Source organism: Massilia sp. 2TAF26 (assembly GCF_052115005.1).
Lineage (GTDB): Bacteria > Pseudomonadota > Gammaproteobacteria > Burkholderiales > Burkholderiaceae_D > Telluria.
In genome coordinates this window covers 1-53,665 of record NZ_JBFRFV010000014.1, presented here as the reverse complement: position 1 = coordinate 53,665, position 53,665 = coordinate 1, and the positions used below count along the sequence as shown (strand labels likewise).

Sequence of the window (53,665 nt, the reverse complement as noted above, 5' to 3'; positions counted from 1 at the left end):
AGGCCATTTCCTCCAGCACGTCCTCGGCACGTTCGCGCATGGCGTCGGAATGCAGCACGACGATGTGCAGGGTCTCGTCCGGACCGAGGCGGATGCTGCTCATGCCGTCCTCGTCGCGCAGGTAGCTGAGGCAGTCGACCCAGGAATCCATGGTGTGCGGATAGGAGTCCGGGAAGCCGAAGGCGCGCTGGCTCTCGGCGTGGAAGCTTTCGGTGTCGACGATTGCGGCGCCGTTCAGTTCGACGGTGGCCATAGGGATTCTCCGATTCATCGTCGTTCCCGTGGAGGCGGGAATGACGGTATTTATACGTTCGCGGGATAAAAAACGCCCGCCGTCCCGGCCAGTATGCCAGCAGATCGCTGACAAAGCCGTCCAGTTCGGCGGGCGTGCAGATAACGCGGGCTCAGGTGGTTTTCAGGCCCAGCACATCCTGCATGTCGTACAGACCGGTCGGCTTGTCGGCCAGGAAGCGTGCGGCGCGCAGGGCGCCCTGGGCGTAGCTGACGCGGCTGCTCGATTTGTGGCTGATCTCGATGCGCTCGCCGATGCCGGCGAACAGCACGGTGTGGTCGCCGACGATGTCGCCGCCGCGCACGGTGGCGAAGCCGATGGTCGAGGGGTCGCGTTCGCCGGTCACGCCTTCGCGGCCGTAGACGGCGCACTGTTGCAGGTCGCGGCCGAGGGCGTCGGCGATGACCTCGCCCATCTTCAGCGCGGTGCCGGACGGGGCGTCGACCTTGTGGCGGTGGTGGGCTTCGATGATCTCGATGTCATAGCCCTGCGAGAAGTTCTTCGCCGCCATTTCCAGCAGCTTCAGGGTGACGTTCACGCCGATGCTCATGTTCGGCGCGAACACGATCGCGGTCTTTTCGGCGGCGGCGCGGATCGCGGCCTTGCCGGCTTCATCGAAGCCGGTGGTGCCGATGATCAGCTTGATGCCGTGGGCGGCGCAGTATTCCAGGTGCTCCAGCGTGCCTTCCGGGCGGGTGAAGTCGATCAGGTACTGGGCGCCGGCCAGGCCTTGCTCCAGGCTTGATCGGATCGTCACGCCGGTCAGCTGGCCCGAAAAGGCGCCCGCATCCGAACCGATGAAGGGACTGCCTGCGCGATCGAGTGCACCGGCCAGGGTGGCGTCGTCGGCTGCCGCGATGGTCTCGATCAGCATGCGGCCCATGCGGCCGCTGGCGCCGGCGACGGCAATATTCAATTGCGTCATGACTCTTACTCCCCGCCGCGCTTGGCCGCGTCTTCGCGCTTGCGCTTCAGTTCGTCCAGCGATTCCTGTTCGGTCTTGGTCTCGTACTTCGAGATGCCGATCAGGCGCGAGATGTATTCACGCTCGCTCGGCAGGTTGCCGCCGTCGATCTTGGCCAGCAGGTTGTCCTTGAAGTAGACAGTGACGCGGCTGGTGGTCAGCTCGCCGTTGCCGCGCGCGAGGTAGAAGGGATAGTCCCAGCGGTCGGCGTGGAAGGCGTCCGTCAGCAACGGGGTGCCGAGGATGAACTTGACCTGGTCGCGGGTCTGCCCGACCTTCAGCTGGGTCAGCATTTCCTGGGACACGAAGTTACCCTGCTGGATGTCCGGACGATACGGCGAGAACACCCACAGGAATTTCTGCAGCTTGGTGACGGTGGTCGTCTGCGCGCCCGAATTCGCGATTGCCGCGGACTTGTCGGCATCGGCGGCGACCGCGGCCGGGGCGGTGCTCACCGGCGCTGCCGGCTTGGTCTGGTTACGCCAGGATGCGCAGCCGGAGACCGTCAGCGCCGTGACGGCAAGGCCGGCCACGAGCGCGGCCCGGGCGTGGGAACGATGGAAAACGGCATTCATGACGCGCATATCTAACCTTAAAAACGATTGAGCGAGATTCTAGAAACGCTATATCATAAAGCACTACGCCTATCTCGGCCCATCTAAGAGTAACAAAACATGAGCAACAACCCAACCGACCTGAAGGCCAGCGGCCTCAAAGCGACACTGCCGCGGCTCAAAATCCTGGAGATCTTCCAGAACAGCACGGTACGGCACCTGACGGCGGAAGACGTATACAAGACCCTGCTGAACGAGAACATGGACGTCGGCCTGGCGACGGTGTACCGCGTGCTGACCCAGTTCGAACAGGCCGGTCTCCTGAACCGCAATCACTTTGAAACCGGCAAAGCCATCTATGAGCTGAACGCCGGTTCGCACCACGACCACCTGGTCTGCCTCGACTGCGGCCACGTCGAGGAGTTCTACGACGAAGAGATCGAAAGCCGCCAGCAGAAGATCGCCCTCGAGCGCGGTTTCAAGATCGCCGAACACGCCCTCGCCATCTACGGCAACTGCCAGAAGACGGATTGCCCGCACCGGCACCGTTAAGAACCTATCCCAGTAGGCCGGAGTCGCTCCTGCCTACTGGATAGGTTCTAAGCTGCGCGTCTCCTACAGCTTGTCCTGCGCCGCGCGCCGGCTGGCCGCGGCGATGACCTTGTTCACCGCCGCGATCACCAGTTCCGGCTCTTCCTTCTGAATGTTGTGCCCGCTTTTCAGGGTCAGCACCTGGGAGCCTTCGCTGAACTGGCGCAGGAAATCGGCGTGCAGGTCGCGCTTCAGGGCGACCGCCTCCACGCTCTGCAGGAAGAATTCCGGCTTGTCGAACTGCTGCACCGAGGTCAGGACGACCACCGGCACGTCCGGCAGCTTGCCGTCCAGCGGCGGCGGCAGCGCCCCCTGGTCGAGGACCGGCTTCAGCGCGTCGTACTCCGCCCTGAACCTGGCCGGCACGAGGGCGTCGAACTGCCGGTCGTCGTCCGCCGCGCGCCTTGCATCGAGCCTGCGCAGGCCCGGATTGAAGCGTTCGTCGGCCGGGTCGACCAGCACCAGGCCGGCCACCTGGCCGGGATGACGCAGCGCGAAGGCGCGCGCCAGCAAGCCGCCGTAGGAATGGCCGACCAGGATGAAGGGCGGCTTCAGCCCCGCCGCGGCCACCAGCTGGTCGAGCTCCCGGCTGCTTTGGAGGATGCTGCGCGGTTCGGGGCGCGGGTCGGAGCTGCCATGGCCGGCGCGCGAATAGCTCATGACGTGCGCCGACTTCGACAGCTCCGGCGCCACCTTGCGCCAGGTATCCAGGCCGGTGCCGAAGCCGGATTCGAAGATGACGGTATAGCGTCCGCTGCCCTGCTCCGCCGCCTGCACCTGCCAGGCGCCCACGGCGATGCGCTCCTCCGGCGCGGAGGCGCCGGTGCGTGCGACGGCGCCGCACACCAGCACGATGGCGGCGAGAATAAGGGGACGTCTGAATCGGTTCACGGCAATTCCTTGGCGGATGGCGCGCGCGGCGCAATGAACCGACTATATCCGCCGGGGGTTCCTGCCGAAACTGTAAGAAACCTCAGGAGTGGCTGAGCGCGTTCGAGAGGAGCTTGGCCGTGATATCGACGATCGGGATCACCCGCTCATAGGCCATGCGGGTCGGGCCGATCACGCCGAGGGTGCCGACGATCTTGCCATTCACCTCGTAGGGCGCGGTGACCACGCTCATCTCGTCCATCGGCACCAGCTTGGATTCGCCGCCGATGAAGATCTGCACGCCACCGGCCTTGCTGGAGACGTCCAGCAGCTGCATCAGGCCGGTCTTCTGCTCGAACATCTCGAACATCTGGCGCAGCGAGCTCATATTCGACGAGAGGTCGGCCACCGACAGCAGGTTGCGCTCGCCCGAAATGATCATGTCGTCGGTTTCCTGCAGGGCTTCGCTGCCCGCATCCACCGCGGACTGCATCAGGCGCGCCATGTCGTCGCTCAGCTTGCGCAATTCTCCGGTCAGGCGCGCACGCACCTGGTCGAAGGACAGGCCGGCGAAATTCTGGTTCAGGTAGTTGGCCGATTGCGTCAGCTCGGAGGGGCTGTAGTCGACGTCGGTCAGCAGCAGGCGGTTCTGGACGTCGCCGCGCGGGTCGACGATCACCAGCAGGATGCGTTTTTCCGACAGGCGCAGGAATTCGATCTGCTGGAACGCCGATTCGCGCCGCGGGCTCTGCACCACGCCGGCGAACTGCGACAGCGAGGACAGCATCTGGGCCGCGTTGGCGATCACCTTCTGCGGCTGGTGCGCGGGCAGGCGCATGCCGGCTTCGACCGCGTTCTCGTCGATCTGCCGCACGGTGAGCAGGGTGTCGACGAAGATGCGGTAGCCGCGCGGCGTCGGGATCCGGCCGGCCGAGGTGTGGGGGCTGGCGACATAGCCCATCTCCTCGAGGTCGGCCATGATGTTGCGGATCGTGGCCGGCGACAGGTCGAGGCCGGAAATCTTCGACAGCGCGCGCGAGCCGACCGGCTGGCCGTCGGCGATATAGCGCTCGACCAGGGCTTTCAGCAGGGTTTGTGCACGGTTATCGAGTTGCATGGTTCACATTATGCCTGTTCGCCCGCCGCGTGTGCAGTCATGCGTGCCGTCAACCACGCTTCAGGCATGGTTGCGCTCGAGCCAGTCCAGCAGTTCGTCGACATCGCGCACGATCGCGTCCGGCTCGACGCCGTGTTCGATATGCTTGCGGCTGCCGTTGCGGTTCATCCAGACCCCGCGCAGGCCGGCGCGCTGGGCGCCCTGGACGTCGAGCAGCACGTCGTCGCCCACATAGACGGCGTCAAGCGGGGCCACGCCCAGTTCGCGGCAGCCGGCCAGGAAGATCGCCGGATCCGGCTTGGCCACGCCGAACGCGGGCGCCGATACCGACGCCCGGAAATGGTGGGCCAGGCCGATGGTCCGCAGGTCGGCATTGCCGTTCGTGATCGCGCCGAGCAGCACCTTGTTTTTCAGGCGCAGCAATCCCGGCACCACGTCGTCGTAAGGCACCACGGCGTTGCGCGCGGCAAAGAACTCGGCCATCGCCAGCTCCACCTTGGCGGCATCCTCGCCGGCCTGTTCGAAGGCGGCGAGCAGGCCGGCGCGGCGCAGCTTGCCCAGGTCGAGCTGGAACTCCGGCTTCTGCGCCAGCAGTTCCAGGCGCGCCTGGCGCAGGCTGTCGATGGTGAAGCGCTGGGCCACGCGCGGCGCGTGCTCGCGCAGCCAGGCGAACAGGATCTCTTCGGCTTGCAGGATCACCGGGGCGATCGGCCACAGCGTGTCGTCCAGGTCGAAAAGGAGGGCCTTGGGCCAGGCGCGTGGGGTCGTCGTCATGCTCGGGGGTCGGAGGGAGGGCGGGTCAAGGATAGCGAGGCCGGCCTTGAAAATCAACGGCATGCAGATGTCGTTACACCGTGATACAAAGGCAAATGAGGCTGCGGCTTGGCAAATGCTCTAAAATGTCGGGCAATATTCTACTCAGCGGTGCCGCCGGTCCTGCCGTGCGCCATCCCGTCCAACGGAGATTCTATGAAGAGTTCGATCCTGTATGCCGGCGCTGCGCTGGCATGCGCGCTTGGCCTGTCCGCCTGCGGCGGCGGCAGCGGTGACCTGCCCCTGACCGTAACCATCGCCGGCGGCGTGACCAAGGAAGGCCTGGTACTGGTCAACCAGAGCAACGGCGACGAGATCGCGGTTCCGGCCGGCGCTAGCACCGTCCAGTTCAAGAAATACCTGTCGACCGACGACGAGTTCAACATCTCGTACAAGTCCCTGCCGTCGAACGTCAGCGCCTGCACCTTCAGCAACAACAAGGCGCGCGCCAACTACTATACGGTCTACACCACGGTGCCGACGGTGTTCTGCACGATCAAGACCCATACCCTGTCGGTCACGGTGATCGGCCTGACCGGCACCGGCCTGGAACTCGTCAACGGTTCCAACCGCAAAGTGGTGACGGCGGCCGATGCAAGCCAACCGGTGCCCATCGGCGACATTCCGGAAGACGGCGCGTACGGCGTGACCATCCTGAACCAGCCGGATACGCAGACCTGCACGATCAGCGGCGGCACCGGCACCATGACCGCCACCGGCCCGGGCACCACGCCTGTGGTCACCTGCGGTCCCAAGACCCAATAATCTGGAAACTGGAGAGTAAAGTATGAAGTTCCACCTCGTGCGCCCGGCCCTGATCCTGGCTTCATCCGTGGTCCTGGCGTCCTGCGGCGGCGGCGGCAAGGAGACCTACCCGGTCAAGGTGACGGTCTCCAACGTCCAGTATCCGGGTCTGATCCTGACCACCAACGGCCAGGAACTGGCCGTTCCGGTGCCCGCCAAGGCCGGCGACACCCAGGTCCTGTATTTCGCGAACGGTCTCGACTACGGTACCTACTACAACGTGGTGCCGAAAGGCGGCACCGCCGCGCTCGGCGGCGGCTCGCAGCCGGCGCACCAGAACTGCGTCAGCGGCGGCATCCCGCGCGAGTATGGGACGGCGGGCCAGAGCGCCTCGCTCGAATCGGCACGCACGCCGGCGATCGAGGTGTTCTACAACTGCTCCATCCTGTCGTACTCGCTGAGCGGCACCATCACCGGCCTGCCCTCCGCCGACGTGAGCGTGACCCTGACCAACGGCAGCAACAGCACCGTCACCATCGCCGGCAGCAGCACCGACGCGTCGGTTCCGTTCGCGATGAGCGCAGTGCCTTATGGCACGAGCTTCGGTATCACGGTACTGACCCAGCCGACCGGCTACACCTGCACCGTTTCCAGCAACGGCACCGGCGTGATGCTGGATGCCCAGGAAAAGAACGGCGGCGTCAAGGACGTGGCTGTCACCTGCGTCAAGAACAGCTGATCGACGCCAGGGAGGTGGTTGCGGAGGAGATATTTTCGTTGCGAATATCAAATATTCCAAACGAAAATTGGACGAATATGCTGTAACGCAGCATACTGCTTCCTGTCTCCTCCAACTCTCCTCAGAAAAGAATTGGATTTAAGCCCGCCCTCAAAAGCGGGCTTTTTTTTCGCCTTTTTCCGGGCTGTCTCTTTCAGGAAGCAGTCTCTTGCAGGAAGCAATTAAATGGCTGCTTTCTCTGCTGCGCTCAAGCGCTTCGCCGTCACCGTCACCACCGCCATCTGCTTGCCTTCGATCGACACCTGGGCGTTGTAGCGTTCGTGCGCATTGGCGCTGGCGGCGCTGGCTGCGCTGGTGACACCGGCCAGGACGACGGCTGCCAGGAAGATCGCTTCCATGTTTTTCATGACGTTCATTTCGGTTCTCCTTCGGGTGAAGTGCGTTGCGTTTTGTCTTTCGATGGTGTCACTGTAGGCGTCCGCGCCCCCTCCTTCCAGCGGACTGCGACGAACTGCAAAAAACGCGGGATGGACGCCCAAAAACCGGGGCTATGCGTTGCGCCGGCTGCCTTTTACGCCTGAGAACGCTCAACAGCCTGCGCGCCTGTGCTCGCCATACTCGACGGCGGCACAAATGCGGAGGCGACATGAGGCGGGAGAACTTCTTGAAACTCGATCCGGGCGCGGCGGCCGGCATGGCCGGCACCGTGGCCGGCTGGAACCGGCTGGCCCTGCAGGCGATCCGCGCGGCGCAGCCCGGCCCGCCGGCAGCGGCGCGCTCGCTGGCGATCCTGCACACCTGCATGTACAACGCCTGGGCCGCCTACGACGGCGCCGCCCGCCAGACCGCGCACGGGGTAAGGGTGCGGCTGCCCTGCGCCGAACGCAGCGCCGCCAGCAAGGCCTGCGCCATGAGCCATGCGGCCTGGTTCGCGCTCGGCAAGCGCTTCCCGGGCCAGCAAGCCATGTTCGACGCCTGGATGGCCGGCCTGGAACTGGATCGGGCGGCGCCCGGCGGACAGCTGAGCCCGGCCGGCATCGGCCGCATCCAGGCCGTCAGCATGCTCGACTTCTGTCACCGCGCCGGCACCCCGGCCGCCACGGCGACGCCTGCCGAACCGGCGCCCGGCCGCTGGTGCCTGGCGGCGCACCGGCTGTCCGAACGCGAGGGCCATGACGACGACCAGGACGTGCGCCTGTTCTTCGCGCTCGCCAATGCCCTGGCCGACGCCAGCATCGCCGGCTGGGGCGACGCGCAAGAGCGGGAGACGGCCGGGCCGGCCGCCATCCACGGCAGCGCCGGCGCGGCGGCGAACGAAGTGATCAGGCGCTTCGAGAACGAGATGCGGAGCGGGATGCGGGGCCGGACGCGGGCCGACACGCATGTCGGCGCCGGCTTGGCCGGGCAGGAACTGGGCAGGCAGGTGGGCGCGCGCGCATTCGACGATGCGCGCCGCCATTGGGAAGGAAGATTATGAGGCCGGTGACACCGGCTTGAGCAGGTTGGCCAGCGCCACGTACTGCTCCAGCCCCACCGCTTCCGGACGCGCGCCCGGATCGATGCCGGCCTCGACCAACTGCTGCTCGGTGAACATGCCGGCCACACAATTACGGATGACCTTGCGGCGCTGCGAGAAGGCCTTGGCCACCACCGCTTCCAGGGTGGCGGCATCGGCCGGCAACTGGCGGCGGGTCGGCACCATGCGCACGATCGCCGAATCCACCCGCGGCGGCGGATCGAAGGCGGTGGGCGGCACCACGAACAGCATCGACATGTCGTAGCGCCACTGCAGCATCACCGACAGGCGGCTGTAGGCCTTGGTGCCGGGCTCGGCCACCATGCGCTCGACGACTTCCTTCTGCAGCATGAAGTGCTGGTCCTCGACCAGGTGGGCGAAGTCGGCCAGGTGGAACAGCAGCGGGCTCGAGATGTTGTACGGCAGGTTGCCGACCACGCGCAGCTTCTTCCCTTCCGGCACCGGAATCGAGCCGAAATCGAACTTCAGGGCGTCGCCCGAATGGACGGTCAGGCGCTCGCGCGGATAGGCCTTCTCCAGGCGCGTCACCAGGTCGCGGTCCAGTTCGACCACGTGCATGTGGTCGAGTTCCTTGAGCAGCAGCGAAGTCATCGCCGCCAGGCCGGGGCCGATCTCGACCATGGTGTCGCCTTTGCGCGGACCGATCGAATCGATGATGTTGTGAAGGACATGGTCGTCGGTCAGGAAATTCTGGCCGAAGCGCTTGCGGGCTACGTGTTTCATGGGATTCTTAAGTTGTTGCTCGGGCGCGGACCATGGACAGGGCGATGCGGATCGCCTCCTCCATGCTGCCGCAATCGGCCAGGCCGAGGCCTTGCGCGGCCAGGTCGAGGGCCGTGCCGTGGTCGACCGAGGTGCGGATCAGGGGCAGGCCCAGCGTGATGTTCACGCCGCGCCCGAAAGTGGCGTGCTTGAGCACGGGCAGGCCCTGGTCGTGGTACATCGCCAGCACGGCGTCGGCGTCCTGAAGGTACTTCGGCTGGAACAGGGTATCGGCCGGATACGGGCCGCGCGCGTCGATCCCGCGCCCGCGCGCCGCGGCCAGGGCCGGTTCGATGACGTCGATTTCTTCGCGGCCCAGGTAGCCATTCTCGCCGGCGTGCGGATTCAGGCCGGTGACCAGGATGCGCGGCGCTTTGAGCCCGAACTTGCCGCGCAGGTCGGCGTGCAGGATGTCCAGCACCTGGTCCAGCGTCTCGCGCGTGATCGCGGCCGGCACGTCTTTCAGGGGAAGGTGGGTGGTGGCCAGCGCCACCCGCAGGTAGGGCTGGTCCTGTCCGGGCGAGCCGGCCAGCATCATGACGACCCGTGGCGTGCCGGTCTTCTCGGCCAGGTATTCGGTATGGCCGGAGAAGGCGATGCCGGCATCGTTGATGGTGCTCTTCTGCAGCGGTGCGGTGACGATGGCGTCGAACCAGCCCGCCTTGCAGCCTTCGATCGCCAGGTCGAGCGTGGCCAGCACCGCGCGGCCGTTGGCGGCGTCGAGCTGGCCCGGCACCACGTGGGCCTCGAGCGGCACGTCGATGACGGGAATCGTGCCCGGGCCGAAATGCGGCAGCCCGCTATGGCGCAGCGCCATCGTCGACAGCGCCGACAGGCGGATGTCCGGGTCGATCAGGCTGGCCGTCAGCGAGAGGAAGGCGGCATCGCCGACCAGCACGCACCTGGCCTGCTCGCGCAGGGCCCAGGCGGCGCGGATCGCGATTTCCGGACCGATCCCGGCCGGCTCGCCGACGGTGACGGCCAGCGTGGGACGTACGCCCGGGATCGCCATGGCTTACTGCTCCTCGCGGAACTCGACGTAGGCGCGGTCGCGCACCTGGCGCGCCCAGTCTTCCATCGCTTCCTGGCGCTTGCGCTCGGTGAGCACCTGGCGCGCCGTGGCGCGTTCCTTGTCCTTCGAGGTGTCTTCGGTCTTGCGCTCGACGACCTGCACGATGTGCATGCCGAACGGGGTCTTGACCGGATCCGAGATCTGGCCCGGCTGCAGCGCGTGCATCGCGGTCGCCAGTTCATCCGGGATGTCGCCGGCTTCGACCCAGCCCAGGTCGCCGCCCTTCGAGGCCAGGCTGTCCTGCGAATTCTGGCGCGCCAGGTCTTCGAACGTCGCCTGCTTGCCCTCGATCTTCGCCTTCAGTTCGAGCAGCTTCTTGCGGTCCTCTTCCTCGCTCTGGGTCGGGGTGATCTTCAGCAGGATGTGGCGGGCGTGAACCTGCTGCACGTTGGCGGCGGCCTGCTCCTGCTGCTGGGCTTCCGGCTTGCGCACATTGTTGACCTTCAGGATGTGGAAGCCGACGTTGGTGCGCATCACCGGCGTCACCTGGCCGGCCTTCATCTTCACCAGCTCGGCCGCGAACACCGGCGGCAGGCGGTTCGGATCGCGCCAGCCGACCGCGCCGCCCTGCAGGGCGTCCGGCGAATCGGAATAGGTGGCCGCCATCTTGGCGAAGTCGGCGCCGGTGCGCAGCTGGCGCGCCACCTCGTCGGCACGCGCCTTGCGCGCCGCGATCTGCTCGGGCGAGGCGTTTTCCGGGATCCGCACCAGGATCTGCGAGATGTCGACTTCGATGCGGTCGGCGGCGGCGGCCTTCTCGGCGGCCAGGTAGGTGTCGATCTCCGCTTCCGACACCTGGATCTTGGCATCGACTTCGTGGTCGATCAGGCGCTGCATGACGATCTCGTTGCGGATCTGCTCGCGGAACTGGGCGAAGGTCATGCCCTCCTTCTCCATCTGGTTGCGCATCTCCTGCACGCTCATCTTCTGGGACTCGGCGATGCGGCCGATGGCGCGGTCCAGCTCGATGTCGGACACGCGGATGCCGTATTCCTTGCCCAGCTGGAGCTGGGCGCGCTCGGTGATCATGGCCTCGACCACCTGGCGGCGCAGGTCTTCCGGATTGGGCAGCTGCGCGTTCTGGGCGCGCAGGCGCGCGGTGATTTCGTTGACGCGGTTGTCGACTTCACGCTTGGTGATGACCTCGTCGTTGACGATGACGTACACGGAATCGATGACCTTGGCGCTGCTCGACGCCGGCGGCAGGAAACCGGTGGACTGCGCCGGCTTTGCGGCAGGGGCGGCCGGCGTACCGGCGGCTTGGGCCAGGACGTCGCCGGCAGCGAGGGCACACAGCAGCACTGCGGCCAGCTTGACTTGATGCAAACGGGTAGTACGCATATTCAGGGAAGCACTCATTTCAGGGTTTCTAGTTGTCCATGGCCCGACCGCTCAGGGGCGGCCGACGTTGGTATTCAGCCGGGTGTAACCCGGGATGCTCTTGTTAAAGGTTTCCAGCGGATTGCCGAAGCCCAGGCGCGACAGGCCGTTCAGCTCCAGTTGGAAGAAGATCGGCGTCGAGGTGGTCTGCAGGGCGGTCACGAAACGCTGCGCGCCAAGGCGGAACACCCAGCAATCGGCCTTGTACTCGAGCCCCAGGAGGCCCTCGAGCAGCTTGCGGTCGCGCAGCGAGTAGCTGGCCCGCGCCACGCCATACCAGCGCCGCGACAAGGGCCACTGGCCCGACACGTCGGCATTCCGGAAACCGCTGGCGGCGCCGATGGTGTCACGTTGATAGCGGTATTCGAAATTCAGCACCTTCATCGGCGCCGGATTCCACTGCACCCCGTAGTTCTTGCTGTACAGGCTGCGGCTCTGCGCGTCGTATTGTACGCCGCTGTCGAAGGTCCAGTTCTCGGAAATGCGGCCGGAGGCGGCCAGCAGGGCGTCCGAGCGGGTGACTTCGGCCTTGTCGGCGCTGTTCAGGCGCACGCGCGGGTTCACCTGCGGATCGCTGAAATAGTAGCGGCTGCCGGCCACCAGGCGCAGGCGCTCGGCGCCATTGGCCTCGATGAAGCGCGACACCACCGCCGCCGTCAGCTGGTTGGCGTCCGACACCCGGTCGGCGCCGACGAAGCGGTTTTCCGTGAACAGCTGGGCGTAGTTGAAGCCGGCCACCGCGGTGTCGAAGTTCGGGATCTCGCTCTGGTCCTTGTACGGGGTGCGCACGTAGAACAGGCGCGGCTCCAGGGTCTGGGTCGAATTCTCGCCGAACAGCGAGCTCTGGCGCTCGAAGATCAGGCCGCTGTCCAGCGACACGGTCGGCAGCACGCGCGAGATCCGGTTGCGCGCCACCTTGGTCACCGGGTCGACGTTGTTGTCGAGGTCGTACTGGGTCGCGTGCAGCATGACCTTGGGCGTGAAGAACCAGCCCGGCCGCACGATCGGGTAGCTGACCTGGCTCACCAGGTTGGCGCGGTTGCCCTGTACGAAGGTCTTTTCCGGGTGCGAGAAGCGCACCAGCTCGGCGTCCACCGCCCAGTCGAAGCCGCCCAGCACGTCGTAGCGGCCGGCGTGGAAATTAATCTGCGGCAGGCGGTCGTAGGGACGCGCCACCTGCAGCGCGGCGGCGTTCGGATTGTTCGGATCGAGGGCGGCCGGATCCTGCAGCACCTGGTAGCTCTGGATGCGCGTGTTCACGCTCCAGTAATGGCCCGAGTAGTCGGTACGCAGCTCGCGCAGCAGCTGGCGCTCGGCGCTGGCCGCCACCGTGCGCGAGAAGTCGGATGGATATTCGTTGTCGGAGGCGGCGTGCGCGTTCCAGCCGAAGGTCCAGCCCGGCGCCAGGGCCTGGCTGTGCAGGGTATCGATCCACCAGCGGTCGCGTTTCGCCACGCGGTCGTTCGGCAGTACCTCGAGGTGGGTCTCGCCGCTGTAGGGGCCGCGCGCGGTCTCGCCGATGTAGCGGCCGGTCAGGCCCATCTGCAGGCCGCGGTTGAAGATATAGCGCGGATACAGCGTCAGGTCGCGGTTCGGCGCAATATTGACGTAGTACGGCACCATGATCTCGGCGGCGCCCTTGGAGCCGGTGCCGATCGACGGCGGCAGCCAGCCCGAGCGGCGCGCGCCGGACAGCGAGAACGACAGCGCCGGCGTGCCGAGGATGGGCACGTCCTTGAAGTAGATGACGGTCTTGCCGGCGGTGCCGACGTCGCGCCCGCTGTCCAGGTTCAGGGTGCTGGATTTCAGGTACCAGTCCGGATCCGGGCCTTCGCAGGTGCTGTAGGTGCCGTCCACCACCACGGCCTGGTTCTCGCCCAGGAAATCGATGCGCGCAGCCTTGCCCTGGCCGTTATTCATCTGCAAATGGTAGGCCGGGTTCAGCACCCAGCCCTTGCCGGTCTCGAGGTTCAGCTGCAGCGCGTCGCCCTTGTAGCGGTCGCCGAAGCGCCACATCGTGATATGGCCCTGGGCCGTCACTTCGTCCTCGACCTGGCGGAAGCAGGCGGTGTCGGCGGTGATGCCGGTGGCGCCGCGCGTCACTTCGACGTTGCGGTACAGGTTCAGCTCGCGGTCGGGACGGCCGGCGAACTCCTCGGCGCGCATGGTCGTCGGCTGGTCGTCGTCGCTACGCGAGCCCGCCGGCGCGGTCTGCGCGTACAAGGGCCCCGTGGCCACGGCGACGAGGGCGGACAAGGCAGCGGCACGCCGCGGCGGGAAAGGAAGGGCCGTAATCCAGCTCATGAAAGATCGCGTTGCACCATAGAGGGCGATTTTTTGGATTGAATCCCTTATTATATGGGAATATTCATCACCAACCGGATTCACCGGGACGCTTCATGTCTTCTCTGTCTCAACACTCCCCCGCGGCCTTCGACAAGGATGCCCGGCTGGCCCAACTGACCGCATGGCTGGGCACCCTGGACCTGGTCGACGTCGGGAGCCTGCGCCCCGCCTCGGCCGATGCCAGCTTCCGCCGCTACTTCCGTCTCGATGTTGTGCCCGCGCTACGCGCCAAGCTGGGGGACACCCTGGTCGCGATGGACGCCCCGCCCGAGCGCGAGAACGTGCCGGCCTTCATCCACGTCGACGGCCTGCTGTTCGACGCCGGCGTGACCGTGCCGGCCATCGTCGCCCGCAAGGTCGAGGACGGCTTCCTGCTGCTGTCCGACCTCGGCACCACCACCTATCTGCAGCGCCTCGACGTCGACAACGCGCCCTACATGTACTCGGACGCCGTCGACGCCCTGATCAAGTTCCAGCTGACCAGCCAGCCCGGCGTGCTGCCGGAGTTCGACCGCGCCTTCGTGCTGCGCGAGATGAACCTGTTCCCGGAATGGTTCATCGGCCGCCACCTGGGCATCGAGATGAACGACATCCAGAAGGCCCAGCTGGAAAAGGTGTTCGAAGCCATCACCGCCAACGTGCTGGCCCAGCAGCAGGTGTTCATGCACCGCGATTTCCACTCCCGCAACCTGATGTTCCTCGACCAGGGCAACCCGGGCGTGCTGGACTTCCAGGACGCCGTGTACGGCCCCATCAGCTACGACCTGGCCTCGCTGCTGCGCGACGCCTACGTCCAGTGGGACGAGGAATTCGTGCTCGACTGGGTGGTGCGCTACTGGCAAAGCGCGAAGCAGGTTGGCCTGCCGGTCAATCCGGACATCGACGCCTTCTACCGCGACTTCGAATACATGGCCCTGCAGCGTCACCTGAAGATCCTCGGCATCTTCTGCCGCCTGAACTACCGCGACGGCAAGCCGCACTACATGGGCGACCTGCCGACCGTGATGGACTACGTGCGCAAGACCGCCAACCGCTACACCGAACTGAAACCGCTGCTGCGCCTGCTCGATGCCTTCGAGGACAAGGCGCCGGCGGTCGGCTACACCTTCTGATTCCAGGTAAATCTCGCCGATGAAAGCCATGATCTTCGCCGCCGGCCGCGGCGAGCGGATGCGTCCGCTGACGGACTCCTGCCCGAAACCCCTCCTCAAGGTGCGCGGGCGCCCGCTCATCACCTACCATGTGATCAACCTGGTGCGCGCTGGCATCAAGGACATCGTCATCAACCATTCCCACCTCGGCCACATGATCGAGGAGGAACTGGGCGACGGCAGCCGCTACGGTGCACGCATCGTCTACTCCCACGAGCCGACGCCGCTGGAAACCGCCGGCGGCATCGCCAACGCCCTGCACCTGCTGGGCGACGAACCCTTCCTGGCCGTGTCGGGCGACATTTACGCGCCCTACTTCGACTTCGAACAGGTGCTGGACGCGCTGCCGGATAACGACGCGGTCGGCCGGCCGATCCCCGTGGACAAGCGCGACATCGCCTGGCTGTACCTGACGCCGAACCCCTGGCACAACCCGGACGGCGACTTCGGCCTGACCATGTACACGCTGTCGAACGAAGGCTCGCCGAAGTGGAATTTCGCCGGCATCGGCGTCTACCGTCCCGAAATGTTCGACGGCATCAAGGCCGGCGAGTTCCTGAAATTCGGCCCGCTCATGCGCAAGTTCATCGATGAGAAGCGGGTCGGCGGCGAGATCTACGACGGCGAATGGGTCAACGTCGGCACCATGCGCCAGCTCGAGGAGCTCAACGCCCCCTATACCGCAACTGCCTCGGCCAGAGCGAAGCCATGACCGATTACGCAGCACGCCGTGCGCGCCTGGCCGCGCAGATGCTGCCGGGCGCGGTGGCCGTGCTGCCCACCGCCCCGGAAGTCCCGCGCAACGGCGACAGCGACTACCCCTACCGGCACGACAGCTATTTCTATTACCTGAGCGGCTTCACCGAGCCGGAAAGCGTGCTGGTACTCGTCGCCGCCCGCGGCGAGCGGCCGGCCCGCGCCATCCTGTTCTGCCGCGAGAAGAACCTGGAACGCGAGATCTGGGACGGCTACCGCTACGGCCCCGAAGCCGCGCGCTCAGCCTTCGGCGTAGACGAAGCCTGGCCCATCGCCGAACTCGACACCCGCCTGCCCGACCTGCTGGCCGACGCCCCGGCGCTGTACTACGCCACCGCCTCGAACGCGGCACTGGATGCGCAGGTAGCGGGATGGATCAGGACCGTACGCGCGCGTTCGCGCAGCGGCGTGACGGCCCCCGCCGCCTTCCATGACCTGCTGCCGCTGCTGGACGAGATGCGCCTCATCAAGGACGCGGACGAACAGGCGATCATGCTGCGCGCCGGCGAGATTTCCGGCAATGCCCACGCGCGCGCGATGCGCGCCGCCCGCCCCGGCCTGCACGAATACGCGCTGGAAGCCGAGCTGCTGTACGAATTCCGCCGCAACGGCGCCCAGTTCCCGGCCTACACCCCGATCGTCGCCTCCGGCCCCAACGCCTGCGTCCTGCACTACAGCGCCAACGACCGCCCGATGCAGGACGGCGAGCTGGTGCTGATCGACGCCGGCTGCGAACTCGATGGCTATGCCTCGGACATCACCCGCACCTTCCCCGTCAGCGGCCGCTTCACGCCTGTCCAGCGCAGGCTGTACGAACTGGTGCTGGCGGCCCAGGAGGCGGCCTTCGCGGCGATCGCCCCCGGCCGCCCCTACAGCGCCTTCCACGAAGCGGCCCTGCGGGTGCTCACCCAGGGCATGCTGGACCTCGGCCTGATCGCGCCGGGCAAGTTCGGCAGCGTGGAGGACGCCATTGCCGCGAAGGCCCATGTGCCCTTCTACATGCACGGCACCGGCCACTGGCTGGGCATGGACGTGCACGACGTCGGCGCCTACCGCGACCTGACGCAGGCCGACAAGCCTTCGCGCCAGCTGAAACCCGGCATGGCGCTGACCGTGGAACCGGGCATCTACGTGCGCCCGGCGGAGGGCGTGCCGGAGGAATACTGGCACATCGGCATCCGCATCGAGGACGACGTGGTCGTCACCGAGGACGGCTACCGCATCCTGACGGCGAGCGCACCGAAGACGGTGGAAGAGATCGAGGCTCTGGTTGGAAAGGGACTATGACGGAACAAGCAAGGACTGAGGAAACACTGCGGGCCGACGTCGCCATCTGCGGCGCCGGCCCGGTCGGCATGGCGCTGGCCGCCATGCTGGCGCGGCGCGGCATCGACGGCAAACGCATCGCCCTCATCGACGGCAAGGCGCTGGGCCAGGCGATCTCGGACCCGCGTTCGATCGCGCTGGCCTGGGGCAGCCGCCTGCTGCTGGAAGACGTCGGCGCCTGGCCCGGGGTTGCGGCATCGAGCACGCCGATCCACCAGATCCATGTCTCGCGCCGCGGCCACCTCGGCCGCAGCATGATGGACCGTGAAGAGCACGGCCTCGAAGCCCTGGGCTATGTGGCGCGCTATGGCGACGTGGTCGACGCCCTCGCCCGCGCCTGCGAGCGCGCCGGCGTGCAGGTGCTGCGTCCGCTGCGCGTGAACGCCATCGACGAGCGCGCCGACGGCGTCCTGCTGCAGCTGGACGACGGCCGCACCCTCCATGCGCAAGTCGCGGTGCAGGCCGAGGGCGGCGTGTTCGGCGAGCAGGCCGATAAATCCAGCACCCGCGACTACGGCCAGACCGCCGTGATCGCGCGCGTCTCCACGAGCAGCCCGGCGGCTCACCGCGCCTTCGAGCGCTTCACCGACGAAGGCCCGCTGGCCCTGCTGCCGCAAGGCGGCGCCGACGGCCACCAGTACGCCCTGGTCTGGTGCGTCCAGCCGGAACGCGCCCGGCGCCTGCTGGACCTGGGCGAAGAAGCGTTTCTTTCGGCGCTGGGCGAGGCCTTCGGCGAACGCCTCGGCCGCTTCACCGGCGTCTCGCCGCGCATCGCCTTCCCGCTCGGGCTGAACGCGGACCCGCGCGCGAGCGCCCGCACGGTCGCCATCGGCAACGCGGCCCAGACCCTGCATCCGGTGGCCGGACAGGGACTCAACCTGGGCCTGCGCGATGCGGCGGTACTGGCGCGCCTGCTGGCGCGCGAGATGAGCCCAAGCGCGCTCGACCGCTTCAAGAACGAACGCGAAGGCGACCGCAAGATGGTGATCCGCGCCACCGACACCATGGCGCGCGTGTTCGCGGACAAAGGCCCGCTGCAGCCGCTGTTCGGGCTGGCGCTGGCCGCGCTCGATACCGTCAAGCCGGCGCGCATGCTGCTCGCCGAGCTGATGATGTTCGGGCGGCGTTAAGGGTTCTGACGGCCCGCTTCCGTGCGGATCAGCTCCACCAGTTCGCGCGCATAGGCGGGCAGGCCCTCCAGGTCCTGCACCAGCACGCTGCGTTCGCGCACCGCCCACAGGTCGGTCAATTCCACCAGCGCCAGCCGCATATTGCGGCTGTGGCGCAGCGCCGACGACTGCGGCAGGATGCCGATGCCGACGTCCGCCTCCACCATGCGGCACATCGCCTCGAAGCCGCGCACCTGGATCCGCAAGTGCAGGCGGTCGCCGCTGTCGACCACGACCTTGTTCAGGAAATGCTGCAGGGTGCTGCCTTCGTGCAGGCCGATGTGCGGATAGGCCAGCGTCTCGGCAAAGCTGATGCTGCCCGCCTCGGCCAGCGGATGGCCGAGTGCCGTGGCCAGCACCAGGCGGTCGGTCGAAAAATTGATGATTTCCAGGCCCTGCCCCTGCACCGGACCGGCCGCGATGCCGATGTCCGCCGTGCCCTCCTGCACGCCGCGCACGATGTCGTGGTTGAGCCGCTCTTCCAGCGCCACGTTCACCTGCGGATGCGACGCCAGGAACAGGCCCAGCACCTCCGGCATGAATTCGGTCACCGCCGTGGTGTTCGCGAAGATGCGGATATGGCCCTTGATGCCATTGTTGTACTGCTGCATATCGCTCTTGAGCCGCTCGAGCTGCTGCATGAACTGCTGGGCATGCGCCAGCAGGGTTTCGCCGGCCGGCGACAGCAGCACGCCCTTGTTCTCGCGGTACAGCAGGCGCATGCCGAAGCGCGATTCCAGTTCCTTCATCCGGTTGCTGGCGGCCGCCAGCGACAAATGCATGCGCTCGGCGGCGCGGGTCAGGCTTTTCAGTTCCGCGACCAGGATGAACAGGCGCAGGTCGGTCAGGTCGAACAGCATGGGTGGGTTCCTTGTCTCATGCGGGAATTCTAGCCGAAGGGCCTTGGCAGGACCTACCAAGGACCGCCTTCATTGCCTTGCAGGTCGAGGCGGGCCTTTTTGAGCGGCAGATACCGACGCGAAGGCTCAAGAAGCTAAAACCGAGCGTGATTTTCTAAACGCATCTGAGTGTCCGCTTTTGGTTATACGAAGAAGTGATGTTCGGCTGCCTGGAAAGCCAGAAATGCATTGCTCGGTAGTGAGCTGAGCCTTAAACTGGGCAGCTTTTATTTGCGCACGCTGGCAAGGTCATGCCGACATTACTTCATATCACGTATTTCGAACGCACACGCGATGCCGCTGGCTTGCCCGTCGATATGGTCATCGGCGAAGAAGCCTATGACAACATCCACGAAGCGTTGATGCCAGCGGACCATGCGCATTCGGTGTATGTCACCAAGCGTTTTAGTCATGACAGCAACACTCGATGGCATGTGGAGGAGTCTTGTTGTACTGGGACAGACGGCAGCGTGCCGATGACCTACCGGGTGGTGTTGAGCAAGGTGAACAACCCACCCGAGATCTATCTGGACCAGTCGCTGGTAGCGAGCAGTCACAAGATCCACCAAGTGCTTACTGTAGGAGCGCTGGTCGAAGTTGATTACGGATTTGTGCAAACGGTCGCACATGTACAAGCACCTGCTCAGGGGGATGTGCCTTCAAACCGCGAGTATAAAGACACGATTCAGCATGGCGAGATGCATAAGCGACGTCTGGCTATCGTCGTCAAATTCCGCGCAACACAGGTACAGGTAGTTCCATTGAGTTCTGTACCTCCTGGTGCCCATGACAAGACGGCGTTTCCTATACATCCCGCCACGTTAGCGAACCTGCATTTTTATGGAACAAGCGGTAAGCAAACGTGGGGAATCTGTGGCATGACGCAAACCGTCTCGCCCAGTCGACTGTTACCCCCGCTGAGTTGGTACACGAATAAAAGCGGCACACGCAAACTTGCAAGGAACACAAAGTATCAGGATCACATCAGTGCATCGGAGTTGGACGCAATGCGTACCGCCTTGATACATGCGATTGGCGTAACCGATTACGAGAAGCTGAGGACAAAGGCGCAAGAGGCTAAGGACGCGGCCACCGACATAGCTACCAAACAAAGTCAGATTGTCCTGCAACAACAACAGATCGCCCAGCTACAACGGCAGGTTGCTGCTCAGAACGCTGTCGCAGCCCGGCATGAAGCGGTAGAGGAGTTGGCGACACACTGGGCAAAGGAGATGGGCATCGATTTCGAACAACAAGTGCAGGAGCTGATAGAGATGAATGCTCAGCCCACACAATAGGATTTGACTCAGTATCGACTTTACGATAATATCGAGCTCGGTAGAGATGCGGAGGCAGTATCCAAACTCTACGACGGTCCTAGACCATTACTGCACAAAAAATTGCTTATTGAAAACCGCCCTTGAGGCGGTTTTCTCTTTTTGGCGTTCTACACGCAATGGCAATTCTCCTCTAGCCCGTCTCGCGCCCACGTTGTCCACACGGTTGCCCCTTCACCAAAACCGTAGCCCCCCTTCCAAAAGCATCGATTGTGCCAAACTGGCATGAGGTCCAGACTGGGCGCTCGTCAATAGAGAGCCCCGCACCACCATGACCTCCGATGCCTTCGATGACTCCCTGCTCCAGCAGTGGGTCGGCAAGACCGAAACCGTCGGCGCGCGCGTCAACGCCGTCACCGCCAACGCGCTGGCGGCCACGCTCGACCGTCCGGACCGCTTCGACACGGGCGCCGGCCTGCCGCCGCTCTGGCACTGGGCCTATTTCTGGCACGCCGCGCCGCAGTCCGAGCTCGGTCCCGACGGCCACCCGCAGCGCGGCGGCTTCCTGCCGCCGGTGCCGCTGCCGCGCCGCATGTGGGCCGGCGGCCGCCTGACGTTCAGCCGGCCGCTGCGGGTCGAAGGCGAAGCCACCCGCAGCTCGCAGGTGAAGAGTGTGAGCAGCAAGCATGGCGCCACCGGCCCGCTGGTGTTCGTCACCGTGCGCCACGAGCTGGCGCAGGAGGGCGCCGTGTGCATCACCGAAGAACACGACATCGTCTACCGGGAAATGCCGCAGCCGGGTGCCGCTGCGCCGGCGCCGAAGATGGCGCCGGTGGAAGCCGACTGGGAACGCAGCATCGCCCCCGATCCGGTGCTGCTGTTCCGCTACTCGGCGCTGACCTTCAACGGCCACCGCATCCACTACGACCGCAGCTACGTGACCGAGGTCGAAGGCTATCCCGGCCTGATCGTGCACGGCCCGCTGATCGCGACCCTCCTGCTCGACCTCGTGCAGCGCAATCTGCCGCAAGCGCGCATCGCCTCCTTCTCCTTCCGCGCCGTCGGCCCGCTGTTCGACATCGAGCCCTTCACGGTGTGCGGCAGCCTTGACCCCGACGGCCGCACCGTGCGCCTGTGGGCGAAGAACATCCGCGGCGAGCTGGCCATGCAGGCCGACGCCGTAATCGCCTGATTGCCTGATTCATACTGGACCACCACCATGTCGATTCAACAGAACCACGATTACCAGGACATCCGCGAAGCGGTGCGCGCCCTGTGCGCCGAATTCCCCGCCGAGTACTTCCGCAAGGTCGACGAGGCGCGCGCCTATCCGGAAGAATTCGTCACCGCGCTGACCCAGGCCGGCTGGCTGGCGGCCCTGATTCCCGAGGAATACGGCGGCTCCGGGCTGGGCCTGACCGAGGCCTCGGTCATCATGGAAGAGATCAACCGCGCCGGCGGCAACTCGGGCGCCTGCCACGGCCAGATGTACAACATGGGCACCCTTCTGCGCCATGGTTCGAAGGCGCAGAAGGAACGCTACCTGCCGAAGATCGCCAGCGGCGAGCTGCGCCTGCAGTCGATGGCGGTGACGGAACCGACCACCGGCACCGACACCACCAGGATCAAGACCACGGCCGTGCGCAAGGGCGACAAATACGTCATCAACGGCCAGAAGGTGTGGATCTCGCGCATCCAGCACTCCGACCTGATGATCCTGCTGGCGCGCACCACGCCGCTGTCGGAAGTGACGAAGAAATCCGAGGGCATGTCGATCTTCGTGGTCGACCTGCGCGAGGCGATCGGCCGCGGCCTGTCCGTGCAGCCGATCCTCAACATGGTGAACCACGAGACCAACGAGCTGTTCTTCGAGAACCTGGAAATCCCGGCCGAGAACCTGATCGGCGAAGAAGGCAAGGGTTTCAAATACATCCTCGACGGCCTGAATGCCGAGCGCACCTTGATTGCCGCCGAATGCATCGGCGACGGCTACTGGTTCATCGACAAGGTAACCAAATACGTGAGCGAGCGCGAAGTGTTCGGCCGCCCGATCGGCCAGAACCAGGGCGTCCAGTTCCCGATCGCGAACGCCTATGTGAACGTCGAAGCGGCCAACCTGATGCGCTACAAGGCCTGCGCCCTGTTCGATGCCCACCAGCCCTGCGGTGCCGAGGCGAACATGGCCAAGATGCTTGCCGCGGATGCGTCCTGGGAAGCGGCCAACGCCTGCCTGCAGTTCCACGGCGGCTTCGGCTTCGCCGCCGAATACGACGTCGAGCGCAAGTTCCGCGAGACCCGCCTGTACCAGGTGGCGCCGATCTCGACCAACCTGATCCTCGCCTATATCGGCGAGCACGTGCTCGGCATGCCGCGTTCGTTCTGAGGAGGCGACCATGAATGATTCCACCCTGCGCCCGCTGGACGGCATCACCGTCGTCACGCTCGAACACGCGATCGCCGCGCCCTTCTGCACGCGCCAGCTGGCCGACCTCGGCGCGCGCGTCATCAAGATCGAACGCCCCGGCGTGGGCGACTTCGCGCGCGCCTACGACAGCCGCGCGCGCGGCCTGGCCTCGCACTTCGTGTGGACCAACCGCTCCAAGGAAAGCCTGACGCTCGACGTCAAGCACGAGGAAGCCGGCGCCATCCTCGACAAGCTGCTGGAAGAAGCCGACGTGCTGGTGCAGAACCTGGCGCCCGGCGCCGCCGCCCGCCTCGGCCTGTCCTACGAGGCCCTGTCCGAACGCTTTCCGCGCCTGATCGTCTGCGACATCTCCGGTTACGGCGCCGACGGCCCCTACCGCGACAAGAAAGCCTACGACCTGCTGATCCAGAGCGAATCCGGCTTCCTGTCGGTGACCGGCACGCCGGACGAGCCGGCCAAGGCGGGCTGCTCGATCGCCGACATCTCGGCCGGCATGTACGCCTACTCGAACATCCTGGCGGCGCTGATCCGGCGCGGCCGCACCGGCAAGGGCAGCCACATCGACGTCTCGATGCTGGAAACCATGATGGAGTGGATGAGCTTTCCGCTCTACTACGCGATGGACGGCGCCTCGCCGCCGCCGCGCGCCGGCGCCGCCCACGCCACCATCTACCCCTACGGCCCCTTCCCCGCCGGCGACGGCCGGGTGGTCATGCTGGGCCTGCAGAACGAGCGCGAATGGGCGCTGTTCTGCACCAAGGTGCTCGGCATGCCCGAGCTGGCGGGCGACCCGCGCTTCAACTCGAACGCGGCGCGCACCGCCGCCCGCGGCGAACTGCGCGCCATCATCGTCGACGTGTTCTCCCGGTTCACGGCCGAGCAGGTGATCGACAAGCTGGAGTCGGCGCCGATCGCGAACGCCCACGTCAACACCATGCACGACATGTGGGAACACCCGCAGCTGAAGGCGCGCGGACGCTGGCTTGATGTGGCGACGCCCGCCGGTCCCCTGCCCGCCCTGAAGCCGCCCGGGGTGCCCGAGGACTGGAATGCGCGCATGGATCCGATTCCGGCGCTTGGGGCGCATACGGAGGCGATCCTGGGTGAGCTGGGGTATGGGGCGGAGCGGATCGCGGCGCTGCGCGAGCAGAAGGCAATCTAAGAACGACGGCACTAACCGGAGACGCATCAATGAACGAGCACCACCCCAGCCAGAAACTGGCCACCTTCGCCGCCAGGCTGCGCTTCGAAGACATCCCGGCACCGGTAATCAGGCGCGCCGAAGACCTCTTCCTCGACTGGTTCGGCTCGGCCCTGGCCGGCAGGACCGGCCGTCCGGTCCAGGTCATCGAAGCCTTCGCGCGGCAAATGGGGCCGCAGGAGGGCGCCTGCGAAGTGCTGATCGCGCGCCGCCGCACCACGCCGCTGTTCGCCGCGATGGTCAACGCCGCCTCCTCCCACTTCGCCGAGCAGGACGACGTGCACAATGGCTCGGTATTCCATCCGGCCGCGGTGGTGTTCCCGGCGGCGCTGGCGGTCGCGCAGGCGATTCAAGCGAGCGGACGCGATCTGCTGACGGCATCGGTGGCCGGTTATGAAGTCGGGATCCGGGTCGGCGAATTCCTCGGCCGCTCGCACTACAAGATTTTTCATACGACCGGCACCGCCGGCACCCTGGCCGCCGCCGCTGCCGCCGGTCACCTGCTGGGCCTGAGCCCCGAACAGATGCTGCACGCCTTCGGCTCGGCCGGCACCCAGGCCGCCGGGCTGTGGGAATTCCTGCGCGACGCCGCCGATTCGAAGCAGCTGCACACGGCCCACGCGGCGGCCGGCGGCCTGACGGCGGCCTACCTGGCGCAGGGCGGCTTCACGGGCGCAAGCCGGATCCTGGAAGGCGCCCAGGGCATGGCGGCCGGCATGTCGCGCGACGCCGACCCGGCAAGGCTGACCGATCAGCTTGGACAGCGCTGGACCCTGGCCGAAACCTCGTTCAAGTTCCACGCCTCCTGCCGCCACACCCATCCGGCCGCCGATGCCCTGCTGCAGGTGGTGAGCGCGCACGCGCTGCAGCCGCAGGACATCGTGGGCGTGACGGCGCGCGTGCACCAGGGCGCCATCGACGTGCTGGGCCCGGTGGTCGATCCGCGCACCGTGCACCAGGCGAAGTTCTCGATGGGGACGGTGCTCGGCCTGATCGCCGAATTCGGCAATGCGGGCCTGCAGGAATTCGAGAGCTTCTACAACGATCCGCGCATCGCCGCTTTCCGCAACAAGGTCGAGATGGTGCTGGACGAGGAAGTCGACCGCGCCTATCCGGCACGCTGGATCGGCAAGGTGACGGTGCACACCGCCGACGGACGCACGCTGGCAGGCCGCGTCGACGAACCGAAGGGCGACCCGGGCAACACCTTGTCGCGCGAGGAGCTCGAAGACAAGGCCCTGCGCCTGGCCGGGTTTGCCGATGCCGCCAGCCCGGACGAGATGCGCGCCGCTTTTGCCCGCATCTGGACGCTGGCCGATGCCGAGCGGGTCGGCTTCCTGCTGTCCGGCCAGGACTGAAGCATGCTGGAACGCTCCTATCTGTTCGTACCGGGCAACCGCCCGGAACGCTTCGACAAGGCCTGTGCCGCCGGCGCCGATGCGGTGATCGTCGACCTCGAGGACGCGGTGCCGCCCGCCGACAAGCAGGCTGCGCGCGATGCGCTGGCCGCCTGGCTGTCGCCGCAGCAGCCGGTGCTGGTGCGCATCAACGGCTTCGAGAGCGCCTGGTTCGAGGACGATCTCGTGCTCTGCGCCGTGCCCGGCGTGGCCGGCATCGTGCTGCCCAAGGCCGAGCACGAGGCTGCGCTGGCCAGGCTCGACGCCGCCGGCGCCACCGCCATCCTGCCCCTGATCGAAAGCGGCCTGGGATTGTGGAATGCCGCCGCGCTGGCGCGCATGCCGCGCGTGCAGCGCCTGGTCTTCGGCTCGATCGATTTCAGCCTCGACCTGAACATCCAGGAAAGCCACGAGACCCTGCTGCATGCGCGCTCCCAGTTGGTGCTGGCCTCGCGCGTGGCGGGCATCGCGGCGCCGGTCGACGGCGTGACCACCAGCTTCGACGATCCCGTCCGCGTGCACGGCGACACCCTGCGGGCCCGCGCGCTAGGCTTCGGCGGCAAGCTGTGCATTCACCCGAAACAGGTCGCTCCCGTGCACGAGGCCTTCGCGCCGACCGCCGCGGAGCTGGACTGGGCCGGGCGCGTGGTCGCCGCGGCCGAGGCGGCGCAGGGCGGCGCGGTGGCCCTCGACGGCAAGATGGTCGACCGGCCGGTCATCCTGATTGCGCAGCAAATGCTCGAAGAAGCACGGCGGCGCAAGTAACAACCCAGCTGTTCCCATTTCAACGACAAAGGAGACAAGATGAAATTCAAGATCATGCACGCGGTACTGTTCGCCGCCACCTTCGGCAGCGCCGGCGCCTACGCCCAGGCGCCGATCGTCATCAAGTTCAGCCACGTGGTCGCCAACGACACGCCGAAGGGCAAGGGTGCGCTACGCTTCAAGGAACTGGCGGAAAAGGCGACGGCGGGCCGGGTCAAGGTCGAGGTCTACCCGAACAGCACGCTGTACAAGGACAAGGAAGAAATGGAAGCGCTGCAGTTGGGATCGGTCCAGATGCTGGCGCCCTCGCTGGCCAAGTTCGGCCCACTGGGCGTGAAGGAATTCGAAGCCTTCGACATGCCCTTCATTTTCCCGGACAAGCAGGCGCTGTACCGCGTCACCACCGGCCCGGTGGGCAAGTGGTTCTTCGCCAAGCTCGAACCCAAGGGCGTCCATGGCCTGGCCTATTGGGATAACGGCTTCAAGGACATGACCGCCAACAAGCCGCTGCACACGCCGGCCGACTTCCGCGGCCTCAAGATGCGCATCCAGAGCTCGAAGGTGCTGGACGCCCAGTTCCGCGCGCTCGGCGCCAATCCGCAGGTGATGGCCTTCTCCGAGGTCTACCAGGCGATGCAGACCGGCGTCGTCGACGGCAACGAGAACACGCCGTCGAACATCTATACGCAGAAGATGCACGAAGTGCAGAAGGACATGACGATTTCCAACCACGGCTATATCGGCTACGCGGTCATCGTCAACAAGAAGTTCTGGGACGGCCTGCCGGCCGACATCCGCACCAAGCTCGAGGGCGCGATGGCGGAAGCCACCAAGTACACCAACGACATCGCCCAGGAAGAAAACGACAAGGCGATCGAAGCGATCAAGGCCAGCGGCAAGACCACGGTCTACACCCTGACCCAGGCCGAGCGCGAAACCTGGCGCAAGGCGATGTCGCCGGTGTACAAGCAGATGGAGAGCCGGGTCGGCAAGGAGGCACTGGACGCCGTGGAAAAGGCCGTGGCGGGTAAATGAGATGACGCCGATGCGAATCGCCGACGCGGACGGCGGGCCCGTGCTGGACGAACGGGTGCTGCTCGGCGCCCTGCCGCTGGCGTCCATGCCGGCGCGGGCGCTGGAACTGGGCTGCGGCACCGGGCGCCAGACCCGGCTGCTCGCCGCCGGCGGCCGCTTCGCCTCCATCCTGGCGCTGGAGGTCGACCGCATCCAGCACGACAAGAACCTGCTGGTCGACGACCTGCCCGGCGTGCGTTTCGCACTGGGCGGGGCGCAGCGGATTCCCGCGCCGGATGCCGGCGTGGACGCGGTCTTCCTGTTCAAGTCCCTGCACCACGTACCGCTCGACCTGCTGGGCCAGGCGTTCGCCGAGATGCACCGGGTGCTGGCGCCCGGTGGCCTGGTGTACATCTCGGAACCGGTGTTCGGCGGCGACTACAACGAGATCCTGCGCCTCTTCCACGACGAGGAGAAAGTGCGCGCGGCCGCCTTCGAGGCGACCCGTGCGGCCGTCGATGAGGGATTGTTCGAGCTGGTGTCCCAGACCTTCTTCCGCGCGAAGGTGAAGTACAGGAGCTTTGCCGACTTCGAACGGAAGGTGATCCAGGTGACGCATACCGAGCATCGCCTGTCGCCCGCGCTGTACGCGCAGGTGCAGTCGACATTCGAGGCCCACCTGGGCCCGGACGGGGCGAACTTCCTGGCCCCGTTCCGGGTCGACCTGCTGCGCAAGGCGTGATCGTTTAGTCGACCGCCTTGACCATGGACTCGATCACCTTCTTCGCATCGCCGAACACCATCATCGTGTTCGGCTGGTAGAACAGGTCGTTGTCCAGGCCCGCATAGCCGGAGGCCATCGAGCGCTTGTTGACGATGATGCTCTTGGCTTTATAGGCTTCCAGGATCGGCATGCCGGCGATCGGCGATTTCGGGTCCTTGGCGGCCGGATTCACCACGTCGTTCGCGCCCAGCACCAGCACCACGTCGGTCTGGCCGAATTCGCCGTTGATGTCCTCCATCTCGGCCACCTGGTCGTAGGGCACCTCGGCCTCGGCCAGCAGCACGTTCATGTGGCCGGGCATGCGGCCCGCCACCGGGTGGATGGCGTAGCGCACCTGCACGCCGTGCTCGGTCAGCTTCTCGGCCAGTTCCTTCACCGAGTGCTGGGCGCGCGCCACCGCCAGGCCGTAGCCCGGGACGATGATCACGGATTCCGCGTTCTGCAGGATGAAGGCGGCGTCTTCGGGCGAGCCGGCTTTGACCGGACGCTGTTCCTTGGCACCGCCGGCGCTGGAGTCCACCGCCTCGCCGCCGAAGCCGCCCAGGATCACGTTGAAGAAGGAGCGGTTCATCGCCTTGCACATGATGTACGAGAGGATGGCGCCGCTCGATCCCACCAGCGAGCCGGCGATGATCAGCATCGAGTTGTTCAGCGAGAAGCCGATACCGGCCGCCGCCCAGCCCGAATAGGAGTTCAGCATCGACACCACCACCGGCATGTCGGCGCCGCCGATCGGGATGATGATGAGTACGCCCAATATGAAGGACAGCACGGTCATCACGATATAGGGCGTCCAGGCCGCTGTATTACTTCCTCCGGTGCCGCTTGAAAAGCAGAACACGAGGCCCAGCGCGATGATGGCGATCGCCACCAGCAGGTTGATGATGTGCTGGCCCGGATAGCGCACCGGCGCGCCCTGGAACAGGCGGAACTTGTACTTGCCGGCGAGCTTGCCGAAGGCGATCACCGAGCCCGAGAAGGTGACGGCGCCCACGAAGGTGCCGATGAACAGTTCCAGCCGGTTGCCGAAGGGGAGCGCGGCGCCGCGTTCGGCGATATTGAAGGCCCAGGGCTCGGACACGGCGGCGATCGCGATGCAGACCGCGGCCAGGCCGATGAGGGAGTGCATGGCGGCCACCAGTTCCGGCATCTTGGTCATCTCGACCCGGCGCGCGGCAACGGTGCCGATGGCGCCGCCCACCACCACGCCCAGCAGCACCAGGCCGAAGCCCATGCCGCCCGTGCGGATCTGTTCCTGCAGCTTGAACATCAAAGCGATCGTGGTGACCACGGCAATCGCCATGCCGGTCATGCCGAAGGCATTGCCCATGCGCGCCGAGGACGGCGAGGACAGCCCTTTCAAGGCCTGGATGAAGCACACCGATGCCACCAGGTACAGCAGCGTCACCATATTCATGCTGATGAAATTCATGCTGCCTCCTTGGCACCGATGCCGTTGCCGGGCTTGTCGCCCGCGACGGCCTTGCTTGCCTTTGGCTCCTTCTTCTTGAACATCTCCAGCATGCGCTGGGTGACCAGGAAGCCGCCGAACACATTGACGGCCGCCAGCGCCACCGCGATGGTGCCCGCCACCTGGCCGGTGATGCCCTCGGTGAGGCCGGCCGCCAGCATGGCGCCGACGATGATGATGGCCGACACTGCGTTCGTCACCGCCATCAGCGGCGTGTGCAGGGCCGGCGTGACGGTCCACACCACGTGGTAGCCGACGTAGATCGCCAGCACGAAGATGATCAGGTTGATGATCGTGTGACTGATTTCCATGTTCTGCTCCTCCACTTATTTACGCAACACTTCGCCATCCGCGCACACCATCACGGCGCGCACGATCTCGTCCTCGCGGTCGATGGCGAGCTTGCCTTCCTTGTCGACGATGAGCTTCAGGAAGTCGAGCACGTTGCGCGCGTACAGGGCCGAGGCATCGGCCGCCACCAGGGCCGGCAGGTTGGGCTCGCCGATGATGGTCACGCCATATTTATTCACGGTCCGGCCCAGTTCCGTCAGCGGGCAGTTGCCGCCCTGCTCGATCGCCATGTCGACGATGACGGAGCCCGGCTTCATGGCCCGCACCGTGTCTTCCGAGATCAGCACCGGCGCCTTGCGGCCCGGGATCAGGGCGGTGGTGATGACGATGTCGGCGAGTTTGGCGCGTTCGTGCACCAGTTCGCCCTGGCGGCGCATCCAGTCGGCCGGCATCGGGCGCGCATAGCCGCCCACGCCATGCGCGATCTCCTTCTCTTCGTCGGTCAGGAAAGGGACGTCGATGAATTTGGCGCCCAGCGACTCGACCTGCTCCTTGACCGGCGGGCGCACGTCGGAGGCCTCGATCACGGCGCCCAGGCGCTTGGCGGTGGCGATCGCCTGCAGGCCGGCCACGCCCACGCCCATGATCAGCACGCGCGCCGCCTTGACCGTGCCGGCGGCCGTCATCAGCATCGGCATGAAGCGTTGATAGGCATTCGCGGCCAACATCACCGCTTTATAACCGGCGATGTTGGCTTGACTCGACAGCACGTCCATCGACTGCGCGCGCGTGATGCGCGGCGCGGCCTCCAGGGCGAAGGCGGTGAGGCGCTTGTCGGCCATCGCCGCCAGGTTCTCGGTATCGAAAGGGTTCAGCATGCCGATCAGCGCGGTGCCCGGGGCCATCAGGGTGCGCTCGTCCGCGTTCGGGGCGCGTACCTTCAGCACCAGCTCGGCCTGGAAGGCTTCCTGGGCGCTGCCGATGCGGGCGCCGGCGGCGGCATAGGCATCGTCGGTTACGGAAGCATGCAAGCCGGCGCCGGACTGCACGATGACTTCGTGCTGGGCTGCCAGCTTCTTGACGGTTTCGGGCGTTGCTGCGACGCGTGTCTCACCTGGCCTGGTTTCGGCCGGCACACCAATCTTCATCATGCCTCCGCAAAATTGATAAACTGTCTACAATCTAGCATGCAAAAGTCGACAAGAGCAGTTGTCAATATCGATCAGTGGTATTTCGTAAACAGACCGGCAATTTTCCTGCCCAACGTGTTACAGACCTAGGGATATCCCGCCGTTTTTTGTATCAAATCAAGCAAAAAGTCCGACCAGAACTGTTGCAATGCAGCGTGCGTGCAAGCAATGGCTGTGCCATCAAGGTAAAATGTCGGCACACTACAAGGACGCGCATGACCCATACCTTCAGACCATCAGTGACCGTCGCTGCGATCATTCAGCGCGATGACGGCCGCTTTCTGCTGATCGAAGAGGAAACCAGCGACGGCATCCGGCTGAACCAGCCGGCCGGCCACCTCGACCCATTCGAATCGCTCGAACAGGCGGTGATCCGCGAGGCCATGGAAGAAACCGCCCACGAGTTCGTCCCCGAGGCGCTGGTCGGCATGTACATCTCGCGCTACCACTCGAAGTCGCGCGGCACCGACGTCACCTACCTGCGCTTCACCTTCTGCGGCAGGCCGGGCAGGCAATACGACCAGCCGCTCGACGAGGGCATCCTGCGCACCTTGTGGATGACGCGCGACGAACTGGCGGCCTGCCAGGAGCGCCACCGCAGCCCGATCGTGCTGAAGTGCGTGGACGACTACCTGGCCGGCAAGCGCACTGAGCTCGACCTGCTGTACACCGACCATACGGTATTCGATGGCGGTCTTTCAATCAAACCGGACGTAACGTAAGCATGAGCAAGAAAAAAGTCGTGATCGGGATGTCGGGCGGCGTCGACTCCTCGGTCGCGGCCTGGATGCTGAAGGAACAGGGCTATGAAGTCGTCGGCCTGTTCATGAAGAACTGGGAAGACGACGACGATTCCGAATACTGCTCGACGCGCCAGGACTGGATCGACGCGGCCAGCGTGGCCGACGTGGTCGGCGTCGACATCGAAGCCGTCAACTTTGCCGCCGAATACAAGGACCGCGTGTTCGCGGAATTCCTGCGCGAGTACCAGGCCGGCCGCACCCCGAACCCGGACGTGCTGTGCAACGCCGAGATCAAGTTCAAGGCCTTCCTCGACCACGCCATGAAACTGGGCGCCGACCTGATCGCGACCGGCCACTATGCGCGCGTGCGCCAGAACCCGGGGACCGGCAAGTTCGAGCTGCTGAAGGCCTTCGATTCGACCAAGGACCAGAGCTACTTCCTGCACCGCCTGAACCAGGCGCAGCTCTCGAAAGCCCTGTTCCCGCTGGGTGAGATTCCCAAGACCGAGGTCCGCAAGATCGCCGAGAAGCTGCAGCTGCCGAACGCGGCCAAGAAGGACTCGACCGGCATCTGCTTCATCGGCGAGCGCCCCTTCCGCGAATTCCTGGGCCGCTACCTGCAGCACAAGCCGGGCCCGATCAAGCTGGACAACGGCCAGACGGTCGGCGAACACGTCGGCCTGTCCTTCTACACCCTGGGCCAGCGCAAGGGCATCGGCATCGGCGGCCTGAAGTCGCACAAGAACGCGGACGGCACCAGCGAGCCGTGGTTCGTGGCGCGCAAGGACATCGCCAGCAACACCCTCTACATCGTGCAGGGCCACGACCACCCCTGGCTGTTGTCCGCCGAACTTGGCGCGGGCCAGGCCAGCTGGATCGCCGGCGAAGCGCCTGCTCCACGCGCACTGTCCGCCAAGACCCGCTACCGCCAGGCCGACGTCGCCTGCAGCGTGGCGCCGGAAGGCCTGGACCGCTTCAGCCTGCGCTTCGACGAGCCGCAATGGGCGGTGACGCCCGGACAATCGGCGGTGCTGTATGACGGGGATGTTTGCTTGGGTGGTGGGATTATCGATAGCGCCACTGGCGTTTGATCCCGTACTCGTAGCCCGCGGCGTTTGATCGTCGTCCCCGCGAAGGCGTGGACGACGTTTACACGTACGTGTCCGCAGTCGACTGTTGCACCCTTCCGCAAAATTTCACGATTTTTAGCCGCGCTTGCCATTTCTCCATCGAACTGCGCGCCGAAATATCGTAATCTTCACTAATGTTGCCGCACGGCAAATTTTGCACACAGGAGCAGCAATGGCTGAAGACACCAACAACGCGACAGAAGTGCTGTCGTTCCGGCTGGGCGCGGAAGAATATGCGCTCAGCATCCTCAAGGTCCAGGAAATCCGCGGCTACGACAACGTCACCCGCATCGCCAGCGCGCCGGACTACCTGAAGGGCGTGGTCAACCTGCGCGGCATCATCGTGCCGATCGTCGACATGCGCATCAAGTTCAATGTCGGCAACCCGACCTACGACGCGTTCACCGTGGTGATCGTCCTGAACATCAACGGCCACACGATCGGCATGGTGGTCGACAGCGTGTCGGACGTCGTGACCCTGACGCCGGACCAGATCAAGGCCGCGCCGGACCTGGGCGCCAGCGTCGCCGCAGAATACCTGCAGGGCCTGGGCACCGTCGGCGAGCGCATGCTGATCCTGCTCGACATCGACAAGCTGCTCAGCTCCGAAGACATGGGCCTGCTGGCCGCCGCACGGTCCGCCGCCTGACAGTACTGCCTCCCACGGCCGCGGCATGCGCCGCGGCTGTCTGCCTCATCTCGCTTCACCTCCAACAACATCATGAATTTCAGTAATTTCAAACTGCGCACCCGCCTTGCGCTGGGCTTCGGCATCATCTGCGCCATGCTGATCGTCGTTCTCGTGCTGGCCGTGACCATGCTCGGCCGCGTCAACCAGGGTGCCCGCGACATCGTGCAGCAACGCATGCCGAAGATCGAGGCGGCGACCTCGATCCTCGACCAGACCAACAACATCTCGGTGGCGCTGCGCAACCAGATGCTCAACGACGATCCGGCCGACCGCAAGCTGCAGACCGCCAACGTGATGAAGGCGCGCGCCACGATCCAGTCCATCCTCGACGGCTACCACGCCGAGACCACCGCAGGCGCGGAGCGCGAGCTGGCCAACCAGACCGCCGAGCACAACGCCACGTTCGTCAAGGACCAGGACGAGCTGCTCAAGCGCATCGGCGCCGGCGACATCGATGGCGCCAAGGCTTACCTGACCAGCGAATTCCGCCCCCTGCTGCTGGCCTACAAGAAGGTCCTGAACGAGCAGATCAAGCTGCAGAAGACCGCCGTGGCGGCGGCCAGCGACAACGCCGAACTCACTTATTCGGAAACCCGCACGCTGATGATCGGCCTGGGCCTGGCCATCCTGGTGATGGCGGGCGTCATCGCCTGGCGCATCTCGGCATCGATCGCGGTGCCGGTCGCGCGTGCGCTGGAGGTGGCGAATACCGTCGCCGCCGGCGACCTCACCAGCCACATCGACGTGACCACCCGCGACGAGATGGGCCAGCTGCTGCAGGCCCTGAAGGCGATGAACGAAAGCCTGGCGCGCACCGTACGGACCGTGCGCAGCGGCACCGACACCATCGCCACCGCCTCGGGCGAAGTGGCGGCCGGCAGCCTGGACCTGTCCTCGCGCACCGAGCAGCAGGCCAGCTCGCTGGAGGAGACGGCGTCGTCGATGGAAGAGCTGACCTCGACCGTCAAGCAGAACGCCGACAACGCGCGCCAGGCCAATGTGCTGGCGGAATCGGCCTCGAACGTGGCGGCGCGCGGCGGCGCCGTGATCGAGCAGGTGGTCGGCACCATGCGCGAGATCCACGATGCCTCCGGCAAGATCGCCGACATCATCGGCGTCATCGACGGCATCGCCTTCCAGACCAATATCCTGGCGCTGAACGCGGCCGTCGAAGCGGCGCGCGCCGGCGAGCAGGGCCGCGGCTTCGCGGTCGTCGCCGGCGAAGTGCGCAACCTGGCCCAGCGCTCCGCCGCCGCGGCGCGCGAGATCAAGGCCCTGATCGTGGATTCGACCGGCAAGGTCGAGAACGGCAGCAAGCTGGTCGGCGAAGCCGGCAGCACCATGCGCGAAATCGTCGACGGCGTGCGCCGCGTGACCGACATCATGAGCGAGATCACCGCCGCCAGCCACGAGCAGAGCAGCGGCATCGAGCAGATCAACCGGGCGATCGCACAGATGGATGAAGTCACCCAGCAGAATGCGGCGCTGGTGGAGCAGACCTCGGCGGCCGCCGAAGCGATGCAGGACCAGGCGGCGCGCCTGGCGCAGGCGGTGAGTGTGTTCAAGGTGGAGGGCGCGGCGCAGGCCGTGGCGCCGACGCTTTCCAGGCCGCTGAAGCGCGTGGAAACGCCGAAGCTGGCGCAGGCGGCTAAGCCGGCGCAGCGCAAGGAGCCGGTGGCGGCGGAGTGGGAAGCGTTTTAATAAGAACGTCCGTCGCCCCCGCGGCTTCTCTAAGACGTTCAGGCGCCCCGATGCTGCCTGACGATATTCAGCACCGTAGTGCGAATGGTCCGCAGTACGGTCTCCGCCTTGAAGGGCTTGACGATGAAGCCCTGCACCCCGCGCGTCAGCGCGGCCTGCACCGCGGGTGCGTCGAGGGTGCCGGAAACCATGAAGATCAGTGTCTTCGGCAGATGGGTGCGCAGTTGCTCGACCACGTCGTTGCCGTCCTCGACCTGCTCGCGCGCGATGCAGAAGATGTGCGGGCGGTGCTTCTGCGCCAGCGCGTAGCCGAGCAGGCTGGTATGGGTCTGGCCGGCCACTTCGTAGCCGCCGTCGGTCAGCACGGTGTTGAGCAGGCCGCGCGAGATCGCGTTCGAATCGACAATCACTGCCTTGAGCATCATGGTTTTCCTGTCCTTCCTCAGTTGGCGTCCCACGCCAGCATCTTCCAGCTCACCCCGAGCCTGACGTCGGTCTTCAGGTCGACCAGCTTGCGCGAGACCTCGAGGATCTCGCGCTCGGCGCGCAGGCGCTCGCCCAGCGGGGTCTTGAGGATGCCGGCGCCGGCCATTACCGCGTCCAGGTCGCCGTAGGCGTTCAGCAGGCGCGCCGCGGTCTTCATGCCGATCTTGGAGACGCCCGGCACGCCGTCGGTCGGGTCGCCCATCAGCGCCAGCAGGTCATGGATGCGCTCGGGCGCCACGCCGAACTTGTTGCGCACCCAGGCGTCGTCGTGCCACTCGCCCTTGAAATGGTCCCACACCAGGGCGCCATGGGCGATCAGGGCGTGTAGGTCCTTGTCGGTGGTGGCGACCACCGCATCTCCCCTGCCCTCCGACAGCCAGCGCATGACGCCGGTAGCGATCACGTCGTCGGCCTCGACCTCGGGAATCATGAGCGCGTGCAGGCCGGCCGCGCGCAGGCGCTCGTGGAATTCCGGCAGCGCATTGCGCAGGTCCGAGGGCATCGGCGCCCGTCCCTCGCGGTAGCGCGGATACAGGGCGTGGCGCCAGGTCTGGCCGCCGTAGTCGAAGGCCGCCAGCACGTGGGTCGGCGCATGCGCCTCCAGCAGCTTGCGGAAGGACGAGAAGGCGTGGCGCAGGGCGATGCTGGCCTTCAGGTCGGAGTCCGGCTCCGGACTGGCCTCGTAGACCCGGCGGACGATGTTCAGGCCATCGATGGCCAGCAGCTTTGCCATACTCTCTTACTTGACGAAATCGTACTTCCCGCCCCGTTCGAGCGCGCGCCGGTAGGCCGGACGCGCGTGGATGCGTTCGAGGAAGCCGCTCAGCTTCGGATACTTGCCGTCCAGCCCACCGCGCGCGGCGGCCGCCTCCAGCGGGAAGCTGACCTGGATGTCGGCGGCCGAGAACGCGTCGCCGGCAAACCAGTCGCGCTCCGCCAGCTCGCCCTCGAGGAAGGCCAGGTGCTGGCGGATCTGCGGCAGCACGAAGCTGTCCTTGACCCGGTTGGCGATGGCGCGCGCGATCGGGCGCACGAAGAAGGGCGCCGGCGAATTCTCGACGCGGTCGAACACCAGCTTGAGCAGCAGCGGCGGCATCGCCGATCCTTCCGCATAGTGCAGGAAATAGGTGTAGCGCAGGCGCTCGGGCGTATCGGGCTTCGGTTCCAGGCGGCCGTTGCCGTAACGCCCCACCAGGTATTCGATGATGGCGCCGGACTCGGCCACGATGGTGTCGCCATCCTGGATCACCGGCGATTTTCCCAGCGGGTGCACGGCGCGCAGCTCCGGCGGCGCCAGCATCGTCTTCGGGTCGCGCTGGTATTTTTTGATCTCGTACTCCAGGCCGAGTTCCTCCAGCAGCCACAGGATGCGCTGGGAGCGGGAGTTGTTCAGGTGGTGGACGATGATCATCGGCTGGCGGTGGTCGGGAAAATGGCGCTAGCTTAACATTTTGCCTCGCAATTGCGTACCGCTCCCCGCTTGGGTAATATGCTTGAATGCAACTTTTAACAATCTAGGAGACCCCCCGATGCCGCGCCCCAGCCTGCCGACCCTGTCCATTCTTCCCCTGCTGTTCGCGGCGCTCGGCGGCACGGCCATGGCCCAGACGCCGGCGATGGCGCCCGACATCCCGTCCGACAAATTCTCGATCACGCTCCCGAATGCCGACTACGTGAAGCGGGAGGTGATGATCCCGATGCGCGATGGCGTCAAGCTGCACACCGTGATCGTGATCCCGAAGGGAGTCAGCCACGCCCCGATCATGCTGACCCGCACGCCGTATAACGCCTCCGGCCGCACCGCCCGCATGAAGAGCCCGCACATCACCTCGCTGCTGGGCGACGGCGACGATGCCTTCATCGAGAACGGCTATATCCGCGTGTTCCAGGACGTGCGCGGCAAGTACGGCTCGGAAGGCGACTACGTGATGACGCGTCCGGTGCGCGGCCCGCTGAACAATACCCAGGTCGACCACAGCACCGATGCCTGGGACACCATCGACTGGCTGGTCAAGAACGTCAAGGAATCGAACGGCAAGGTCGGCATGGTCGGCTCGTCCTACGAGGGCTTCACGGTGCTGATGGCGCTGGTCGAACCGCACCCGGCGCTGAAGGCGGCAGTGCCGATGAGCCCCATGGTCGACGGCTGGCGCGGCGACGACTGGTTCCACAACGGCGCCTTCCGCAATACCAACCTGGCCTATATCGCCGGCCAGAACGCGGCGCGCGGCAAGGGCGAGGAGATCGTCACCGGCATCCACGACGACTACGACGCCTTCCTGCGCGCCGGTTCGACCGCGGACTACGCCCACATCTACGGCGTCGACCAGCTGAACTTCACGAAGAAGATCTTCGAGCATCCGGCCTACGACAGCTACTGGCAGGAGCAGGCGCTGGACCGCATCCTGGCGAAGAAACCCTTGACGGTGCCGACCATGACCGTGGTCGGCCGCTGGGACCAGGAAGACATCTACGGCGCCTACGCGACCTATGCCGCGGTGGAGCCGAAGGACAAGGACAACAAGCTGAATTCGCTGGTGGTCGGTCCGTGGCGCCACAGCGGCGTGAATTACGATGGTTCCTCGCTGGGCGCCCTGAAGTTCACCGGCGACACCGCCCGCCAGTTCCGCCGCGAAGTCATGCTGCCCTTCTTTGACCAGTACCTGAAGGATGGCGCCCCGGCCTTCGACACCCCGCCCGTATGGAGTTACCAGACCGGCGTGAACCGCTGGCGCCGCCTGGAGCAGTGGCCGCTGGTCCCGAGTTCGACCGCGCTGTACCTGAAGCCGGGCTTCGGTCTCGGCTTCGGCAAGGATGAGATGCGAAGCGATGCCAAGGGCGCGGCCTTCGACGAATACGTGTCCGATCCGGCGAAACCGGTGCCCTTCGTGCCGCGTCCGGTGCGCATGGGCGAAGGCACGGTCTGGAAGCCCTGGCTGGTGACCGACCAGCGTTCGTATTCCGACCGCCCGGACGTGCTGACCTATGTGAGCGAACCGCTGAGCAAGCCCCTGGAACTGGCCGGCGAGCCGATGGTGAACCTGTTCGCCTCGACGTCCGGCACCGACAGTGACTGGGTGGTCAAGCTGATCGACGTGTATCCGGACGAGGTCGCGGCCCAGCCGGAGATGGGCGGCTACCAGCTGCCGATCGCGATGGACATCCTGCGCGGCCGCTACCGCCAGGGCTTCGACAAACCGGCGGCCATCCCGGCCAACAAGGCCGAGCGCTACCGCTTCGCACTGCCGAACGTCGACCACGTCTTCCTGCCGGGCCACCGCATCATGGTGCAGATCCAGTCCAGCTGGTTCCCGCTGTACGACCGCAACCCGCAGACCTTCGTGCCCAACATTTTCCATGCCAGGGCGGGCGACTTCCGCAAGGCGACCCAGCGGGTCTACCACGCGCCGGGCATGGAAAGCGCGATCGAACTGCCGGTCGTTTCGGCTGGGAAATAAACACTGCCGAGCCGGCCAGCCGTTGTGGCCGGCCGGCGACATTGTGTCAACCGGACAGGGCTTCCTTAACAAACACGTGTAGGCTGAACCCAGCATTTCATTTACCGCGGGGTCGTCCCGCACCATGCGAGGTCCACCATGAAGCACCTGTTGTCCGCCACCGCACTGCTGCTTGGCAGTGCGCTCGCCCATGCCCAGTCGGCCCACTGGACCTTCACCTACACCGGCTTCTACGACCATGAAGCCGCGGTCTTCCTGCCCGGCATGCAGATCTCCGGTTCCTTCACCGGCACCGACCTGAACGCCGACGGCGTGCTCGAACTCGGCGAGCTGAATTCGCTGACCATCGGCTCGATGGACTACATCGCCTGCGGCACCAGGAGCAATGCCTACTACCACTGCGGGGCCGACAGCTTCGTGTTCTCGCCCGACAAGGGACTGTCCTTCAGCCTGGGCGAATACGGCAGCGACCCCGAGGGCTGGCGCGGCGGCGGCCACCTGATCGAGTCCGGCAAGATGAGCTACGAATACCAGTTCGATCCTTACACCACCACCGAGCACCACCTGTACTGGACCGAGGGCACGGTCCTGAGCATGATGTCGGCCTCGCCGGTGACGCCGGTGCCGGAGGCGCCTGCGTGGGCGATGCTGGCGGCGGGGGTTGGGGCCGTGGGTTTGTGGCGCCGGCGGCCTGCGAAGTTTGCGTTCTTAGTCCGTCAGTAATGGTAGCGGCAGGAGATGATGACAAGCTCTTCATCCTGCACTTCGTAGACCAGGCGGTTTGTCTCGTCTATCCGGCGCGACCAGCAGCCGCTCAGGCTGTGTTTCAGGGCCTCGGGCTTGCCGATCCCTTCGAACGGGCTTCTCTGCGCGTCCTTGATCAGATCATTGATACGTTTGAGTGTCTTCCGATCTTGCGTTTGCCAATAGATGTAGCTGTTCCAGGCTTCATCCGTGAACTTCAGGTTTCGCATGATGCGCCTCTTCGGCTTCCAGAGTATCGATCAGTTCCCGGGACTGAGCCTGGCCGGAACGGGCTTGGGCGAGGGACTTGGCAAGATGCGCGGCGTTTGCCGGAGAGCTCAGCAGGTGCACTGTTTCCATGAGGCTGCTGTAGTAATCGAAGGACATGACAACGGCATCGGGAGCATCACGGCGCGAGATTACCGTTACGTCTGCATCTTCGACCACTTGATCGATCACAGTACGAAGGCTGTTACGCGCGTCGGAAAAGTTGACGATTCTCATTTGCCATCTCCAGAAGAATATTGACTTGTACAATATATAGTACAACTCTAAGTATAGCGCAAATAGCCTGGATCGCAAGCGAGCCCGATCACGGTTCGTCAACGTACCGAGTCATCCTCGCCGCTCGCCTACCATCGCAGGCATGGGCAACATCTACATCGGCATCTCGGGCTGGCGTTACGACCCCTGGCGCGGGGTGTTCTATCCGCCGGGTCTGGTCCAGGCGCGCGAGCTGGATTACGCATCGCGCTTCCTTCCCACCATCGAGATCAACGGTTCCTTCTATGCGCTGCAGCGGCCCGCGAGCTACGCGGCCTGGTATGCGGCCACGCCGCCCGGCTTCGTGTTCGCGGTGAAGGGCAACCGCTTCCTCACCCACATGCTCAAGCTGCGCGGGATCGAGACGCCGCTTGCCAACGTGCTGGCCTCGGGCGCCGCCACGATGCCAAGATGACGGGACGTTCGCTGCTGGAGATCGACGCCGTGCGCCCGCTGCGCCACGCGGTCGAGGTGCGCCACGAGAGCTTCCACGACGAGGCCTTCATCGCCCTGCTGCGCAGGTACAAGGTGGCGCTGGTGGTGGCGGACACCGCGGGCAAGTGGCCGGACTGGGAAGACGTCACCGCGGACTTCGTCTACATCCGCCTGCACGGCGAGCATGAGCTGTATGCGAGCGGGTACGAGGACGATTCGCTGGCGCGCTGGGCGGCGCGGATACGCTCGTGGAGCGAAGGGAAGCAGCCGGAGGATGCGCGGCTGGTGTCTTCGATACCGCCGCCGAAGGCCGGGAGCCGGGATGTGTACTGCTACTTCGACAACGACATCAAGGTGCGGGCGCCGTTCGATGCGAAGCGCTTGATGGCATTGCTGGACGTGGAATGGCGGCCTGCGGCCTAGAAATGGTGGATCTAGCGCTTCACATGCACCTGGATGATCTTGCGCCCCTGCGCATCCTGCTCCGGCATCGGCTCCGTTTCGCAGGTCCCGCAGGTATCGCAGCCGCTGCCGCAGCCCGCGTCCTTGTCGAGCCAGCGCGCCAGCAGGCCGCGGCCAGAGCCGTCCGAGAACTTGTAGACGATCTTGCGGCGCCAGGACAGCGGCAGGTATTTGCCCGCCGCGTACAGCGCCGCGAGCAGCACGATCATGCCGACGACCAGATACTGGACCATTTCAGCTCCCCAGCGCCCAGCGCGCGACGTGGTAGGTGATGAAGGAAGCCGTGTAGGCCAGCGCGAACATGTAGCCGGCCATCAGGAAGGCGTAGCGGATGCTGCCGGTCTCGCGGCGCACGACGGACAGGGTCGACAGGCACTGCGGCGCGAACACGTACCAGGCCAGCAGCGACAGCGCGGTCGCCAGGCTCCAGGAATGGGCGATCAGCGGCGCCAGCGAGGTGGCGACGTCGTCGCCGCCGCTGGACAGCGCGTACACGGTGCCGAGCGCGCCGACCGCGACTTCGCGCGCGGCCATGCCGGGCACCAGCGCGATGCAGATCTGCCAGCCGAAGCCGATCGGCTCGAAGACCACCGCCAGGGCGCGTCCCAGCATGCCGGCCACGCTGTAGTAGATCGGCGGATGGGTCGCCCCTTCCGGCGCGCCCGGGAAGCTCGACAGGAACCAGACCAGCACCATCAGGGTCAGGATCACGGTGCCGACGCGGGTCACGAAGATCTTCGCGCGTTCCCACAGGCCCAGGGCCAGGTTCTGCAGGTGGGGCCAGTGGTAGGCCGGCAGTTCCAGCATCAGCGGGTGATGACCCTTGGCGCGCGCGGCGCGCTTGAAGAACCAGGCCACGCCCATCGCGCTGACGATGCCGGCCGCGTACAGCAGGAACAGCACCAGGCCCTGCAGGTTGATGCCGGCGCCGAGCTGGCGGTTCGGGATGAAGGCCGCGATCACCAGCGCATACACCGGCAGGCGCGCCGAGCAGGTCATCAGCGGCGCGATCATGATCGTCACCAGGCGGTCGCGCGGGTTCTGGATCGTGCGCGCCGCCATCACGCCGGGGATCGCGCAGGCGAAGGAAGACAGCAGCGGAATGAAGGCGCGTCCGGACAGGCCGACGCCGCCCATCAGGCGGTCGAGCAGGAAGGCCGCGCGCGGCAGGTAGCCGCAGTCCTCGAGGATCAGGATGAAGAAGAACAGGATCAGGATCTGCGGCAGGAACACCAGCACGCTGCCGACGCCGCCGAAGATACCCTCGACGATCAGGCTGCGCAGCGGGCCTTCGGCCATGCTGGAACCGATCCAGCGGCCGAGTCCCTCGACGCCGTTCTTGATCAGGTCCATCGGCACGGCGGCCCAGCTGAACACGGCCTGGAACACCAGGAACATCAGCGCGGCCAGGATCACCGGGCCCAGCACCGGATGCAGCACGACCCGGTCGATCTGCTCGGAGAGGTTGCCGGTGTCCTTGTCGAAGCTGACGCAGGCCCCGATGATGCGGCGCACCTCGCGCTGGGTCTCCTCGACCGGCACGGCGTCGATCGCGGAAAGCGCGCGCGGCTTGACCGGCGCGTCGAAGGACAGCGCTTCGAGCGCTTTCAGCAGGCCTTTCTCGCCGCCGGACTGCACGGCCACGGTCTCGACCACCGGCATGCCCAGCTCTTGCGACAGTTTTCCGGTGTCGATCTCGATGCCGCGCTTGTTGGCGACGTCGACCATGTTCAGGGCCAGCACCATCGGCAGGCCCAGGCGCTGGATCTCGAGCACCAGGCGCAGGTTCAGGCGCAGGTTGGTGGCGTTGACGACGCACACCACGGCGTCCGGCGACTGTTCGCCGGCGCGCAGGCCGGCCACCACGTCGCGCGTGATGGCTTCGTCGGGGGTGTGGGCGGACAGGCTGTAGGCGCCCGGCAGGTCGAGCACGCGCATGGCGCGACCGCCCGGCAGGGTGAAACTGCCTTCCTTGCGTTCGATGGTGACGCCGGCGTAGTTCGCGACCTTCTGCCGCGCGCCGGTGAGGCGGTTGAACAGCGCGGTCTTGCCGCAGTTCGGATTACCCAGCAGGGCGATGAGCGGCGCCCTGGCCGCTGCCTGGACCTGCTGTTCTACTGCTCCCATGTATATATGGCCTTATTCCGGCTGGATCGAGATCAGCGCCGCTTCGAAACGGCGCAGGGCGAAAGTGGACTGGCCGACCTTCACCGCCACTGGGCCGCCGGGCAGGCCGCCCTTCAGCATGCGGATTCGTTCGCCGGGGACGAAGCCGAGCTCCAGCAGGCGGCGCGAGACGTCGGCGCCATCGCCACCATGGCTGGGGGCGAGATGGATCACGGTGGCGCTCTGGCCCGCCTTCAAGGCGTCGAGCGTGGTCAGGGTCGGTGCAAGAGTCATGATGTCGCTTCCAATCGAATTCGGCTGCAGCGCTGATGAGACATGTGAGCATCATAAACCTAAATGCGAATTATTTCTATTTGCGATTTGTCTACTTGTGTTCACTCTGCCTCGATTACGCGACAAAACGCTTGCATTCAGGCTTCGACTTCGGGAGAATACAAAACATAATGAGAATGATTCGCATTATAGACCAAACAACACCGGAATAAAGACCATGATCGTCTGCGTCTGCAACAACATCTCCGACCGTGAAATCCGCCAGGCCGTCGAAATGGGCCTGACCTCGATGTCCGACCTGTACAAAGAGCTCGGCGTCGGCACCTGCTGCGGCAAATGCGTCAGCTATGCCCGCGAGGTGATGAACGAACACCTGGAATCGACCACCACGGTCACCGAGCTGCGCCGCACCACGGTGGCCGGCCTGGCCGCCTGATTTTTCCGAATCGTCCCGGCCGTCGCCGCGCCTGCGGCGCCAGCGACGCCGGTCCAGTTTTACAAGCGCCATGACCTCATAGCAAAGCGTGGGATTGCCGCACACATATCGATGCGCGAAGCGGCCGATGCGCGGCGCGTCCTGATAACATGGTGCTTCCGAAGCAGCCATCTCGCCTGTCTTATGCCCGTCATCCCGTTTCGCAATCCGAGGACGCCGCCGCCCCCGTTTACGGTTCAACCGCCTCCCACACCTTCGCGCCGCGCCGTCGCCGTCAAGTGGCTGCGCAAGATGCATGGCTGGATCGGCCTGTGGGGCGCCGTGCTCGGCCTGCTGTTCGGCAGCACCGGCATCCTCCTGAACCACCGCGCGGTGCTGAAGATTCCCGCCGCGCAAACCCAGGAAAGCACGGTGCAGGTGCCCCTGCCCGACCCGGCCCCGGCCGACCCGCAGGCGCTGGCCGCCTGGCTGAAATCCTCGCTCAAGCTCGCCCCCGATCCGGCGCGCGTGAAACTCGATCCGGCCCGCACCGTGGCCTGGGGCGACCGCACCATGGTCCAGCCGGCGCGCTGGAGCGCCAGTTTTACGTCCCCCTCCGGGACGGTAGCGGCCGAGTACTGGGTCGGCAACAACTACGTGACCCTGAAACGCACCGAGAACAATGTCTTCGCCACCCTCACCAACCTGCACAAGGGCGTGGGCATGAGCGTGGGCTGGATCCTGCTGGTGGACACGCTGGCCGGCTCGATCATCCTGCTGTCGCTGTCCGGAATGGTGTTGTGGGCGCTCACCAACCGCAGGCGCACGGTGGGCATCGCGATCGCCTCGGTCTCGCTGCTGCTGGCCGGCGGTGTGGCGCTGGCATCGATATAAGGATGGCGGGCCCCGCGGTTTTGCTATGATGCCGATATCACGTCAACAATAAAGGGCACTCCATGAAGGGCGATCCGAACATCATCCGCGCACTCAATGCGCAGCTGACCAACGAACTGACTGCGGTCAACCAGTACTTCCTGCATGCGCGCATGTACAAGCACTGGGGCTTCACACGCCTCGGCAAGAAGGAATACGACGAGTCGATCGGCGAGATGAAGCATGCGGACCGGCTGATCGACCGCATCCTGATGCTGGACGGCCTGCCCAACCTGCAGGCCCTGCACAAGCTGCTGATCGGCGAGTCGACCCAGGAAATGCTGGAATGCGACCTCAAGCTCGAGCGCGCCGCCCAGCAGACCATCAAGGACGGCATCGCCGCCTGCGAGACCGTGCGCGACTACGTCTCGCGCGACCTGCTGCTGGACATCCTCGAAGATACCGAGGAGCACATCGAGTGGCTGGAAACCCAACTCGACCTGATCGTCAAGGTGGGTATCCAGAACTACCTGCAGTCGCAGATGGGCGACGTCAGCGAGGAGTAAACGCCGACGCCGAAGCGGCAGCCGGGTCGCGCCAGCGCGTGACCCATTTGTCGTAGAAGTTCAGGTCACGCGGCACCGCGCCGGCGACCGCGCAGATCGCGCCGGCGAATTCGTTGGCGCGCGCCAGGGTCAGTTCGAGCGGCCAGCCGCGCATGCGGCCCAGCAGGAAGATCGCCGAGAAGGCGTCGCCCGCCCCCACCGTGTCGATCACGAAGGGCGGCGCCGGGTTGTCGCGGTTGGCGATCAGGCCGCCGTCCGCCAGGAACACCACCGAGCCGCGGTGGCCCAGGGTCACGATCAGGGTTTCCAGGCCGAAGCGGTCCATCAGCGCGCGGCAGGCCGCGTGCACTTCCTCGGTGGCCAGCGGCGCATCGCTCGGGCCGATCTGGAAATACCACTGGAACAGCGCCTGCAATTCCTCTTCATTGACCTTGACGATGTCGGCCGCCTCGAGCGAACGCGTGACGGTGCTTTCCTCGTACTGGCCGGGACGCAGGTTGAGGTCGAGGTAGCGCTTGGCCGGCGTCGCGTCGAGCACGGCGGCCAGGGCGGCGCGCGAACGCTGTTCGCGCTGGGCCAGGGTGCCGAAGTAGACGATGCCGGCATCGGCGTTCGCCAGGCTGGCGGCGGCGGCGGCGGCGTCGATGAAGTCGTAGGCCTGGCGCGGCAGGATGCGGAAGCGGTGGCCCTGGCCGCTCCTTTCGACCACCACGCGGCCGGTTTCCTCCATCGGGTCGTGCTGCAGGCCGGCGTCGCTCATCGCGAAACGCTCGAACTCGCCGCGCACGGCCTGGCCGTTGCGGTCGCGGCCGATGCGGGTGATCATCAGGCTTGGGGCCATGAAGGCGGCCAGGTGGCGCGCGACGTTGAAGGGCGCGCCGCCCACCACCTGCTCGGTCGGGAATTCGTCGACCAGGGCTTCGCCGAACACGACCGTGGTCGGCGCGGATGCGCTTATTGCGGCGCTCACGAGGCGATAACCGGCACGGTGTCCTTGAAGGACTGGCGTTCCGACAGCTTGTCGAACAGGCGCGCCAGGTTCGGGTGCTCGCCGCGCCAGTCGATGGCGGGGAAGCGGAGTAGCAGCCAGCCCAGCACGCAGCCGACCGCGACGTCGGCCAGGGTGTAGTGGATCCCCATGCAGAACGGCTGCTCGCCGAGGTTGTCGGACATGACCTGCAGGCCCTTGCCGACCTTGCCCATCTGGCGCTCGATCCAGGCCTGGCTCTGCAGCTCGGCGGGGCGCTGGGTGCGCTCCAGGTAGGCCAGCACGGCCGCATCGCCGACGCCGTCGGCCAGCGCTTCCCAGACCTTGACGTTGGCGCGGTCGCGGCTGTTGGCGGGCAGCAGTTTGCACACCGGCGTCAGCGTGTCCAAATACTCGGCGATCACGCGCGAGTCGTACATCGCGCTGCCGTCTTCCATCACCAGGCAGGGCACCTTGCCGAGCGGGTTGGTGGCGCTGATCTTCGTATCGGCCGACCAGACGTTTTCGAGCTCGAACACATAGTCGAGCTTCTTCTCTGCCAACACGACGCGCACCTTGCGCACATAAGGACTCGTGACGGAACCGATGAGTTTCATAAATGCTCAGATTAGGGGACTGACTGACAGTATAGCATCGGGCAATGACCGGATAATGGCGTGGGAAAGGCGTGCAACGCTGTCCACATTCGGCTTGACAAACCCGGTTCGCGCAGGCTCCCGATGGTAAAATCGCGCTTTTGCACTCATCCCCGCCCGCCATGACCTCTACCGCCTCCTCCTCCACCCTGTCGGCCCTGTCCCCGCTGGACGGCCGCTACGCCGCCAAGACCGACAAGCTGCGTCCGATCCTGTCGGAAGCCGGCTTCATGCACCACCGCGTGAAGGTGGAGATCGCCTGGCTGCAGGCACTGTCGCAGGCCGGCTTTGCCGAACTCAAGCCATTCTCGCCCGAGGCGAACGCCCTGCTCGACAAGCTGGCCGCCGACTTCTCGGAGCTTGATGCCGCCCGTATCAAGGAAATCGAAGCCGTCACCAACCACGACGTCAAGGCCGTCGAGTACTGGCTGAAGGAAAAGGTCAAGGACGTGCCGGAACTGGTCGCGGCCAGCGAGTTCATCCACTTCGCCTGCACCTCGGAAGACATCAACAACACCTCGCACGGCATGATGCTGAAAGCGGCGCGCGACGGCGTGATGCTGCCGGCCCTGCAATCCATCATCGCCAGGCTGACCGAGATCGCCCACGTCAACGCCGACCTGCCGATGCTGTCGCGCACCCACGGCCAGACCGCCAGCCCGACCACCCTCGGCAAGGAATTCGCCAACGTGGTCGCGCGCCTGCAGCGCGCCGTCAAGCGCATCGAAGGCGTCGAGATCCTCGGCAAGATGAATGGCGCGGTCGGCAACTACAACGCGCACCTGGCAGCCTACCCGGGCTTCGACTGGCCGGCGTTCAGCAAGAACGTGATCGAACAGCGGCTGGGCCTGACCTTCAACCCCTACACCATCCAGATCGAGCCGCACGACTACATGGCCGAGCTGTTCGACGCGATCTCGCGCACCAATACGATTTTGCTCGACCTGAACCGCGACATCTGGACCTATGTCTCGCTGGGTTACTTCAAGCAGAAGCTGAAGGCCGGCGAAATCGGTTCGTCGACCATGCCGCACAAGGTCAACCCGATCGACTTCGAGAACTCGGAAGGCAACCTGGGCCTGGCCAATTCGGTGCTGCGCCACATGGCCGACAAGCTGCCGGTCTCGCGCATGCAGCGCGACCTGACCGACTCGACCGTCCTGCGCAATATCGGCGTCGGCTTCGGCTACGCCCTGCTGGCCTACGACAGCTGCCTGCGCGGCCTGAACAAGCTGGAAGTGAACCCGCTGCGCCTGGAGCAGGACCTGGACGCCAACTGGGAAGTGCTGGCCGAGCCGGTGCAGACCGTGATGCGCCGCTACGGCATCGAGAACCCCTACGAGCAGCTGAAGGAACTCACCCGCGGCAAGGGCATCACCCGCGAAGCGCTGCAGGAGTTCATCGGCAAGCTGGCCATGCCGCAGGAAGCCAAGGCCCTGCTGCTGGCGATGACCCCGGCCAACTACACCGGCCTCGCGGCCCAGCTGGCCAAGGCGATCTGAGTGTTTCCGGCCCCGTCAGCGGGGCCGGATAAGGTGTTTTTGACAGATCTCGAGGACGGCATCGACGCATTGCCCGATGCTGTCCCTGGCGGTATGCAGCTCCAGCTCCGGCGCCGCCGGCGCCTCGTAGGGCGATGAGATGCCGCTGAATTCCTTAACTTCCCCCGCCCGTGCGCGCCGGTACAAGCCCTTGACGTCGCGCCGTTCGCAGTCGGCCACGCTGGCGTTGCAATAGATCTCGAAAAAGTGTCCCTCCGGCAGCAGCCGGCGCGCCCGCTCGCGGTCCTGCGCAAACGGCGAGATCAGCGCCGTCAGCACGATCGCGCCCGATTGCGCGAACAGGGACGCCACCTCGCCCACCCGGCGGATGTTCTCGTGCCGGTCCGCGTTCGAAAAGCCGAGGTCGCTGCACAGGCCCTGGCGCAGCCTGTCGCCGTCCAGCACGAAGGCGCGGCAACCGAGCGCGTGCAGACGCCGCTCGACGCTGCTGGCCAGGGTCGACTTGCCCGAGCCGGACAGGCCGGTGAACCACAGCACCGCCGGCGCGTGGCCGTGCAGGCGTTCGCGTTCGCGCGGATCGATCAGCGCTGCCACACCAGCTTCACGCCGACGCTGCGTCCCACTTCGCTGCGGAACTGGGACACGCCGTATTCGCCGTGGCTGCCGTTCAGATTGTTGCCGATGACGGACAGCTCCATGCCCGGCGCGAAACGCCACCCGAAGCGCAGGTCGAGCGCATTGTAGGCCGGCACTTCAGGCCGTCCGGTGGCGCCGACGTGGCGCACCGCCAGTTCGAGCTCGCGCGCGCTGTCGAAGGCATAACTGGAGCGCAGCTGGGCCGTGTAGGCCGGATCGGTGCCGGTGGTCGCCACGCTGCCGGCGTCGACGCTGCCGGGCTTCAGCGTGAAGCGCTCGTGCAGCGCCGTCAGGCCGCCCGACAGGCGCCAGGCATCGCTCATCTGGTAGCTGCCCCAGGCTTCGAGGCCATGCGCCCGGCCTTCCATCAGGTTGCCGAATTCGATCGTGCCGGCGGGCGTGATGTCCTGGGTGCGCAGGTGGTCGTACAGGTTGCGGAAGGCCGTGACCGAATACGACATCCGCTGTCCGACCTGGCCGCGGTAGCCGAGTTCGAACACGCGCGCCACTTCGGAGCGCACCCGCGGACCGCCGGCCAGCAGATAGGGCGGCGCACCGGGGACGTAGGCGTCGACGTCCAGGCGCGACGGTGCGCGCACGGTGCGCGAATAGCTGGCCCACAGCGAGTGCGCCGGCGAGACCCGCCAGGACAGGCGCAGGGTCGGCAGGAATTCGGCGCCGGTATAGGGGTTGCGCTCATAGCGCGCGCCGGCCGTCAGGCGCAGGTCGTCGCGCAGCGCCATCTCATCCTGGGCGAACAGGCTGGCCCAGGGCTGGCGGTCGCTGGCCGGCAGGAAGGCGACGAAGCGGCTGTTGTCGACCTTGTCCCAGCTGTAGCGGTACTCGCCGCCCCACACGATGCTGTGCATGCCCCACTTGGGGAGCGAGTGCTGGAGCTGGAGGTCGGCGATGTCGACCGAATCCGTGAAGGTGGGCGGCACCTGGCGGTAGCGGTGATCGACATAGGCCTGGGCGCTGAGGCTGCCGCCGCCTTCGAGCGCATGCTCCCAGCGTCCGGTCAGGTTGGCGCCGCGCGTGATGATGTCGTCGACCCCGACGCTGGCGCCCGGCGCGGCGATGGCGCCCGGCGCCGGCTGGCCCTGGCGGCCGCGCCAGGCGTTGCCGTTGAGGCTGATGCGGTCCTGGCCGCGCTCCCAGTCGGAGCGGAAGCCGACCTGGCCCTGGTCCCAGGCGTCGTCGATCGGCGCACCGCTGGCGAGTTCGCTGTGACCCAGGCCGAACACCTTGCCGTACACCCGCCAACTGTGTTCCGGACCGCCCGCACCGTGGCGGAAGGCGGCTTGGGCGCCGTCGCTGTCGCCGCGCAGCACCAGCAGGTCGCCGCGGGTATCGGCCGCATGGCGGGTGGTGATGTTGATGACGCCATTCACGGCATTCACGCCCCACAGCGTGCCGCCGGGGCCGCTGATCACCTCGATGCGTTCGATGTCTTCCAGCATGACGTCGGGCTCGTCCCAGAACACGCCCGAGAACAGCGGCGAATACACGGAACGGCCGTCGATCATCACCAGCAGCTTGTTGGCGGGGCTGTTGCTGGAACCGTTCATGCCGCGCGCGGAAATGTAGTAACCGGAATTGTTGGAGCGCGCCACTTCCAGGTTGGGCGCCAGGCGCAGCGCTTCGGCCAGGCTGCGGCTGCCGGAACGGCGGATGTCGTCGGCGGTGATCACGAACACCGAGGCCGGCGCATCCTGCAGGCGCTCCGGCCGCTTGGACACCGACGTCACCTCGATGTTCGCCAGTTCCTCGATCGACAGGTCGGCGAATTCGGCCTGGCGCTCGCCGCCCGTACGCTCGCTCGACTGTTCGCCCGCATGCGCGCAGGTGGCCAGGGCCACGCCCAGCAAAAGGAGGGGCAGGCGGAGCGCAAACGGCGCCCGGCCGGGAGCGGACGACATCATAAGGTGTTCGAGGAAATATTCATGGCCGACAATTATCATTGATAAATCGGCCAAGTCAACATTTTACCTTCGTCACACCCTCATCCGATGGGAGCTTTTTCCGATTGTTCCGCCAGCTGAACAATGTTATCCGTTTTGCTGGCTTCCTGACTCCCCATGGAATTGTTAAAGTACGGAATCAATACACCAGCTATTTTGTTAAGATCTTGTTCCGACAAGAATATTTTCCGGAGTCAAACATGTACGAGCGGCAGCGGCAGGAGCAGAAGTCTTACACCACGACCGCGATCGCGCTTCACTGGCTGATCGCCGTGCTGATCGTGGGCGCCTTCACGCTCGGCCTGGTGATGACGGACATCCCGGGCTTTTCGCCGACCAAGCTGCGCTACTACTCCTGGCACAAATGGGCCGGCGTGACCGTGCTGCTGCTGGCCGCCCTGCGCCTGCTGTGGCGCCTGAAGAACCGTCCGCCGGCGCTCGCGGCATCGATGCCGGCCTGGCAGCAAAGCGCGGCCCATGGCCTGCACCACCTGCTCTACCTGTTCATGTTCGCCGTGCCCGTCTCGGGCTACCTGTATACCCTGGCGGCCGGCGTCCCGGTCAAGTACTTCGGCCTGTTCCAGCTGCCGGTGTTCTACGCCAAGAATCCGGCCCTGGCCGACATCCTCAAGCCAATGCACTACTGGCTGAACATGGCCATGGCGGCCCTGGTCGCCCTGCACCTGCTGGCCGCCCTGAAGCACCAGATCCTCGACCGCGACGGCACCATGCGCCGCATGCTGCCCGGTCGTTCCATTTGAAGGAGAAAGCATGAAAACCACCTCTTCCCTGGCCGGCATCCTCCTCGGCGTCGCCCTGGCCGCGAACGCCGCGCCGCTCAAGACCGACGTCGCCCACAGCAGCGTATCGGCCGTTTTCAAGCAGATGGATGTGCCGGTCGAATCCAGTTTCAAACGATTCGACGCCCGGATCGACTACGACGCCGCGCACCCGGACAAGGCCAGCGCACGGGTCGACATCGACACCGCCAGCTTCGACATGGGCCAGGCCGACTACAACAAGGAAATCGCGAAGAAGGAGTGGTTCAACTCGGCCCAGTTCCCGAAGGCGACCTTCGTCTCGTCGTCGATCAAGCCGGCAGGCAGCAACAAGCTGACCGTCACCGGCAAGCTGACCATCAAGGGCAAGACCGCCGAGGTCAGCTTCCCGCTCAACGTGAAGCCCGAAGGCGGCAGGCAGGTATTCGAAGGCCAGCTGCCGATCAAGCGCCGCGCCTTCAACGTCGGCGAAGGCGAGTGGCAGGACACCAGCATCGTCGCCGACGACATCGTCATCAAGTTCCGCGTCGCCGCGGGTTAATTAGCAGCAGTTAATAGGCAGCATCCACACTAACGAAGGAAACCCGTCACATGAAACTGAAGCACCTGAGCATCGCCCTCCTGGCCGCAGCATTCGCAAGCAGCGCCTTCGCCGCCGACAGCTACAAGATCGACCCGAGCCACACCTACCCGAGCTTCGAAGCCGACCACTTCGGCGGCCTGTCGGTCTGGCGCGGCAAGTTCAACAAGACCGACGGCGGCATCGTGCTGGACCGCGCGGCCAAGACCGGCACCGTCGACATCGTCATCGACGCCAACAGCATCGACTTCGGCAACGACAAGCTGAACGAGCACGCCAAGAAGGCGGAGATGTTCGACGTCGCCAAGTTCCCGACCGCGACCTACAAGGGCAAGCTGGTATTCAACGGCGACACCCCGGCAACGGTCGACGGCGAACTGACCCTGCACGGCGTGACCAAGCCGGTCACCCTCACCGTCAACAAGTTCAAGTGCATCATCAACCCGATGCTGAAGAAGGAAGTGTGCGGCGCCGACGCCTCGGCCACCTTCAAGCGCAGCGACTTCGGTGTGAGCTACGGCGAGTCCTTCGGCTTCAATATGGACGTCAAGCTGGCGATCCAGGTCGAAGCGGTCAAGCAGTAATTTTTGACCGGACGTAAAAAAACCTCGGCGCCGCAAGGCGCCGAGGTTTTTTATCGTTCAAGGAAAATTAACGGCCGTCGCGATCCAGGTCACCCGGCATGGCGCGCTCGACGCGATCCCAGGCTGCACGGCTGGCCGACTTGGCCTGCTCCCACGACAGGCGCGAATGGCCTTTCACGCGATCCCATTCATCGGCCATGTGCGGCTCGGCCAGGTCGTAGGACGGGTAGCGGCGGGCGTTGTTGTAGCCCAGCGCATAGGCCGGCGAGTAGTCGTCGTAGCTGTAGCCCGGCGAGTAGTACGGCTGGGTCTGGTAGTTGGTGCGCCAGTAGTTGTCTTCCTCGGTCGGGTTGACCAGGTGGCCGGCGCCCTTGCCGGCCATGCCGCCGGCGATGCCGCCGATGGCCGCGCCGGCCGCCATGCCGACCGGACCGCCGACCGCGCCCAGCGCCGCAC

The 53,665-nt window shown here is 65.6% G+C and carries 56 protein-coding genes and 2 pseudogenes (1 of these 58 cut by a window edge); 30 read left to right on the top strand and 28 right to left on the bottom strand.

All coding sequences use genetic code 11. The features are described 5' to 3' along the window. The 3 genes from AB4Z32_RS15820 to AB4Z32_RS15810 form a co-directional block, all read right to left on the bottom strand. Positions 1-253, bottom strand: the 5' portion of a protein-coding gene (locus AB4Z32_RS15820; RefSeq protein WP_230026254.1) for a barstar family protein. 74 nt of this gene lie to the left of the window's left edge; 253 of the gene's 327 nt are visible here — the first part of the coding sequence; its start codon is at positions 251-253; the stop codon falls past the left edge of the window. Between the two features lie 151 nt (positions 254-404). Then, a complete protein-coding gene (dapB, locus tag AB4Z32_RS15815; protein WP_442122808.1) occupies positions 405-1,217 on the bottom strand; it encodes a 4-hydroxy-tetrahydrodipicolinate reductase in 813 nt (270 codons plus the stop codon). Positions 1,218-1,222: 5 nt separating this feature from the next. After that, entirely contained in the window at positions 1,223-1,840 is a 618-nt protein-coding gene (locus AB4Z32_RS15810; protein ID WP_442122807.1) for an outer membrane protein assembly factor BamE, read from the bottom strand. A 90-nt stretch (positions 1,841-1,930) separates the two neighbouring features. Between AB4Z32_RS15810 and fur the strand changes: the two genes are divergently transcribed. Next, positions 1,931-2,362, top strand: coding sequence for a ferric iron uptake transcriptional regulator (gene fur, locus AB4Z32_RS15805; RefSeq protein ID WP_230026249.1), 432 nt, complete (start codon positions 1,931-1,933; stop codon positions 2,360-2,362). Between the two features lie 63 nt (positions 2,363-2,425). Here the strand turns inward: fur and AB4Z32_RS15800 are convergent, their stop codons facing one another. The 3 genes from AB4Z32_RS15800 to AB4Z32_RS15790 form a co-directional block, all read right to left on the bottom strand. Beyond that, positions 2,426-3,292, bottom strand: a complete 867-nt coding sequence (locus tag AB4Z32_RS15800; RefSeq protein ID WP_442122806.1) for an alpha/beta fold hydrolase — start codon at positions 3,290-3,292, stop codon at positions 2,426-2,428. Between the two features lie 82 nt (positions 3,293-3,374). Further along, a complete protein-coding gene (hrcA, locus tag AB4Z32_RS15795) occupies positions 3,375-4,388 on the bottom strand; it encodes a heat-inducible transcriptional repressor HrcA (RefSeq protein ID WP_442122805.1) in 1,014 nt (337 codons plus the stop codon). A 60-nt stretch (positions 4,389-4,448) separates the two neighbouring features. Next, positions 4,449-5,162, bottom strand: coding sequence for an HAD family hydrolase (locus tag AB4Z32_RS15790; RefSeq protein ID WP_442122804.1), 714 nt, complete (start codon positions 5,160-5,162; stop codon positions 4,449-4,451). Between the two features lie 195 nt (positions 5,163-5,357). On the opposite strand from AB4Z32_RS15790, the gene AB4Z32_RS15785 reads away from it, so the two are divergent. Both AB4Z32_RS15785 and AB4Z32_RS15780 read left to right on the top strand, forming a co-directional pair. After that, positions 5,358-5,966, top strand: coding sequence for a hypothetical protein (locus tag AB4Z32_RS15785; protein WP_442122803.1), 609 nt, complete (start codon positions 5,358-5,360; stop codon positions 5,964-5,966). 22 nt (positions 5,967-5,988) lie between these two features. Beyond that, positions 5,989-6,684, top strand: coding sequence for a hypothetical protein (locus tag AB4Z32_RS15780; protein ID WP_442122802.1), 696 nt, complete (start codon positions 5,989-5,991; stop codon positions 6,682-6,684). Positions 6,685-6,905: 221 nt separating this feature from the next. On the opposite strand, the gene AB4Z32_RS15775 is transcribed toward AB4Z32_RS15780, so the two are convergent. Continuing rightward, on the bottom strand, positions 6,906-7,100 hold the full coding sequence (locus AB4Z32_RS15775) for a hypothetical protein (RefSeq protein WP_442122801.1): 195 nt from the start codon (positions 7,098-7,100) through the stop codon (positions 6,906-6,908). A 248-nt stretch (positions 7,101-7,348) separates the two neighbouring features. Here AB4Z32_RS15775 and AB4Z32_RS15770 point away from each other — a divergent pair, with 248 nt between their 5' ends. Then, complete coding sequence (locus tag AB4Z32_RS15770) at positions 7,349-8,161, top strand: DUF6851 domain-containing protein (RefSeq protein ID WP_442122800.1); 813 nt, start codon at positions 7,349-7,351, stop codon at positions 8,159-8,161. Here the strand turns inward: AB4Z32_RS15770 and rsmA are convergent. From rsmA to AB4Z32_RS15750, 4 genes are read right to left on the bottom strand one after another with little or no spacing between them, the layout of a single operon-like run. After that, on the bottom strand, positions 8,156-8,944 hold the full coding sequence (gene rsmA / locus AB4Z32_RS15765) for a 16S rRNA (adenine(1518)-N(6)/adenine(1519)-N(6))-dimethyltransferase RsmA (RefSeq protein WP_442122799.1): 789 nt from the start codon (positions 8,942-8,944) through the stop codon (positions 8,156-8,158). The genes AB4Z32_RS15770 and rsmA overlap by 6 nt on opposite strands. Positions 8,945-8,951: 7 nt before the next feature. Further along, entirely contained in the window at positions 8,952-9,995 is a 1,044-nt protein-coding gene (gene pdxA / locus AB4Z32_RS15760; RefSeq protein ID WP_442122798.1) for a 4-hydroxythreonine-4-phosphate dehydrogenase PdxA, read from the bottom strand. 3 nt (positions 9,996-9,998) lie between these two features. Continuing rightward, positions 9,999-11,396 (bottom strand): peptidylprolyl isomerase, encoded by a 1,398-nt coding sequence (locus AB4Z32_RS15755; protein WP_442122797.1) that lies wholly within the window; start codon positions 11,394-11,396, stop codon positions 9,999-10,001. A 51-nt stretch (positions 11,397-11,447) separates the two neighbouring features. Further along, entirely contained in the window at positions 11,448-13,739 is a 2,292-nt protein-coding gene (locus AB4Z32_RS15750) for an LPS-assembly protein LptD (protein ID WP_442122796.1), read from the bottom strand. Positions 13,740-13,834: 95 nt separating this feature from the next. Here AB4Z32_RS15750 and AB4Z32_RS15745 point away from each other — a divergent pair, with 95 nt between their 5' ends. From AB4Z32_RS15745 to AB4Z32_RS15730, 4 genes are read left to right on the top strand one after another with little or no spacing between them, the layout of a single operon-like run. Then, on the top strand, positions 13,835-14,893 hold the full coding sequence (locus AB4Z32_RS15745; protein ID WP_442122795.1) for an aminoglycoside phosphotransferase family protein: 1,059 nt from the start codon (positions 13,835-13,837) through the stop codon (positions 14,891-14,893). Between the two features lie 19 nt (positions 14,894-14,912). Continuing rightward, positions 14,913-15,644: an N-acetylmuramate alpha-1-phosphate uridylyltransferase MurU gene (gene murU / locus AB4Z32_RS15740; RefSeq protein ID WP_442122794.1), complete on the top strand. Its 732-nt coding sequence runs from the start codon at positions 14,913-14,915 to the stop codon at positions 15,642-15,644. Then, a complete protein-coding gene (gene pepP, locus AB4Z32_RS15735; RefSeq protein WP_442122793.1) occupies positions 15,641-16,975 on the top strand; it encodes a Xaa-Pro aminopeptidase in 1,335 nt (444 codons plus the stop codon). Before murU ends, pepP begins: the two co-directional genes overlap by 4 nt. Then, on the top strand, positions 16,972-18,144 hold the full coding sequence (locus AB4Z32_RS15730) for a UbiH/UbiF/VisC/COQ6 family ubiquinone biosynthesis hydroxylase (RefSeq protein ID WP_442122792.1): 1,173 nt from the start codon (positions 16,972-16,974) through the stop codon (positions 18,142-18,144). Before pepP ends, AB4Z32_RS15730 begins: the two co-directional genes overlap by 4 nt. Here the strand turns inward: AB4Z32_RS15730 and AB4Z32_RS15725 are convergent. Further along, positions 18,141-19,043: a LysR family transcriptional regulator gene (locus tag AB4Z32_RS15725; RefSeq protein WP_442122791.1), complete on the bottom strand. Its 903-nt coding sequence runs from the start codon at positions 19,041-19,043 to the stop codon at positions 18,141-18,143. The genes AB4Z32_RS15730 and AB4Z32_RS15725 overlap by 4 nt on opposite strands. A gap of 290 nt (positions 19,044-19,333) precedes the next feature. Between AB4Z32_RS15725 and AB4Z32_RS15720 the strand changes: the two genes are divergently transcribed. From AB4Z32_RS15720 to AB4Z32_RS15685, 8 genes are all read left to right on the top strand, one after another. Next, a complete protein-coding gene (locus AB4Z32_RS15720) occupies positions 19,334-20,380 on the top strand; it encodes a hypothetical protein (protein WP_442122790.1) in 1,047 nt (348 codons plus the stop codon). Positions 20,381-20,690: 310 nt separating this feature from the next. Continuing rightward, positions 20,691-21,551 carry an FAS1-like dehydratase domain-containing protein gene (locus AB4Z32_RS15715; protein WP_442122789.1) on the top strand — a complete coding sequence of 287 codons (861 nt, stop codon included), beginning with the start codon at positions 20,691-20,693 and terminating at the stop codon, positions 21,549-21,551. Positions 21,552-21,578: 27 nt separating this feature from the next. After that, the gene (locus AB4Z32_RS15710) at positions 21,579-22,742 is read left to right on the top strand and encodes an acyl-CoA dehydrogenase family protein (protein WP_442122788.1); all 1,164 of its coding nucleotides are present in this window, start codon (positions 21,579-21,581) and stop codon (positions 22,740-22,742) included. A gap of 25 nt (positions 22,743-22,767) precedes the next feature. Continuing rightward, positions 22,768-23,946 carry a CaiB/BaiF CoA transferase family protein gene (locus AB4Z32_RS15705; protein WP_442122881.1) on the top strand — a complete coding sequence of 393 codons (1,179 nt, stop codon included), beginning with the start codon at positions 22,768-22,770 and terminating at the stop codon, positions 23,944-23,946. A gap of 29 nt (positions 23,947-23,975) precedes the next feature. Further along, positions 23,976-25,343 (top strand): MmgE/PrpD family protein, encoded by a 1,368-nt coding sequence (locus AB4Z32_RS15700; RefSeq protein ID WP_442122787.1) that lies wholly within the window; start codon positions 23,976-23,978, stop codon positions 25,341-25,343. Between the two features lie 3 nt (positions 25,344-25,346). After that, entirely contained in the window at positions 25,347-26,147 is an 801-nt protein-coding gene (locus AB4Z32_RS15695; protein WP_442122786.1) for an HpcH/HpaI aldolase/citrate lyase family protein, read from the top strand. A gap of 39 nt (positions 26,148-26,186) precedes the next feature. Continuing rightward, positions 26,187-27,182 carry a TRAP transporter substrate-binding protein gene (locus tag AB4Z32_RS15690; RefSeq protein WP_442122785.1) on the top strand — a complete coding sequence of 332 codons (996 nt, stop codon included), beginning with the start codon at positions 26,187-26,189 and terminating at the stop codon, positions 27,180-27,182. 1 nt (position 27,183) lies between these two features. Beyond that, positions 27,184-27,903, top strand: coding sequence for a class I SAM-dependent methyltransferase (locus AB4Z32_RS15685; RefSeq protein WP_442122784.1), 720 nt, complete (start codon positions 27,184-27,186; stop codon positions 27,901-27,903). 4 nt (positions 27,904-27,907) lie between these two features. Here the strand turns inward: AB4Z32_RS15685 and AB4Z32_RS15680 are convergent, their stop codons facing one another. The 3 genes from AB4Z32_RS15680 to AB4Z32_RS15670 are packed head-to-tail and all read right to left on the bottom strand — an operon-like array spanning position 27,908 to position 30,855. Next, a complete protein-coding gene (locus tag AB4Z32_RS15680) occupies positions 27,908-29,377 on the bottom strand; it encodes an NAD(P)(+) transhydrogenase (Re/Si-specific) subunit beta (RefSeq protein WP_442122783.1) in 1,470 nt (489 codons plus the stop codon). After that, positions 29,374-29,727 carry an NAD(P) transhydrogenase subunit alpha gene (locus tag AB4Z32_RS15675; RefSeq protein WP_442122782.1) on the bottom strand — a complete coding sequence of 118 codons (354 nt, stop codon included), beginning with the start codon at positions 29,725-29,727 and terminating at the stop codon, positions 29,374-29,376. Before AB4Z32_RS15675 ends, AB4Z32_RS15680 begins: the two co-directional genes overlap by 4 nt. Before the next feature lie 15 nt (positions 29,728-29,742). Continuing rightward, positions 29,743-30,855 carry a Re/Si-specific NAD(P)(+) transhydrogenase subunit alpha gene (locus AB4Z32_RS15670; RefSeq protein WP_442122880.1) on the bottom strand — a complete coding sequence of 371 codons (1,113 nt, stop codon included), beginning with the start codon at positions 30,853-30,855 and terminating at the stop codon, positions 29,743-29,745. A gap of 257 nt (positions 30,856-31,112) precedes the next feature. Between AB4Z32_RS15670 and AB4Z32_RS15665 the strand changes: the two genes are divergently transcribed. The 4 genes from AB4Z32_RS15665 (at position 31,113) to AB4Z32_RS15650 (ending at position 35,162) form a co-directional block, all read left to right on the top strand. After that, positions 31,113-31,619, top strand: a complete 507-nt coding sequence (locus AB4Z32_RS15665; protein WP_442122781.1) for an NUDIX hydrolase — start codon at positions 31,113-31,115, stop codon at positions 31,617-31,619. A 2-nt stretch (positions 31,620-31,621) separates the two neighbouring features. Then, positions 31,622-32,731 carry a tRNA 2-thiouridine(34) synthase MnmA gene (mnmA, locus tag AB4Z32_RS15660; protein ID WP_442122780.1) on the top strand — a complete coding sequence of 370 codons (1,110 nt, stop codon included), beginning with the start codon at positions 31,622-31,624 and terminating at the stop codon, positions 32,729-32,731. Positions 32,732-32,942: 211 nt separating this feature from the next. Beyond that, entirely contained in the window at positions 32,943-33,419 is a 477-nt protein-coding gene (locus AB4Z32_RS15655) for a chemotaxis protein CheW (RefSeq protein ID WP_442122779.1), read from the top strand. Between the two features lie 72 nt (positions 33,420-33,491). Next, positions 33,492-35,162 (top strand): methyl-accepting chemotaxis protein, encoded by a 1,671-nt coding sequence (locus tag AB4Z32_RS15650; protein WP_442122778.1) that lies wholly within the window; start codon positions 33,492-33,494, stop codon positions 35,160-35,162. A gap of 38 nt (positions 35,163-35,200) precedes the next feature. Here the strand turns inward: AB4Z32_RS15650 and AB4Z32_RS15645 are convergent, their stop codons facing one another. From AB4Z32_RS15645 to AB4Z32_RS15635, 3 genes are read right to left on the bottom strand one after another with little or no spacing between them, the layout of a single operon-like run. Next, a complete protein-coding gene (locus AB4Z32_RS15645; RefSeq protein ID WP_442122777.1) occupies positions 35,201-35,587 on the bottom strand; it encodes an ANTAR domain-containing response regulator in 387 nt (128 codons plus the stop codon). A gap of 17 nt (positions 35,588-35,604) precedes the next feature. Continuing rightward, a complete protein-coding gene (locus AB4Z32_RS15640) occupies positions 35,605-36,381 on the bottom strand; it encodes a 5'-3' exonuclease (RefSeq protein WP_442122776.1) in 777 nt (258 codons plus the stop codon). 6 nt (positions 36,382-36,387) lie between these two features. Continuing rightward, a complete protein-coding gene (locus AB4Z32_RS15635) occupies positions 36,388-37,059 on the bottom strand; it encodes a glutathione S-transferase (protein ID WP_442122775.1) in 672 nt (223 codons plus the stop codon). Positions 37,060-37,177: 118 nt separating this feature from the next. On the opposite strand from AB4Z32_RS15635, the gene AB4Z32_RS15630 reads away from it, so the two are divergent. Both AB4Z32_RS15630 and AB4Z32_RS15625 read left to right on the top strand, forming a co-directional pair. Continuing rightward, the gene (locus tag AB4Z32_RS15630) at positions 37,178-39,106 is read left to right on the top strand and encodes a CocE/NonD family hydrolase (protein ID WP_442122774.1); all 1,929 of its coding nucleotides are present in this window, start codon (positions 37,178-37,180) and stop codon (positions 39,104-39,106) included. A 138-nt stretch (positions 39,107-39,244) separates the two neighbouring features. Next, the gene (locus AB4Z32_RS15625; protein WP_442122773.1) at positions 39,245-39,829 is read left to right on the top strand and encodes a hypothetical protein; all 585 of its coding nucleotides are present in this window, start codon (positions 39,245-39,247) and stop codon (positions 39,827-39,829) included. Here the strand turns inward: AB4Z32_RS15625 and AB4Z32_RS15620 are convergent. Beyond that, the gene (locus AB4Z32_RS15620) at positions 39,823-40,080 is read right to left on the bottom strand and encodes a Txe/YoeB family addiction module toxin (protein WP_442122772.1); all 258 of its coding nucleotides are present in this window, start codon (positions 40,078-40,080) and stop codon (positions 39,823-39,825) included. The genes AB4Z32_RS15625 and AB4Z32_RS15620 overlap by 7 nt on opposite strands. After that, complete coding sequence (locus tag AB4Z32_RS15615; protein ID WP_442122771.1) at positions 40,055-40,354, bottom strand: type II toxin-antitoxin system Phd/YefM family antitoxin; 300 nt, start codon at positions 40,352-40,354, stop codon at positions 40,055-40,057. Before AB4Z32_RS15615 ends, AB4Z32_RS15620 begins: the two co-directional genes overlap by 26 nt. 142 nt (positions 40,355-40,496) lie before the next feature. On the opposite strand from AB4Z32_RS15615, the pseudogene AB4Z32_RS15610 reads away from it, so the two are divergent. Then, a pseudogene (locus tag AB4Z32_RS15610) lies at positions 40,497-41,251 on the top strand (DUF72 domain-containing protein). An 11-nt stretch (positions 41,252-41,262) separates the two neighbouring features. On the opposite strand, the gene AB4Z32_RS15605 reads toward AB4Z32_RS15610, so the two are convergent. Genes AB4Z32_RS15605 through AB4Z32_RS15595 form a run of 3 tightly spaced genes read right to left on the bottom strand, consistent with a single transcriptional unit; the run spans position 41,263 to position 43,690 of the window. After that, the gene (locus AB4Z32_RS15605) at positions 41,263-41,523 is read right to left on the bottom strand and encodes a DUF6587 family protein (protein ID WP_442122770.1); all 261 of its coding nucleotides are present in this window, start codon (positions 41,521-41,523) and stop codon (positions 41,263-41,265) included. A gap of 1 nt (position 41,524) precedes the next feature. Beyond that, positions 41,525-43,417: a ferrous iron transporter B gene (gene feoB / locus AB4Z32_RS15600; protein ID WP_442122769.1), complete on the bottom strand. Its 1,893-nt coding sequence runs from the start codon at positions 43,415-43,417 to the stop codon at positions 41,525-41,527. A gap of 12 nt (positions 43,418-43,429) precedes the next feature. After that, positions 43,430-43,690, bottom strand: coding sequence for a FeoA family protein (locus tag AB4Z32_RS15595; RefSeq protein ID WP_442122768.1), 261 nt, complete (start codon positions 43,688-43,690; stop codon positions 43,430-43,432). 217 nt (positions 43,691-43,907) lie between these two features. Between AB4Z32_RS15595 and AB4Z32_RS15590 the strand changes: the two genes are divergently transcribed. The 3 genes from AB4Z32_RS15590 (at position 43,908) to bfr (ending at position 45,544) form a co-directional block, all read left to right on the top strand. Beyond that, positions 43,908-44,126, top strand: a complete 219-nt coding sequence (locus AB4Z32_RS15590; protein ID WP_442122767.1) for a (2Fe-2S)-binding protein — start codon at positions 43,908-43,910, stop codon at positions 44,124-44,126. A 291-nt stretch (positions 44,127-44,417) separates the two neighbouring features. Continuing rightward, a complete protein-coding gene (locus AB4Z32_RS15585; RefSeq protein ID WP_442122766.1) occupies positions 44,418-44,999 on the top strand; it encodes a PepSY-associated TM helix domain-containing protein in 582 nt (193 codons plus the stop codon). 62 nt (positions 45,000-45,061) lie between these two features. After that, a complete protein-coding gene (bfr, locus tag AB4Z32_RS15580) occupies positions 45,062-45,544 on the top strand; it encodes a bacterioferritin (protein WP_442122765.1) in 483 nt (160 codons plus the stop codon). Here bfr and AB4Z32_RS15575 read toward each other — a convergent pair. Together AB4Z32_RS15575 and AB4Z32_RS15570 are read right to left on the bottom strand one after the other, a co-directional pair. Then, positions 45,531-46,514 carry a PfkB family carbohydrate kinase gene (locus AB4Z32_RS15575; RefSeq protein WP_442122764.1) on the bottom strand — a complete coding sequence of 328 codons (984 nt, stop codon included), beginning with the start codon at positions 46,512-46,514 and terminating at the stop codon, positions 45,531-45,533. The genes bfr and AB4Z32_RS15575 overlap by 14 nt on opposite strands. Next, complete coding sequence (locus AB4Z32_RS15570) at positions 46,511-47,128, bottom strand: glutathione S-transferase N-terminal domain-containing protein (RefSeq protein ID WP_442122763.1); 618 nt, start codon at positions 47,126-47,128, stop codon at positions 46,511-46,513. Before AB4Z32_RS15570 ends, AB4Z32_RS15575 begins: the two co-directional genes overlap by 4 nt. Positions 47,129-47,289: 161 nt before the next feature. Between AB4Z32_RS15570 and purB the strand changes: the two genes are divergently transcribed. Beyond that, positions 47,290-48,669 (top strand): adenylosuccinate lyase, encoded by a 1,380-nt coding sequence (gene purB / locus AB4Z32_RS15565; RefSeq protein WP_442122762.1) that lies wholly within the window; start codon positions 47,290-47,292, stop codon positions 48,667-48,669. 15 nt (positions 48,670-48,684) lie between these two features. Here purB and cysC read toward each other — a convergent pair whose 3' ends face one another. Next, positions 48,685-49,263: an adenylyl-sulfate kinase gene (cysC, locus tag AB4Z32_RS15560; protein WP_442122761.1), complete on the bottom strand. Its 579-nt coding sequence runs from the start codon at positions 49,261-49,263 to the stop codon at positions 48,685-48,687. After that, the gene (locus tag AB4Z32_RS15555) at positions 49,251-51,227 is read right to left on the bottom strand and encodes a TonB-dependent receptor plug domain-containing protein (protein WP_442122760.1); all 1,977 of its coding nucleotides are present in this window, start codon (positions 51,225-51,227) and stop codon (positions 49,251-49,253) included. Before AB4Z32_RS15555 ends, cysC begins: the two co-directional genes overlap by 13 nt. A gap of 239 nt (positions 51,228-51,466) precedes the next feature. Here AB4Z32_RS15555 and AB4Z32_RS15550 point away from each other — a divergent pair, with 239 nt between their 5' ends. From AB4Z32_RS15550 to AB4Z32_RS15540, 3 genes are read left to right on the top strand one after another with little or no spacing between them, the layout of a single operon-like run. After that, positions 51,467-52,027 carry a cytochrome b gene (locus tag AB4Z32_RS15550; protein ID WP_442122759.1) on the top strand — a complete coding sequence of 187 codons (561 nt, stop codon included), beginning with the start codon at positions 51,467-51,469 and terminating at the stop codon, positions 52,025-52,027. A gap of 10 nt (positions 52,028-52,037) precedes the next feature. Then, a complete protein-coding gene (locus AB4Z32_RS15545; protein ID WP_442122758.1) occupies positions 52,038-52,586 on the top strand; it encodes a YceI family protein in 549 nt (182 codons plus the stop codon). Positions 52,587-52,636: 50 nt separating this feature from the next. Continuing rightward, complete coding sequence (locus tag AB4Z32_RS15540) at positions 52,637-53,209, top strand: YceI family protein (RefSeq protein ID WP_442122757.1); 573 nt, start codon at positions 52,637-52,639, stop codon at positions 53,207-53,209. 67 nt (positions 53,210-53,276) lie between these two features. On the opposite strand, the pseudogene AB4Z32_RS15535 reads toward AB4Z32_RS15540, so the two are convergent. Further along, positions 53,277-53,665: pseudogene (locus AB4Z32_RS15535) on the bottom strand (hypothetical protein); the annotation flags it as partial.

What these genes read in the sequence shown, in the direction of transcription:
- AB4Z32_RS15655 (WP_442122779.1), top strand. Translation starts at nt 32,943, where the DNA reads ATGGCTGAAGACACCAACAACGCGACAGAAGTGCTGTCGTTCCGGCTG.
- fur (WP_230026249.1), top strand. Translation starts at nt 1,931, where the DNA reads ATGAGCAACAACCCAACCGACCTGAAGGCCAGCGGCCTCAAAGCGACA.
- murU (WP_442122794.1), top strand. Translation starts at nt 14,913, where the DNA reads ATGAAAGCCATGATCTTCGCCGCCGGCCGCGGCGAGCGGATGCGTCCG.
- mnmA (WP_442122780.1), top strand. Translation starts at nt 31,622, where the DNA reads ATGAGCAAGAAAAAAGTCGTGATCGGGATGTCGGGCGGCGTCGACTCC.
- AB4Z32_RS15650 (WP_442122778.1), top strand. Translation starts at nt 33,492, where the DNA reads ATGAATTTCAGTAATTTCAAACTGCGCACCCGCCTTGCGCTGGGCTTC.
- AB4Z32_RS15630 (WP_442122774.1), top strand. Translation starts at nt 37,178, where the DNA reads ATGCCGCGCCCCAGCCTGCCGACCCTGTCCATTCTTCCCCTGCTGTTC.
- AB4Z32_RS15590 (WP_442122767.1), top strand. Translation starts at nt 43,908, where the DNA reads ATGATCGTCTGCGTCTGCAACAACATCTCCGACCGTGAAATCCGCCAG.
- AB4Z32_RS15780 (WP_442122802.1), top strand. Translation starts at nt 5,989, where the DNA reads ATGAAGTTCCACCTCGTGCGCCCGGCCCTGATCCTGGCTTCATCCGTG.
- AB4Z32_RS15645 (WP_442122777.1), bottom strand. Translation starts at nt 35,587, where the DNA reads ATGATGCTCAAGGCAGTGATTGTCGATTCGAACGCGATCTCGCGCGGC.
- AB4Z32_RS15810 (WP_442122807.1), bottom strand. Translation starts at nt 1,840, where the DNA reads ATGCGCGTCATGAATGCCGTTTTCCATCGTTCCCACGCCCGGGCCGCG.
- AB4Z32_RS15545 (WP_442122758.1), top strand. Translation starts at nt 52,038, where the DNA reads ATGAAAACCACCTCTTCCCTGGCCGGCATCCTCCTCGGCGTCGCCCTG.
- AB4Z32_RS15670 (WP_442122880.1), bottom strand. Translation starts at nt 30,855, where the DNA reads ATGAAGATTGGTGTGCCGGCCGAAACCAGGCCAGGTGAGACACGCGTC.
- AB4Z32_RS15640 (WP_442122776.1), bottom strand. Translation starts at nt 36,381, where the DNA reads ATGGCAAAGCTGCTGGCCATCGATGGCCTGAACATCGTCCGCCGGGTC.
- feoB (WP_442122769.1), bottom strand. Translation starts at nt 43,417, where the DNA reads ATGGGAGCAGTAGAACAGCAGGTCCAGGCAGCGGCCAGGGCGCCGCTC.
- AB4Z32_RS15730 (WP_442122792.1), top strand. Translation starts at nt 16,972, where the DNA reads ATGACGGAACAAGCAAGGACTGAGGAAACACTGCGGGCCGACGTCGCC.
- AB4Z32_RS15555 (WP_442122760.1), bottom strand. Translation starts at nt 51,227, where the DNA reads ATGATGTCGTCCGCTCCCGGCCGGGCGCCGTTTGCGCTCCGCCTGCCC.
- pepP (WP_442122793.1), top strand. Translation starts at nt 15,641, where the DNA reads ATGACCGATTACGCAGCACGCCGTGCGCGCCTGGCCGCGCAGATGCTG.
- AB4Z32_RS15595 (WP_442122768.1), bottom strand. Translation starts at nt 43,690, where the DNA reads ATGACTCTTGCACCGACCCTGACCACGCTCGACGCCTTGAAGGCGGGC.
- AB4Z32_RS15775 (WP_442122801.1), bottom strand. Translation starts at nt 7,100, where the DNA reads ATGAACGTCATGAAAAACATGGAAGCGATCTTCCTGGCAGCCGTCGTC.
- dapB (WP_442122808.1), bottom strand. Translation starts at nt 1,217, where the DNA reads ATGACGCAATTGAATATTGCCGTCGCCGGCGCCAGCGGCCGCATGGGC.
- AB4Z32_RS15715 (WP_442122789.1), top strand. Translation starts at nt 20,691, where the DNA reads ATGACCTCCGATGCCTTCGATGACTCCCTGCTCCAGCAGTGGGTCGGC.
- AB4Z32_RS15665 (WP_442122781.1), top strand. Translation starts at nt 31,113, where the DNA reads ATGACCCATACCTTCAGACCATCAGTGACCGTCGCTGCGATCATTCAG.
- bfr (WP_442122765.1), top strand. Translation starts at nt 45,062, where the DNA reads ATGAAGGGCGATCCGAACATCATCCGCGCACTCAATGCGCAGCTGACC.
- AB4Z32_RS15745 (WP_442122795.1), top strand. Translation starts at nt 13,835, where the DNA reads ATGTCTTCTCTGTCTCAACACTCCCCCGCGGCCTTCGACAAGGATGCC.
- AB4Z32_RS15540 (WP_442122757.1), top strand. Translation starts at nt 52,637, where the DNA reads ATGAAACTGAAGCACCTGAGCATCGCCCTCCTGGCCGCAGCATTCGCA.
- AB4Z32_RS15695 (WP_442122786.1), top strand. Translation starts at nt 25,347, where the DNA reads ATGCTGGAACGCTCCTATCTGTTCGTACCGGGCAACCGCCCGGAACGC.
- AB4Z32_RS15605 (WP_442122770.1), bottom strand. Translation starts at nt 41,523, where the DNA reads ATGGTCCAGTATCTGGTCGTCGGCATGATCGTGCTGCTCGCGGCGCTG.
- AB4Z32_RS15700 (WP_442122787.1), top strand. Translation starts at nt 23,976, where the DNA reads ATGAACGAGCACCACCCCAGCCAGAAACTGGCCACCTTCGCCGCCAGG.
- AB4Z32_RS15585 (WP_442122766.1), top strand. Translation starts at nt 44,418, where the DNA reads ATGCATGGCTGGATCGGCCTGTGGGGCGCCGTGCTCGGCCTGCTGTTC.
- AB4Z32_RS15725 (WP_442122791.1), bottom strand. Translation starts at nt 19,043, where the DNA reads ATGCTGTTCGACCTGACCGACCTGCGCCTGTTCATCCTGGTCGCGGAA.
- AB4Z32_RS15685 (WP_442122784.1), top strand. Translation starts at nt 27,184, where the DNA reads ATGACGCCGATGCGAATCGCCGACGCGGACGGCGGGCCCGTGCTGGAC.
- AB4Z32_RS15720 (WP_442122790.1), top strand. Translation starts at nt 19,334, where the DNA reads ATGCCGACATTACTTCATATCACGTATTTCGAACGCACACGCGATGCC.
- AB4Z32_RS15620 (WP_442122772.1), bottom strand. Translation starts at nt 40,080, where the DNA reads ATGCGAAACCTGAAGTTCACGGATGAAGCCTGGAACAGCTACATCTAT.
- AB4Z32_RS15690 (WP_442122785.1), top strand. Translation starts at nt 26,187, where the DNA reads ATGAAATTCAAGATCATGCACGCGGTACTGTTCGCCGCCACCTTCGGC.
- AB4Z32_RS15785 (WP_442122803.1), top strand. Translation starts at nt 5,358, where the DNA reads ATGAAGAGTTCGATCCTGTATGCCGGCGCTGCGCTGGCATGCGCGCTT.
- purB (WP_442122762.1), top strand. Translation starts at nt 47,290, where the DNA reads ATGACCTCTACCGCCTCCTCCTCCACCCTGTCGGCCCTGTCCCCGCTG.
- AB4Z32_RS15680 (WP_442122783.1), bottom strand. Translation starts at nt 29,377, where the DNA reads ATGAATTTCATCAGCATGAATATGGTGACGCTGCTGTACCTGGTGGCA.
- AB4Z32_RS15790 (WP_442122804.1), bottom strand. Translation starts at nt 5,162, where the DNA reads ATGACGACGACCCCACGCGCCTGGCCCAAGGCCCTCCTTTTCGACCTG.
- pdxA (WP_442122798.1), bottom strand. Translation starts at nt 9,995, where the DNA reads ATGGCGATCCCGGGCGTACGTCCCACGCTGGCCGTCACCGTCGGCGAG.
- AB4Z32_RS15570 (WP_442122763.1), bottom strand. Translation starts at nt 47,128, where the DNA reads ATGAAACTCATCGGTTCCGTCACGAGTCCTTATGTGCGCAAGGTGCGC.
- AB4Z32_RS15750 (WP_442122796.1), bottom strand. Translation starts at nt 13,739, where the DNA reads ATGAGCTGGATTACGGCCCTTCCTTTCCCGCCGCGGCGTGCCGCTGCC.
- AB4Z32_RS15755 (WP_442122797.1), bottom strand. Translation starts at nt 11,396, where the DNA reads ATGCGTACTACCCGTTTGCATCAAGTCAAGCTGGCCGCAGTGCTGCTG.
- AB4Z32_RS15550 (WP_442122759.1), top strand. Translation starts at nt 51,467, where the DNA reads ATGTACGAGCGGCAGCGGCAGGAGCAGAAGTCTTACACCACGACCGCG.
- AB4Z32_RS15615 (WP_442122771.1), bottom strand. Translation starts at nt 40,354, where the DNA reads ATGAGAATCGTCAACTTTTCCGACGCGCGTAACAGCCTTCGTACTGTG.
- AB4Z32_RS15710 (WP_442122788.1), top strand. Translation starts at nt 21,579, where the DNA reads ATGTCGATTCAACAGAACCACGATTACCAGGACATCCGCGAAGCGGTG.
- AB4Z32_RS15675 (WP_442122782.1), bottom strand. Translation starts at nt 29,727, where the DNA reads ATGGAAATCAGTCACACGATCATCAACCTGATCATCTTCGTGCTGGCG.
- AB4Z32_RS15635 (WP_442122775.1), bottom strand. Translation starts at nt 37,059, where the DNA reads ATGATCATCGTCCACCACCTGAACAACTCCCGCTCCCAGCGCATCCTG.
- hrcA (WP_442122805.1), bottom strand. Translation starts at nt 4,388, where the DNA reads ATGCAACTCGATAACCGTGCACAAACCCTGCTGAAAGCCCTGGTCGAG.
- rsmA (WP_442122799.1), bottom strand. Translation starts at nt 8,944, where the DNA reads ATGAAACACGTAGCCCGCAAGCGCTTCGGCCAGAATTTCCTGACCGAC.
- AB4Z32_RS15625 (WP_442122773.1), top strand. Translation starts at nt 39,245, where the DNA reads ATGAAGCACCTGTTGTCCGCCACCGCACTGCTGCTTGGCAGTGCGCTC.